The 57,167-nt window shown below is 61.8% G+C and carries 58 protein-coding genes and 1 pseudogene (2 of these 59 only partly in view); 34 read left to right on the top strand and 25 right to left on the bottom strand.

Annotated features, from left to right (window positions below; translation table 11 throughout):
- The 3 genes in view from VFO29_12725 to VFO29_12715 are tightly spaced (at most 35 nt apart) and all read right to left on the bottom strand, a layout consistent with a single transcriptional unit that may run on beyond the window.
- Positions 1-1,000 carry the 5' portion of a hypothetical protein gene (locus VFO29_12725; GenBank protein ID HET9394372.1) on the bottom strand. The gene continues 557 nt to the left of window position 1, outside the view, so the window shows 1,000 of its 1,557 coding nt (coding positions 1-1,000); the start codon lies at positions 998-1,000; the stop codon falls past the left edge of the window.
- An 18-nt stretch (positions 1,001-1,018) separates the two neighbouring features.
- A complete protein-coding gene (locus VFO29_12720; GenBank protein ID HET9394371.1) occupies positions 1,019-2,788 on the bottom strand; it encodes a long-chain fatty acid--CoA ligase in 1,770 nt (589 codons plus the stop codon).
- Between the two features lie 35 nt (positions 2,789-2,823).
- A complete protein-coding gene (locus tag VFO29_12715) occupies positions 2,824-3,420 on the bottom strand; it encodes a helix-hairpin-helix domain-containing protein (GenBank protein HET9394370.1) in 597 nt (198 codons plus the stop codon).
- A gap of 72 nt (positions 3,421-3,492) precedes the next feature.
- Here VFO29_12715 and leuS point away from each other — a divergent pair, with 72 nt between their 5' ends.
- Positions 3,493-5,958: a leucine--tRNA ligase gene (gene leuS / locus VFO29_12710; GenBank protein HET9394369.1), complete on the top strand. Its 2,466-nt coding sequence runs from the start codon at positions 3,493-3,495 to the stop codon at positions 5,956-5,958.
- 49 nt (positions 5,959-6,007) lie between these two features.
- Here leuS and VFO29_12705 read toward each other — a convergent pair whose 3' ends face one another.
- Together VFO29_12705 and VFO29_12700 are read right to left on the bottom strand one after the other, a co-directional pair.
- Complete coding sequence (locus VFO29_12705; GenBank protein ID HET9394368.1) at positions 6,008-7,090, bottom strand: methyltransferase; 1,083 nt, start codon at positions 7,088-7,090, stop codon at positions 6,008-6,010.
- The gene (locus VFO29_12700; protein ID HET9394367.1) at positions 7,087-8,025 is read right to left on the bottom strand and encodes an NAD-dependent epimerase/dehydratase family protein; all 939 of its coding nucleotides are present in this window, start codon (positions 8,023-8,025) and stop codon (positions 7,087-7,089) included. The genes VFO29_12705 and VFO29_12700 overlap by 4 nt, the downstream gene beginning before the upstream one ends.
- On the opposite strand from VFO29_12700, the gene VFO29_12695 reads away from it, so the two are divergent.
- Positions 7,991-10,378, top strand: coding sequence for a DNA internalization-related competence protein ComEC/Rec2 (locus VFO29_12695; protein HET9394366.1), 2,388 nt, complete (start codon positions 7,991-7,993; stop codon positions 10,376-10,378). The genes VFO29_12700 and VFO29_12695 overlap by 35 nt on opposite strands.
- A gap of 8 nt (positions 10,379-10,386) precedes the next feature.
- Here VFO29_12695 and VFO29_12690 read toward each other — a convergent pair whose 3' ends face one another.
- A complete protein-coding gene (locus VFO29_12690; GenBank protein HET9394365.1) occupies positions 10,387-12,384 on the bottom strand; it encodes a hypothetical protein in 1,998 nt (665 codons plus the stop codon).
- Positions 12,385-12,494: 110 nt separating this feature from the next.
- On the opposite strand from VFO29_12690, the gene VFO29_12685 reads away from it, so the two are divergent.
- Positions 12,495-12,920, top strand: a complete 426-nt coding sequence (locus tag VFO29_12685) for a lysozyme inhibitor LprI family protein (protein ID HET9394364.1) — start codon at positions 12,495-12,497, stop codon at positions 12,918-12,920.
- 3 nt (positions 12,921-12,923) lie between these two features.
- Here the strand turns inward: VFO29_12685 and VFO29_12680 are convergent, their stop codons facing one another.
- Genes VFO29_12680 through VFO29_12670 form a run of 3 tightly spaced genes read right to left on the bottom strand, consistent with a single transcriptional unit; the run spans position 12,924 to position 14,116 of the window.
- Positions 12,924-13,328, bottom strand: a complete 405-nt coding sequence (locus VFO29_12680) for a VOC family protein (GenBank protein HET9394363.1) — start codon at positions 13,326-13,328, stop codon at positions 12,924-12,926.
- Entirely contained in the window at positions 13,328-13,726 is a 399-nt protein-coding gene (locus VFO29_12675) for a hypothetical protein (GenBank protein HET9394362.1), read from the bottom strand. Before VFO29_12675 ends, VFO29_12680 begins: the two co-directional genes overlap by 1 nt.
- Before the next feature lie 15 nt (positions 13,727-13,741).
- Positions 13,742-14,116, bottom strand: coding sequence for a VOC family protein (locus VFO29_12670; protein HET9394361.1), 375 nt, complete (start codon positions 14,114-14,116; stop codon positions 13,742-13,744).
- Positions 14,117-14,168: 52 nt separating this feature from the next.
- Here VFO29_12670 and VFO29_12665 point away from each other — a divergent pair, with 52 nt between their 5' ends.
- Positions 14,169-14,648 (top strand): cupin domain-containing protein, encoded by a 480-nt coding sequence (locus VFO29_12665; GenBank protein ID HET9394360.1) that lies wholly within the window; start codon positions 14,169-14,171, stop codon positions 14,646-14,648.
- A 3-nt stretch (positions 14,649-14,651) separates the two neighbouring features.
- Here the strand turns inward: VFO29_12665 and VFO29_12660 are convergent, their stop codons facing one another.
- The 4 genes from VFO29_12660 to VFO29_12645 are packed head-to-tail and all read right to left on the bottom strand — an operon-like array spanning position 14,652 to position 18,974.
- Positions 14,652-16,259 carry a Na+/H+ antiporter gene (locus tag VFO29_12660; GenBank protein ID HET9394359.1) on the bottom strand — a complete coding sequence of 536 codons (1,608 nt, stop codon included), beginning with the start codon at positions 16,257-16,259 and terminating at the stop codon, positions 14,652-14,654.
- Positions 16,256-17,911 (bottom strand): FAD-dependent oxidoreductase, encoded by a 1,656-nt coding sequence (locus tag VFO29_12655; GenBank protein HET9394358.1) that lies wholly within the window; start codon positions 17,909-17,911, stop codon positions 16,256-16,258. Before VFO29_12655 ends, VFO29_12660 begins: the two co-directional genes overlap by 4 nt.
- Before the next feature lie 38 nt (positions 17,912-17,949).
- Complete coding sequence (locus VFO29_12650) at positions 17,950-18,411, bottom strand: redoxin domain-containing protein (GenBank protein ID HET9394357.1); 462 nt, start codon at positions 18,409-18,411, stop codon at positions 17,950-17,952.
- An 11-nt stretch (positions 18,412-18,422) separates the two neighbouring features.
- The gene (locus tag VFO29_12645; protein ID HET9394356.1) at positions 18,423-18,974 is read right to left on the bottom strand and encodes a peroxiredoxin; all 552 of its coding nucleotides are present in this window, start codon (positions 18,972-18,974) and stop codon (positions 18,423-18,425) included.
- 291 nt (positions 18,975-19,265) lie between these two features.
- On the opposite strand from VFO29_12645, the gene VFO29_12640 reads away from it, so the two are divergent.
- Genes VFO29_12640 through VFO29_12625 form a run of 4 tightly spaced genes read left to right on the top strand, consistent with a single transcriptional unit; the run spans position 19,266 to position 23,022 of the window.
- Positions 19,266-19,466 (top strand): hypothetical protein, encoded by a 201-nt coding sequence (locus VFO29_12640; protein HET9394355.1) that lies wholly within the window; start codon positions 19,266-19,268, stop codon positions 19,464-19,466.
- Positions 19,467-19,484: 18 nt separating this feature from the next.
- Complete coding sequence (locus tag VFO29_12635) at positions 19,485-20,879, top strand: aminopeptidase P family protein (GenBank protein ID HET9394354.1); 1,395 nt, start codon at positions 19,485-19,487, stop codon at positions 20,877-20,879.
- A 2-nt stretch (positions 20,880-20,881) separates the two neighbouring features.
- Positions 20,882-21,457, top strand: coding sequence for an isochorismatase family protein (locus tag VFO29_12630; GenBank protein ID HET9394353.1), 576 nt, complete (start codon positions 20,882-20,884; stop codon positions 21,455-21,457).
- Complete coding sequence (locus VFO29_12625; GenBank protein HET9394352.1) at positions 21,454-23,022, top strand: cytosine permease; 1,569 nt, start codon at positions 21,454-21,456, stop codon at positions 23,020-23,022. The genes VFO29_12630 and VFO29_12625 overlap by 4 nt, the downstream gene beginning before the upstream one ends.
- Here the strand turns inward: VFO29_12625 and VFO29_12620 are convergent.
- From VFO29_12620 to VFO29_12595, 6 genes are read right to left on the bottom strand one after another with little or no spacing between them, the layout of a single operon-like run.
- Positions 23,003-24,364 carry a hypothetical protein gene (locus tag VFO29_12620; protein HET9394351.1) on the bottom strand — a complete coding sequence of 454 codons (1,362 nt, stop codon included), beginning with the start codon at positions 24,362-24,364 and terminating at the stop codon, positions 23,003-23,005. The two genes, VFO29_12625 and VFO29_12620, sit on opposite strands and share 20 nt — an antisense overlap.
- The gene (locus tag VFO29_12615) at positions 24,355-25,005 is read right to left on the bottom strand and encodes a TadE/TadG family type IV pilus assembly protein (GenBank protein HET9394350.1); all 651 of its coding nucleotides are present in this window, start codon (positions 25,003-25,005) and stop codon (positions 24,355-24,357) included. Before VFO29_12615 ends, VFO29_12620 begins: the two co-directional genes overlap by 10 nt.
- Positions 25,002-25,901, bottom strand: a complete 900-nt coding sequence (locus VFO29_12610) for a pilus assembly protein TadG-related protein (protein ID HET9394349.1) — start codon at positions 25,899-25,901, stop codon at positions 25,002-25,004. Before VFO29_12610 ends, VFO29_12615 begins: the two co-directional genes overlap by 4 nt.
- Positions 25,871-26,560: a hypothetical protein gene (locus VFO29_12605; protein ID HET9394348.1), complete on the bottom strand. Its 690-nt coding sequence runs from the start codon at positions 26,558-26,560 to the stop codon at positions 25,871-25,873. Before VFO29_12605 ends, VFO29_12610 begins: the two co-directional genes overlap by 31 nt.
- Complete coding sequence (locus tag VFO29_12600) at positions 26,557-26,739, bottom strand: hypothetical protein (protein ID HET9394347.1); 183 nt, start codon at positions 26,737-26,739, stop codon at positions 26,557-26,559. Before VFO29_12600 ends, VFO29_12605 begins: the two co-directional genes overlap by 4 nt.
- A gap of 7 nt (positions 26,740-26,746) precedes the next feature.
- On the bottom strand, positions 26,747-28,150 hold the full coding sequence (locus VFO29_12595; protein ID HET9394346.1) for a pilus assembly protein N-terminal domain-containing protein: 1,404 nt from the start codon (positions 28,148-28,150) through the stop codon (positions 26,747-26,749).
- Positions 28,151-28,383: 233 nt separating this feature from the next.
- Between VFO29_12595 and VFO29_12590 the strand changes: the two genes are divergently transcribed.
- The 14 genes and pseudogenes from VFO29_12590 to VFO29_12525 all read left to right on the top strand — a co-directional run bounded on the left by VFO29_12590 (position 28,384) and on the right by VFO29_12525 (position 39,149).
- Positions 28,384-29,067 carry a stalk domain-containing protein gene (locus tag VFO29_12590; protein ID HET9394345.1) on the top strand — a complete coding sequence of 228 codons (684 nt, stop codon included), beginning with the start codon at positions 28,384-28,386 and terminating at the stop codon, positions 29,065-29,067.
- 47 nt (positions 29,068-29,114) lie between these two features.
- A complete protein-coding gene (locus VFO29_12585) occupies positions 29,115-29,264 on the top strand; it encodes a Flp family type IVb pilin (GenBank protein ID HET9394344.1) in 150 nt (49 codons plus the stop codon).
- Positions 29,265-29,339: 75 nt separating this feature from the next.
- Positions 29,340-29,495 (top strand): Flp family type IVb pilin, encoded by a 156-nt coding sequence (locus tag VFO29_12580; GenBank protein ID HET9394343.1) that lies wholly within the window; start codon positions 29,340-29,342, stop codon positions 29,493-29,495.
- A gap of 23 nt (positions 29,496-29,518) precedes the next feature.
- Positions 29,519-29,677 carry a Flp family type IVb pilin gene (locus VFO29_12575; protein HET9394342.1) on the top strand — a complete coding sequence of 53 codons (159 nt, stop codon included), beginning with the start codon at positions 29,519-29,521 and terminating at the stop codon, positions 29,675-29,677.
- Between the two features lie 7 nt (positions 29,678-29,684).
- Complete coding sequence (locus VFO29_12570) at positions 29,685-30,203, top strand: prepilin peptidase (protein HET9394341.1); 519 nt, start codon at positions 29,685-29,687, stop codon at positions 30,201-30,203.
- Positions 30,200-31,087, top strand: a complete 888-nt coding sequence (gene cpaB / locus VFO29_12565; GenBank protein ID HET9394340.1) for a Flp pilus assembly protein CpaB — start codon at positions 30,200-30,202, stop codon at positions 31,085-31,087. The genes VFO29_12570 and cpaB overlap by 4 nt, the downstream gene beginning before the upstream one ends.
- Positions 31,084-33,204, top strand: a complete 2,121-nt coding sequence (locus VFO29_12560) for an ATPase, T2SS/T4P/T4SS family (protein ID HET9394339.1) — start codon at positions 31,084-31,086, stop codon at positions 33,202-33,204. Before cpaB ends, VFO29_12560 begins: the two co-directional genes overlap by 4 nt.
- Positions 33,198-34,004, top strand: a complete 807-nt coding sequence (locus VFO29_12555; GenBank protein ID HET9394338.1) for a type II secretion system F family protein — start codon at positions 33,198-33,200, stop codon at positions 34,002-34,004. Before VFO29_12560 ends, VFO29_12555 begins: the two co-directional genes overlap by 7 nt.
- Complete coding sequence (locus VFO29_12550; protein ID HET9394337.1) at positions 34,001-34,852, top strand: type II secretion system F family protein; 852 nt, start codon at positions 34,001-34,003, stop codon at positions 34,850-34,852. Before VFO29_12555 ends, VFO29_12550 begins: the two co-directional genes overlap by 4 nt.
- Positions 34,849-35,466: a prepilin peptidase gene (locus VFO29_12545; protein ID HET9394336.1), complete on the top strand. Its 618-nt coding sequence runs from the start codon at positions 34,849-34,851 to the stop codon at positions 35,464-35,466. The genes VFO29_12550 and VFO29_12545 overlap by 4 nt, the downstream gene beginning before the upstream one ends.
- Before the next feature lie 3 nt (positions 35,467-35,469).
- Positions 35,470-35,814, top strand: a complete 345-nt coding sequence (locus VFO29_12540; protein ID HET9394335.1) for a DUF192 domain-containing protein — start codon at positions 35,470-35,472, stop codon at positions 35,812-35,814.
- On the top strand, positions 35,811-37,127 hold the full coding sequence (locus tag VFO29_12535) for a hypothetical protein (GenBank protein HET9394334.1): 1,317 nt from the start codon (positions 35,811-35,813) through the stop codon (positions 37,125-37,127). Before VFO29_12540 ends, VFO29_12535 begins: the two co-directional genes overlap by 4 nt.
- A complete protein-coding gene (locus tag VFO29_12530; GenBank protein ID HET9394333.1) occupies positions 37,124-38,524 on the top strand; it encodes a hypothetical protein in 1,401 nt (466 codons plus the stop codon). The genes VFO29_12535 and VFO29_12530 overlap by 4 nt, the downstream gene beginning before the upstream one ends.
- A 40-nt stretch (positions 38,525-38,564) precedes the next feature.
- Positions 38,565-39,149: pseudogene (locus tag VFO29_12525) on the top strand (glycosyltransferase family 39 protein).
- An 809-nt stretch (positions 39,150-39,958) separates the two neighbouring features.
- Here VFO29_12525 and VFO29_12520 read toward each other — a convergent pair.
- The 4 genes from VFO29_12520 to VFO29_12505 form a co-directional block, all read right to left on the bottom strand.
- The gene (locus tag VFO29_12520; protein ID HET9394332.1) at positions 39,959-41,386 is read right to left on the bottom strand and encodes a glycosyltransferase 87 family protein; all 1,428 of its coding nucleotides are present in this window, start codon (positions 41,384-41,386) and stop codon (positions 39,959-39,961) included.
- Positions 41,383-42,768 (bottom strand): glycosyltransferase 87 family protein, encoded by a 1,386-nt coding sequence (locus VFO29_12515; GenBank protein HET9394331.1) that lies wholly within the window; start codon positions 42,766-42,768, stop codon positions 41,383-41,385. The genes VFO29_12520 and VFO29_12515 overlap by 4 nt, the downstream gene beginning before the upstream one ends.
- Positions 42,761-44,362: an AAA family ATPase gene (locus VFO29_12510; GenBank protein HET9394330.1), complete on the bottom strand. Its 1,602-nt coding sequence runs from the start codon at positions 44,360-44,362 to the stop codon at positions 42,761-42,763. Before VFO29_12510 ends, VFO29_12515 begins: the two co-directional genes overlap by 8 nt.
- An 82-nt stretch (positions 44,363-44,444) precedes the next feature.
- Positions 44,445-44,705, bottom strand: a complete 261-nt coding sequence (locus tag VFO29_12505) for a glutaredoxin (protein ID HET9394329.1) — start codon at positions 44,703-44,705, stop codon at positions 44,445-44,447.
- On the opposite strand from VFO29_12505, the gene rsmI reads away from it, so the two are divergent.
- Genes rsmI through VFO29_12485 form a run of 4 tightly spaced genes read left to right on the top strand, consistent with a single transcriptional unit; the run spans position 44,704 to position 49,507 of the window.
- Entirely contained in the window at positions 44,704-45,540 is an 837-nt protein-coding gene (rsmI, locus tag VFO29_12500) for a 16S rRNA (cytidine(1402)-2'-O)-methyltransferase (protein HET9394328.1), read from the top strand. The genes VFO29_12505 and rsmI overlap by 2 nt on opposite strands.
- 6 nt (positions 45,541-45,546) lie before the next feature.
- Positions 45,547-47,055, top strand: a complete 1,509-nt coding sequence (gene metG, locus VFO29_12495; GenBank protein HET9394327.1) for a methionine--tRNA ligase — start codon at positions 45,547-45,549, stop codon at positions 47,053-47,055.
- Between the two features lie 2 nt (positions 47,056-47,057).
- On the top strand, positions 47,058-48,734 hold the full coding sequence (locus tag VFO29_12490) for a GGDEF domain-containing protein (GenBank protein ID HET9394326.1): 1,677 nt from the start codon (positions 47,058-47,060) through the stop codon (positions 48,732-48,734).
- A complete protein-coding gene (locus tag VFO29_12485; protein HET9394325.1) occupies positions 48,734-49,507 on the top strand; it encodes a TatD family hydrolase in 774 nt (257 codons plus the stop codon). Before VFO29_12490 ends, VFO29_12485 begins: the two co-directional genes overlap by 1 nt.
- Here VFO29_12485 and VFO29_12480 read toward each other — a convergent pair whose 3' ends face one another.
- On the bottom strand, positions 49,508-49,921 hold the full coding sequence (locus VFO29_12480; protein HET9394324.1) for a hypothetical protein: 414 nt from the start codon (positions 49,919-49,921) through the stop codon (positions 49,508-49,510).
- Positions 49,922-50,118: 197 nt separating this feature from the next.
- A complete protein-coding gene (locus tag VFO29_12475; GenBank protein ID HET9394323.1) occupies positions 50,119-50,985 on the bottom strand; it encodes a phospholipase D-like domain-containing protein in 867 nt (288 codons plus the stop codon).
- Positions 50,986-51,069: 84 nt separating this feature from the next.
- On the opposite strand from VFO29_12475, the gene ubiE reads away from it, so the two are divergent.
- The 8 genes from ubiE to VFO29_12435 form a co-directional block, all read left to right on the top strand.
- Entirely contained in the window at positions 51,070-51,798 is a 729-nt protein-coding gene (ubiE, locus tag VFO29_12470; GenBank protein HET9394322.1) for a bifunctional demethylmenaquinone methyltransferase/2-methoxy-6-polyprenyl-1,4-benzoquinol methylase UbiE, read from the top strand.
- Positions 51,795-52,751 carry a polyprenyl synthetase family protein gene (locus VFO29_12465; protein ID HET9394321.1) on the top strand — a complete coding sequence of 319 codons (957 nt, stop codon included), beginning with the start codon at positions 51,795-51,797 and terminating at the stop codon, positions 52,749-52,751. The genes ubiE and VFO29_12465 overlap by 4 nt, the downstream gene beginning before the upstream one ends.
- Positions 52,752-52,764: 13 nt before the next feature.
- Positions 52,765-53,067, top strand: coding sequence for a twin-arginine translocase TatA/TatE family subunit (locus tag VFO29_12460; protein ID HET9394320.1), 303 nt, complete (start codon positions 52,765-52,767; stop codon positions 53,065-53,067).
- A gap of 31 nt (positions 53,068-53,098) precedes the next feature.
- A complete protein-coding gene (gene tatC / locus VFO29_12455) occupies positions 53,099-53,821 on the top strand; it encodes a twin-arginine translocase subunit TatC (GenBank protein HET9394319.1) in 723 nt (240 codons plus the stop codon).
- Positions 53,822-53,952: 131 nt separating this feature from the next.
- Positions 53,953-55,326 (top strand): cytochrome c biogenesis protein ResB, encoded by a 1,374-nt coding sequence (locus tag VFO29_12450; GenBank protein HET9394318.1) that lies wholly within the window; start codon positions 53,953-53,955, stop codon positions 55,324-55,326.
- Between the two features lie 4 nt (positions 55,327-55,330).
- Positions 55,331-56,335 carry a c-type cytochrome biogenesis protein CcsB gene (gene ccsB, locus VFO29_12445; GenBank protein ID HET9394317.1) on the top strand — a complete coding sequence of 335 codons (1,005 nt, stop codon included), beginning with the start codon at positions 55,331-55,333 and terminating at the stop codon, positions 56,333-56,335.
- A gap of 190 nt (positions 56,336-56,525) precedes the next feature.
- Positions 56,526-57,161 carry a ubiquinol-cytochrome c reductase iron-sulfur subunit gene (locus VFO29_12440; protein ID HET9394316.1) on the top strand — a complete coding sequence of 212 codons (636 nt, stop codon included), beginning with the start codon at positions 56,526-56,528 and terminating at the stop codon, positions 57,159-57,161.
- Positions 57,161-57,167: the 5' end (the start) of a cytochrome b N-terminal domain-containing protein gene (locus VFO29_12435; protein ID HET9394315.1), read on the top strand. 1,433 nt of this gene lie beyond the right edge of the window; only the first 7 of its 1,440 coding nucleotides appear in the window; the start codon lies at positions 57,161-57,163; its stop codon lies off the right edge, out of view. The genes VFO29_12440 and VFO29_12435 overlap by 1 nt, the downstream gene beginning before the upstream one ends.

Here is a 57,167-nt window from a genome sequence, read left to right as displayed (position 1 = left end):
TGCTTTCGCGCACGTACTGCTCGGAAACGCCGAGATACATACTCAACTTGTGAACGACGTCGTTGCGCTCGGATGCGCTCAGCGTTCCGCCTTTATACAGCGCGTCGAGATACTCGCCCATGGCAAACTGCTCGACCGGCTGCAGAAACGTTGCGAGATCGGCCGGCTTGTTGCGGATCTTTCCGTGGTACCATGCGGCGGCAGCTTCGGTGGGAAGGTACAGAACGTACGCCCAGTCGCCGCCCGCCACCGGATCGCCGTTGCCGAAATCCAATCCGAAGTTGAGGATCGACGAGAGCAGCACCACGCCGTTGAGCGCGATGCCGTGACCTTGCAGCGAACTCGCGAGCGCCGCGGAGCGCGTCGTGCCGTAACTTTCACCGAAGAGAAACTTGGGCGAGTTCCAGCGGCCGAACTTGGTGATGTAGCGCTGGATGAATTGGTCGAAGGCTGCAACGTCTTGGTCCACGCCGAAGAACATTTTCGGACTGCCGGCGCCGATGATGCGGCCGAATCCGCTGTCGGGCATGTCGATGAAGACCAAGTCGCTCTTGTCGAGCAGACTATACGAGTTGTTCGCAATGTGGTACGGCGGCGGCCCCGAGGCCGAACCGTCGGAAGTCAGCACGCGCACCGGTCCGAGCGAGCCCATGCGCAGCCACATCGTCGAGCTGCCCGGCCCACCATTATAAAGGAAGGTGATCGGCCGCGATCCGGGATCCGCGCCGTCGATCGTGTAGGCCGTGTAGAAAATGCGCGCGGTCGGCACGTCCTTGTCGTTGCGCACCGTAATCGTGCCCGCTCGCGCCGTGTACGCGATCGGCTGACCGCCGATGACGGTCGTATGCTGCGTCACCGAATCGGCCGTTTCGCCGTCGCTCGAGTCGGGCGGGGGAGCCGGTGAGGCTTGCGTCTGCGAAGCGCGCGGAGGAGGCGCCGCGGCCGGAACCATCGATCCGGCAAGCGCGAAGAATAAAAGGAAGGCTACAAGGTGTTTCATTGCGCCCTACCTATTCGCTTAGGTGTAGAGTCGTCCTATGGGTGCGGCGTAGCGCTGCTCGACGATCCGCCGCCTGACTTTGAGCGTCGGCGAGAGCTCGCCGTCTTCTATCGTCAGGTCGCGCGGCAGAAGCGCGATACGGCGCACTTGCTCGAAAGGCGCCAGGTCCGCCGTGTTCTCGCGCACTTGCTTCGTCATGAATGCGACCACGTCGTCGCGCTCGGCCAGAACTCCGGCGGCGACATCGTTCGCGATGCCGAGTTCGCTGCGCACCAACTGCCAGTTCGGAGAAATTAACCCGACCGGATGCGCCCGCCCCTCCCCCAAGATAAACGCCTGGTTGACGTAGATGGACCGCTTGATCGCCGACTCCACGCGCGCCGGCGCGATGAACTTGCCGCCCGACGTCTTGAACAGCTCGTTCTTGCGATCGGTTATCCGCAGAAAACCATCCGCATCCACTTGGCCGACGTCGCCGGTGTGGTACCAGCCGTCGCGTAACGCTTGCGCGGACGCGGTTTCCTTCTTATAGTAGCCGAGCATCACGCCGGGTCCCCCCACCAAGATTTCTCCGTCGGGCGCAATCGCAATCTCTACACCCGGAATCGCTCTGCCGACCGTGCCGTACCGGTTTTCAGGCAGCGTGTTTACTGAAACGACCGGCGAGCATTCCGTCGGACCATATCCTTCGACAATTGGAATCCCGCAGCCGAGCATCGTCATCGCCACGTCGAAATGCAGCGGCGCGGAGCCGCTGACGAAATACACCAGCCGGTCCAAGCCGAGCCGTGGACGAATTTTGCGCAGCACCAGCATATGCGCGATCCGGTATTGCAGCGATAGTGCGGCGCTGGGGCGCACGCCGCGCGTTCGCGCGCTCATGTAGTCGCGCCCGATGCCGAGCGCCCACGGCACGAGTTTGGCGCGCAGCCCGCCTTCTTCTTTAGCGACGCCGATGATGCGCGCGATCACGCGTTCGAAAAGGCGCGGCACCGCCGTCATCGTTACCGGACGCACGTCGCGCAGATCTGCCAACAGGTTTTCGGCGTCGCGCGCAATGTGATGGCGCATGCGCCGCGTCATGTAACCGTACAGGATCGTGTGCTCGTAGATGTGTGAGAACGGCAGGACGGAGAGCACGTCGGAGCCCTTCGGCAGCAGATCGAACGCGTAGCTGAACGACGACTCCATATTGAATGCGATGTTGTAATGCGAGAGCATCACGCCCTTAGGCTCGCCGGTGGTGCCCGAGGTGTAGATCAGCACGGCCATATCGTCCGGGTTTAACGCGCGTTCCCACTCGGCCGGCTGATTCTCGTTGCTCGCGCGAGCTTGCGCGCCTTGCGTCTCCAGCGCCTCGAGCGAATCAGCGCCCGCGCTTTGAAAGATCGTAACCGGGACATCGGTTAACGCTCGGACGGTCTGCGCGGCTTGGGGCGTATCGACGAAAACGAGTTTCGCCTCGGAGTCACGCAAGATATAGGCAACCTGGTCCGGCGCCTGCGTCGGAAAGATCGGCACGACCACGCAGCCGGCGAAGAGTATTGCGAAATCCGCGACTATCCAGTCAACGCAATTTTTCGCCATCAGCGCAACGCGATCGCCGCTCTGCAATCCGCTCGCGCGAATCGCGCATGCGAGATTCTCGACCCGTTCGAGCAACCGCTGCGACGACGTTGCTGTCCACACGCCGTCCACGCGTTCCGACAGCGCCGCGTCGCGCGGATATGACAAGGCCCGCCGGATAACCGCCGGCAACGTCTCTCGCGGCGGCAGCGCGCGCTCCATCGTTTCGGCGTTCGCTGCGGAGTAGTGCTCTCTTGCTACTTTACAATGACGTACTGCGCAATCGCATCAATGCGCCGCTGCGTCATGCCGGAGACGTCCGCAAGTTCGTCCACCGACGCAAACGCGCCGTTCTGCGAACGATACGCGACGATGCGCGCCGCCAGCGTTTCACCCAGTCCGGGCAGACGCGCCAAGTCGGCCGCATCAGCCGCATTCAGATCGATGCTTGCAAGAGGAATGTCCGGGGCGCGTGCGCGCGCTCGCTTGGCGCGAGGTGCGCGTTTCTTCGCGGCGCTCGAACACTCACCCAGCTTGGGAACGCGAATCTCTTCGCCGTCTTGGACCGGCTGCGCGAGATTGACCGCCGCGGCATCGGCTTGTGAGAGAAACCCGCCGGCTTGCAAAACGGCATCGTTCGCGCGCGAGCCGGACCGGACGCGGTACAGACCGGGCCGGCGCAGCTCGCCTGCAAGATACACAACGAGCAGCGTCGCAGCCGGGTGCGGGTGAGCCGTCGCGGGTGCAGCTGCCGGCCGGACCGGCGCGATCGCCGCCACCGGCGCGGGCGCCGGATGCAGAAACGCGAGCCCCACCAGGATCGCGCCCGCCGCGAGGATCGCCCAAGCTTTCACACCGCACATTCACGCGATCGGGCGCGGATGGAAAGGGTTGGTGCGCTCGGCGGCTCTATAAGAGCCTTTCCGATGGCCGAACCGTACGATTTTCGATCCGTCGAACGCAAGTGGCAGCAGCGCTGGGAGGAGCAGGGCATCTTTCGCGCGCGCGAAGATCCCGCGCGTCAAAAATACTACGTGCTCGTCATGCTTCCGTACCCGTCGGGCGATCTGCACATCGGACACGCGAAGAATTATACGCTCGGCGATTCGATCGCACGCATGATGCGTATGCTCGATTACAACGTCATCCACCCGATGGGCTGGGACGCCTTCGGCTTGCCCGCGGAGAATGCGGCAATTGCGCGCGGAGCCGACCCGTCGAAGTGGACGCACGCCAATATCGTTAACATGGAGCGCCAAGTACGCTTGATCGGTACCAGTTACGACTGGTCGCGCGAAATTGCCACCTGCGATCCCGAGTACTACCGCTGGAATCAATGGCTATTCTTGCGGCTGTACGAGCACGGCCTGGCGTATAAACGCGAAGCGCCCGTCAACTGGTGTCCGCACGATCGCACCGTGCTGGCCAACGAGCAGGTCATCGACGGACGCTGCTGGCGCTGCGAAACCTTGGTCGAGCGGCGCAACCTCTCGCAGTGGTTCTTGAAGATCACCGATTATGCGGAACGCCTGCTGAACGATCTCGAGAAGCTGGAGGGATGGCCGGAGCGCACGCGCACGATGCAGCGCAACTGGATCGGGCGCAGCGAGGGCGCGCAGTTCGCGTTCGCCGTCGAAAACTCCGACGAACGGATCGCTGTGTTTACGACGCGGCTTGACACGCTCTTCGGCGTGACGTATCTCGCCGTAGCGCCCGAGCACCCGGCGGTGCCGAAGATCGTCACGAAGAAACAGCGCGCGACCGTCGAGCAGTTCACGCAAGGTCTTCGCTCCAAGTCGGAACTCGAGCGGACGAGTTTGATGGAAAAGCAGGGCGTTTTCACCGGAGCCTTTGCCATCAATCCGCTCTCGCACGAGCGTGTGCCGATTTGGGTGACGAACTACGTGCTCGCGGAGTACGGCACGGGCGCGGTGATGGGCGTGCCCGGACACGACCAGCGCGACTTTGAATTTGCGCGCAAACACGGACTGCCGGTAGCGCAGGTCGTCGCGCCGCCGGGTTCCGATCTGCAAGCGCCGTTGACGGAATCCTATTTGGAAGACGGCCGCCTCGTTGCGAGCGGCGATTTCACCGGCATGTCGAGCGAACGCGCCCGCAAAGCCATCGCTGAGCGGCTCGTGACGATTGGCGCCGGCGAGCCGAAGGTGAACTTCCGCATTCGCGATTGGCTGGTCTCGCGACAGCGCTATTGGGGCACGCCGATTCCGATCGTCTACTGCGAAAAGTGCGGCGAACAGCCTGTGCCGGACGATCAGCTGCCCGTATTGCTGCCGGCGGACGTGCCGATTACCGGCGAGGGATCGCCGCTCGCCAACGATCCAACTTTCAGCAACACGACGTGCCCGAAATGCGGCGGTCCCGCCAAGCGCGAGAGCGATACGATGGACACGTTCTTCGAATCATCATGGTACTATCTGCGCTATCTCGACCCGCACAACGACCGCGCGCCCTGGGATCCGGCCAAAGCGAACTACTGGATGCCGATCGATCAATACATCGGCGGCGCCGAGCACGCCGTGCTGCACTTGCTGTACTCGCGCTTCTTCTACAAGTTCTTTCACGATCGCGGCTGGGTGAGCGGCGCCGACGAGCCGATCACGCGCCTCTTCCATCAAGGCTTCGTGCTGTACAACGGCGAGAAGATGAGCAAGTCGCGCGGCAACGTGATCGGCATCGACGAAGTCGTCGACAAGCGCGGCGTCGACGCCATGCGCCTGTTTCTGCTGTACGTCACGCCGCCTGAAGATACGAGCGACTGGACTGACGAGGGCATCAACGGCCGCGTGCGTTTTGTCAATCGCGTGTGGCGCGCGTGCGAACCCTTCCTGGACCGCGCGAAAGAAGCGAACGTGGGCGACCTTCCGGATGCGCAGAGCGCCGAAGAAAAAGTGCTACTGCGCGCGGTGCACGTGGCGGCGAAGTCCGCAGTAGACGAAACGCTGTCGCGCCGCTTTCATTATAATACGACGATCGCCAAACTGGACGAATACGTCAACGCGCTGACGGCGCTCGAGCAGGAGGCGCCTGAATCGCCGCTGGTTGCCTACGCCGTGCGCGCGCTGCCGCTCATCATGGCGCCCTTTGCGCCGCATCTGGCCGACGAGCTCTGGGAGCGCATGGGGCACACTACGTCGGTGCATTTGGAGCGGTATTTCGAACCCAACGAAAGCGCGATGGCGCTCGAAACGATTACACTGGTCGTGCAAGTGAACGGCAAGATCCGCGCGCGGTTGGAAGTCGCTCCGGGAATCAGCAAGGACGAAGCCTTCGCGCTGGCCCTAGAGCAGGCGCCGGTTCAAGCTCAGCTCGACGGTAAAGAAGTTCGCAAACGCATATTCGTCGCGGACAAGCTACTCAACATCGTCGCCTGATCAGAAGCTAGCCGGAGGCGCTAAGCGCCGGAGTCCTGAGCAGCGCCCGTTAGGCAGGTGACGAAGGGCACGCCTCAACAATCGACTCAGCTGCCGTAGTTGGAATGACACGCGTCAGCTTCAGACCGGCTTGAGCCAGCAATGCCCCATATTCCGCCGCAGTGCGTTCGCGGCCGCGCAGCATCGTCAGCATTTGCGCGTCGGTGACATTCGCCGCGCTCCAACGGTTCGGCTCGTCGAGGAGCAGCGCTTCAACAATAAGGACGCGGCCGTCCGCAGGCATCACTTTCCGGACGTTCTGCAAAATCTTCAGCGCTTTGATGTCATCCCAATCGTGCAAGATATGCGCCAGCACAAATGTCTTGGCGCCCTGCGGAGCGCGTTCGAAAAAATCGCCGGCTTCGAAACGAATGCGAGCCTGCTCGGGCCCCAGCGATCGCTCGGCCAGCTTCAGCGCGCCGGGGAGGTCGAACAGTATGCCGTCCGCGCCCGGAAACGCTCGTAGAATCGCGCCAAGCACCAATCCGGAGCCGCCGCCGATGTCGGCGATGGGCGACGCGTGCGAAAAATCGTAGGCGTCGGCCACGGCTTGCGCGTGCAGCGGCGCAACGGACGCCATCGCGTTGTCGAAGAGCTCGCCCATTTCGGGATGCGCGCTTGCATATTCAAAGAATCCGCTGCCGTGCACGATCTCAAACGCCGGCATGCCGGTGCGCAGCGTTTCTTCCAGCCGTCCCCAGGGTCCTAAATGCCACGGCTCGCCGACGTAGCGCACAAAATCCGCGACGTTTCCCGGCGTCCGGCTCGCAGCGTAGCGTCCGATTCGCGTCAACTCAAAACGTCCGTCGCGCAACTCGCGCACGATGTCGTAGCCGGACAACAACTTTAGGATGCGCCGCACGCTGCCTTCGTGCAACCCGAGATCGCGCGCGAGCTCCGCGGGAGTCGCCGCGCCGCGTGCAAGGCGATCCGGAATGCCCACTTTCACTATCGCACGCAGGGCGAGTGCGGGCCATATTCCGGTTGCCAGTTCCAGGATAGCGAACTGCGGCGGCAGCACGCGCCGCCGAACGGACGACGCCCACACGAACAACGGAGTAGCCGCGCGCACCAGCGCGAGCGGAAGCTTCACCGCGCTACCGGCAGCGCATCCTTAAAGAACTCGTAGGTCTCACTGATTCCGTCGCGCAGCTGCACGCGCGGCACCCACCCTAGTTCTTTTTTGGCTAATGCGCAATCGAACTGTGCGTCACGCGCGTCGCCCGGCCGTTTGGGCGCGTGCACGACCGGCGGCTCAAATCCCGACACTTTGCACAGCGTCTTGTAAATGTCGTTGACGCTGGTGCGGTGGTTCGTCCCAACGCAGTACATCCCGCCGGAGCCTCCTTCGAGTGCGGCGAGATTAATGTCCGCAACGTCGCGCACGTAGACATAGTCGCGCGTTTGATCGCCGTCCCAGTCGATGCGCACTTCCTGTTTCGTCAAGAACTTCGCGATGAAAATCGCAATTACGCCGGCTTCGCCGTTCGGATCTTGGCGCGGTCCATAGACATTTCCGTAGCGCAGCGAGGTAAAGTCCAGCCCGCGCTCCTTCTGATAGAAACGCAGGTAGTGTTCGCCGACCATTTTCGTGATGCCGTACGGCGACTCGGGATGCTGCGGCGTGCGCTCGTTCATCGGCAGACGCTCCGGCGTGCCGAAGGTCGCGCCGCTGGACGCATAGATGATCTTCTGTACTCCGTTTCGGACCGAGTTTTCCAAGACGTTGAGCAAACCCACGACGTTCACTTGCGCGTCGTAGATCGGATCGCGCGAGCCGATCGCGACGCTGGCTTGAGCCGCGTGGTGGCTGACGACGTCCGGTTTAAACTCTTGAAAGATACGCGTGAGGCCTTCGTCGCGGATGTCCATGTGTACGAAGAGCGCGCGCTGCGGCACGTTTTGGCGGCGTCCGCCGCCGTGTTCCCACAGCGCGTCGAGCACCAGCACTTCGTGGCCGGCGGCCAAGTACGCGTCGGCGACGTGCGAGCCGATGAATCCGGCCCCGCCGGTGACCATGATGCGCATGCAAGCTCCTTTAATTCTTTGCCGCTCGTCGCAGTTGCGTTATGTGGCACGCTCCCCGCTGCTGCTCCTGGGCGCCGCAGCTGCCCTTGGGGCAGCGGCCACACAACCCCTTGGATCCGATGTGCGCCTCTTGGTACTCTGCGCGAGCGTCGCGTTGTGCGTCTGGCTTGCGATGACTCGTGCGGAGCTTGGGCGGCTTCGCGCGGCCGCCGCACTCGCCCTGGTCGCGGGCGGCGCAAGCGCACTCTGGCATGCCGCGTTACCGGCTCCTTCCTTTAAAGAACACACGGCGCGCCTCGCGTGCACGATTCTGAGCGACGCCGCGGTCGAAAACGGAAACGCTTCCTACACCTGCGCAACGGATGACGGCGTAAAGCTTGCCGTCTCGAGTCGCGGCGCCGTGCCGCGGGCCGGAACGCGCATACTCGTGCGCGGACGGATCGAAGCGTTCGATGCGCCGCGCAATCCGGGCGAACCGGACGAACGGGCGATTCAACTGGAGCGCGGTATTTCAGCACGCGTCAGCGGCGCGCGCGTCCTGCGGATGCTGCCGGACGGGCCGTTGAGTTTGGATCTCGTTCTCGCACGTGCGCACGCCTGGGCGCTCGAGCAGTTGCGTTTGCGCCTGCCGGAGCCGTCGGCGACAATTCTGGCGGGCGAACTGTGGGGCGAACGCGCGTCGCTGCCGCCGGAACTGCGCAGCGAATTTCAAGAGACCGGGACGGTGCACGTGCTCGTGACGGCGGGTTTGCATCTGGGAGTCGTCGCCGCATTGGTTTTGGCTCTGCTGCGCGCGTCCACCGTCCCGCGCGGGCTCGCCTGTGGACTTGCGATCGCCGCGATCTGGAGTTACGCGGTTTTTAGCGGCGCGCATCTGCCGGCGCTGCGCGCGGCGACGATGATCTCGGTCGCCTTGACGGCGTACGGTTTCGGTCGCGCGGCGCGCGCCTGGAGCATGTACGGCGGGGCGCTGCTGGCGATAGCGCTTATGGATCCGCAGGCGATTTCGAGCGCTTCGTTCGCGCTGTCGTTTTCGTGCGTGGGCGCGATTCTGCTCTGCGCGGATTCGATCGACGCCCAACTCGAGCGATGCTCGGCGTTGCCGGCTCGTCTGCGCGAAGCGCTTGCGTTAACGCTGGCGACGCAACTCGGCACGTGGCCGCTGACCGCCTCGATCTTTTTGTTCTTCGCGCCATATGCCGTATTTGCAAATGCGGCCGTCGTACCGTGCGTCGGCGCAACGATGATCCTGGGAGCGCTGCAACTCGCATTCGCGCCGCTGCCGCCGCTCGCGCAAGCCGCCGCCAATCTCAATGGTTGGCTGTTAGCCTGGATCGTCGCCGTCGTTCACTCGATCGCGTCGTTGCCGGGCGCGTCGCTGGCAGCCATGCCGCCGCCGCCGTGGAGCATTGCGGTCTATGACTGTCTCTTGGTCGCAGCCGTTCTTCTTTGGAAGAAAGAGTCTCGGACCGCGGCGCCGGCACTTTTTCTTTTCGGCGCGATCTTGGTCGCGTGGCCGCCACGCGCAAACGATTACCGCTTGCGCATCACCGTGCTCGACGTTGGGCAGGCCGATGCGATCGTAATCCGCACGCCGCTCGGTCATGCATTGCTGGTGGACGCGGGCGGCCGTTTGGAGCAAGGACGGGGAGCCGAATCCTCAGCGGAACGAGTCGGCGAACGAATCGTGGTCCCGTTTCTCCGCCGCGAAGGCGTACGCACAATTGACGCAATCATCTTGTCGCACCCACATGGTGATCATGCCGGCGGCGTTGTGCCCGTACTTCGCGCCCTTCGCGTTACCGAATTTGCCGATAGCGGGCAGCGCTATCCCGGTTTCGCGTATAACGACGCTCTCGCACTCGCGCGCGGCGAACATGTGCCGCTCGTCTATCCGCGCGCCGGCGCGGTTTGGCAGACGAGTGACGGCGTCACGCTGACCTTTATCGGCCCATCCCTTCCAATGTTGGTTGGAACACGCAACGACATTAATAACAACTCGCTCGCCTTCATCTTGCAATACCGCTCGTTCCGCATGCTTTTCACGGGCGACGCCGGCGCCGAAGCAGAGCAGCGATTCTTAAGCGAAGGCGTGGGGTTACGATCGACGGTTCTGAAGGTCGGACATCATGGATCCGCCTACGGCAGCACGCCCGCGTTCATCGCGGCCGTTCATCCACGTTACGCGATCATATCCGTGGGCCGGCACAATATGTTCGGCCACCCGGCGCCCCAGACGCTTGAAACGCTGCAACGCCTCGGCGCGCAGGTTTATCGCACGGATGCGAACGGCGCAGTTACGGTCACGACCGATGGCCTGGCGGTCGAGCTGCATACGATGGTGTCACGGTAACGCCGATGCTAGTTTCGTAGACCGTGGGATGCGGCGGACGCGTCACTTAATACTTGTAATTGCGACCACTCAAGAACGTTCTCCGGGACCACATAATTGAGCCTTCGCAGCCACGAACTAGCAATTGAGGGAATCCGCAGATTCTCGACACGCACCCTTATCGGAAGCAAGAGCTCAGCTCCAGGCCCAAGCGATGTCGTACAACCCGGAATCTGCCAAACCGGCTGGCTCTTGTCGAGATAGGCAGTAGTATTTAACGGCATCGCATCGGCGATCGGCAGCCCCGATCGTCCGGTCGGCGCCAAGGTTGCTTTGAAATACAGCGGACAAGGCAAGGCGCTCTTGGCCGTATTGCGTATGACCAACGAAAACCCAAGGTCGTGGTGCGGTTTATCGAACCATAAGTCACGCGCATCAAAGTCTACAAACCTGCTCACGTCTGTCGCGTTGGATCGCGCGGGGAGCAAACGTCTAAGCGGCGGCGTAAAGGCCGCTTGAGCCGGTAATTGGTTTTGAACGGGAAAGAACAACACGGGCGAAGGCGCCGGGTCCGTTGTGCGCAATGCCGGCTTTACGGTTACTCTCGTCGTCCACACTTGCGGCACGGCATTTGTATGATTGTCGACCCAGATTGGATGGAACCCACCTGCCGGATCGGCAAACATTCCGGAAAAGTCTCCCGCGTTCATGGCAAATGAATGGAAGCCCAGCGACGCGCTCAATCTGTATTTGCCATTAATGTTGATCGAGAGATTGTCTTGGCTCACTCGATCGGCGGTCCAAGTTGTTTCTGCACCCGAGACACGACGAGTCGGAATCCAAGATGCGCCCCCATCGGTAGATGCGCGAAAGGCGATGTCCCAACCCTGACCGGCGGGATGCTGTTGGCGATCGTACCAAAACACTGCGACGACCCCGCGGTTGTTCACTGCGACTGTCGGCTCGAATGCGCCGGCGCCATAACGGCCGGTTGTCGGATCGTCCAGAATAAGCGGCGTGCTCCAGCGGCGGCCATCCGAGCTGTGCGCGATCAAGATACTCGAATGTCCGAGGCGAAAATCACACCAAGCCACATAGATCGTCCCTGCGAAGCGGGAACGCGATCTATCAAATGCTGCCGACGGGTAGCATGAAAAAGCGCGATCGTCTATATCATAGTCGGAGGCAATACGGCTTCGGCTGGTAACGGTTCCATCCGTCAGACTCAATGACGTATAGATCAGCTCTGCATTGGGAATTCCAGGCTGATTGTCGCTCAAGTTTCGAAGACGTCGCAAGCTTTCTGGTAGCGGCAGCCGCGTGTACCCAACCGTGCCAAACGTTTGGAAATTCCTATAGCCGCCGGTGTTGATCGACACGAGCTTGTGAACGTCGGGCGCGAAGTTGCTTATCGTAAGCTTCCCGTTGCCTACTGCTTGCCACAGAGAAGCCCCGCCGGCGATCCTGCCGATCGTACTTTCAGGCGCGTCACCGCTCATGGCGATTTCACCGTTTTCTGGAGGAGTGAGAAGCGTGGCGCGATCGAGAAACGGCGTCGTCTGCCACAAAGTCCAGTTGCGAAGGTCCTTCGAGCGAAAGATCTTATTCGTGCTTGGTGGCAACATGGTCGCAAGAAAATAGGCCTCACCCGATTGTCCGAACGCACAGCTCGGATCGCTCGCCGGTCCGATCTCCATGCCGAATTGCCAATGCCTGCCCGCGTCACGCGATACGTAAACCGCATCCCGTTCTCCGGTAAACGGATCAGGCTTACGCCTATCCAGCGTTATGGAACATGCCAGCAAATCGTTGCCGTTCTTGGGACTCTGGGCGATAAAGACTTCGGCGTGTTGATTTTGAGGTCGCTGGGCGCTAACTTGCACGATCTTTTCGATGAATATCTGTCCATCCGACGTCGGAGCTTTGATAACGCGCTCGTCGGTAGATGAGCCAACCAGCGCAGTGGTTGTGAGAAGCACCACGAGCACTGCAGCCGCGCCGGCCACGGACGTTCGGGCCAGTATCATATTGGCATCTAGGGGTGGCTCCGATTTTTTGTTTCACCGGCGCAATTACCGTCACGACCGATGGCCTGGTGGTCGAGCTGCATACAATGGTAAGATAACAAACGGAGGTAATGATGAAACTCCGAGCACTTATTCCATTCGCTCTGCTTTGGATTGTCGTGGCGGTCGCCCCGGCCGCAGCCCAAGGCTCGGCCCAGTTCAAGGCATGCATGCGGACTGCGAAGACGCAGTTGGCCATGAACATGTGCGCAGGCAATGAAGCGGCCTTGCGCGCGATGCAGATGAATTCAATCTATAACAAGCTCGTGTCCCTCGCCGCAAAAGAGCCGGGAGCGGCTGCAAAGGTTGCAGCTTCTCAGAAAGCTTGGGCGGCATACACCGACGCATATGTCGAAGCGCTCTATCCCGCAAGCGATAAGCAGGGCATGTATGGATCCATCTATCCTATGGAAGTAGCCCTTGCCCGTAGTGACCTAATTCAGCAGCACATCGCGGATCTCAAGGCCTTAGTGAAAGCGTACCAGCAGCGGAAATAGGCGTCACGGGAGCGTCAGCATCCACTCGGTGCCGAATTTATCGACAACGATTCCGAATTTGCCGCCCCAGAACGCCTCCGCTATCGGCATCTTGACGTCGCCGTCTTCGCTGAGCGCGTTGAAGATGCGCTCGCCCTCGGCCGCGTCGGTAGTTCCGAGCGACAGCGCGATATTTCCGGCTTCGGGATCGACCGGCTTGGTTTGGTTGCCGTCCGAAGCCATAAAGGTCAGACCCTTGCCTGAGAACGTCGCATGCATCACCCGCTCGTCGGAGCCCGGCGGCATCTGATCGCGCATCGGCGAGTCTTTCACGAGCGACGACTCGTACGTTCCGCCCAAGGCTTTCTTGTAAAATTCGAGCGCTTCGGCGCAGCGTCCGTAGAAAAAAATATACGGCTGAAGTTCCATTAACGTACCTCCTGTTGCGGGACGGTTCGAGCAAACAGCGGCGCAAAGTACGAACGCAGCGGCCAGCATGCCACCACCCAGATTGCAGTTGTAACAAGGGCCAGCGGGAGCCCGCCCGGGAGCATTGTTATGTGGAAAGCAAGGATGTTCGAGAGCACCGCTCCCAACATGACCAGCGCCAGCGGAACGTACTGATTGGTGAGCAGCATGACGCCGCAGATCAGTTGAACGCCGGATGTAAACCACATGAAGTGTGACGTAAACATGGCTCCGGAAAAAGCTCCGGCCGCGCCGGGGATGTGCGCCGGCGCCGGAATGAAGAACAGAAACCCGTTCAGGCCGAAAACGAAAAATATCAGGCCGAGCAGCAAGCGCGCGGCGATAAAAACAAATTTCATGAGCGTTGGCCTCCTTTAGCCAAGCAGCGCTAGAATGTTGCCGTCGGGATCCTTAAACCACGCGATTTTTTGGCCGCCCGCGGTGTGGATGTCCCCTTCACGTGTGACGCCCGGCATGTCGTAGTGCTCGAACTTGACGCCTTTTTTCGCAAGGCCCTCCACGACCGATTTCAGGTCGGCTCCCACCGTCCAATTGGCGGCGGTCGCCTTGTTGGATCCCGCGAACTCCGACTGATAGACGAGCACCTTGGTGTTTCCGCTGGTGTACATAATGGCGGCGGTCTGGTCGCCGCCTTCATTCTTCAGACCAAGGGTCTCTCCATAGAACTGCGCGGCCGTCTTAAGATCTTTAACAGCGATCGTAGCGATCGCATCCTTCTCTCCTAACATAGGCCGATTATGCCCAGAATGGTCCGCCGCTATCGGGCAGAACCATCCGGCTATGCGCAAAGTCAACACAAAAGATCTTGAGGAGCTGCAGTTCGCGTCGCCCAAAGGCAAGTTCCGCAGCTCTGGAATTCAGGTTTCGGAAGGCCTGGGCCGCAAGCCCCAGTCCACGGACATCATGGAGCGGCACCCGTTCGATGTCGAGATCGCGCGGCTGCCGGCCGGAGCCACCGCGTATCCGTACCACTCGCACAGCATGCAGTGGGAGTTCTATCATGTGATCTCAGGCAGCGGCATCGTGCGCGACGAGGGCGGCACGACCCCGATCGAAACGGGTGATGCGTTTATTTTTCCGCCCGGACAAGCACACCAAATAACGAACAACGGTAAGGAAGATCTCGTCCTTTACCTGGTAGCGGATAACCCGATGGGCGAAGCTGCTTACTACCCCGACAGCAAGAAGTGGCTGGTGCGCCTGCCGGAGCGCCGGATCATTCGCTCCGAGCCGCTCGACTATTACGACGGCGAAGAATAAGCGTTATTTTTCCGGATCGAGATCCATGTGGCCGGTGCTGCCGAGCATGCTGATCTCCTGATCTTCGAGGTCCAGCAGTGTGAGCACGCGGCGCATGACCGTATTGTCGATCTTCCCACGATCGCGCAGGCGGATGAGCTCTGCGCGCTGGACGTCCAGCAACTCGCGTTCGATTCCGCGATAGAGCGACGCGATGCGTTCGCGATAGGCCGACCCGTCTCGCGTATTCTCGAACTCGCGCCAGCGCGAGCGAAACCGCTGGCGAAGCGCCATCATGATAGGATCCGGGATCTGCCGCTCACGCCGAAGTGCCGAAAGCTTAATGAGCGCGATGCGCGCCGTGCGCGCCATCGCCAAGCGCTCCTCGCGCTCGTCCGCGCCGTCATCCTTTACCTTCAGCCGCTTCAGCAGCCACGGTAACGAGCCGCCCTGGCCAACCAGCGTCGCCAAGAGCACGCAGAGCGTCAGAAAAATAATGAGGTCACGTTGTGGAAATGGTCCAGTCGCAACGGTGAGTGGTATCGCAAGCGCAGCGGCCAGCGAGATGCCCCCGCGCATGCCCGTCCACGCCAGCACGGCAACGTGAGACCAGTCGGCCTCGCCCTCCGCGTGTTCGGGTTCGTTCGTGACCGGCAACAGCGCCTGTGCAAACACCCAGACTATGCGAACTACGATCACCACCGCACTGACAATCACACCGTACAAAATCAGTGTGCCGATCGAATGACTCAAATGCGAGAGGGTCGATACAATCGATCGAAACTGTAAGCCAATCAAAACGAAGATGAATGCATTGAGGACGAAAACGATCGTCACCCAGAATCCGACGGCCCGCAAACGCGTCCGCGGCAGCAAGACGCGCGGAGTAAACCGGCTGACGAACAATCCCGTCACGACGACGGCCAGCACGCCCGACACCCCCAAAAAATATGCCGGCAGGTACGAGATGTACGGAGCAATCAGCGAGATGATGGGCTGCACGTCTTCGTCCTGCGCCAGCGCCCACGCGCCCACCACGATGGCACCTGCGACGATGCCGATCGCAACTGCCGCGACGACGGACAGAACCAGCGAACCGAGGGCGTGTCCCAGTGAAAAGCTTTGCCCCACAACGGCTGCGACGGCAACCCCGTAGAGGATCAGCGACGTCGCGTCATTGATCAAACTCTCGCCTTCAATCGTCGCTACCAGGTGGCGCGGAACGCGCAGCCGTTCGGCAAGGGTGACGAAGGCGACTTCATCCGTTGACGCGACGATGGCGCCGAGCACGAAGGCGGCCGCCCATCCGACATTCGCGTCAATGAAATGGATGACGACCGCCACGGCCACCGTCGTGACTACGACCAAGCCGAACGCAAGTTGAAAGATCCACCAGGCGCCGGTTTTGAAATCGCTGCTGGGCGCGGTGACGCTCTCCCAATACAACAGCGGCGGCAAGAACACGAGCAGCACGAGATCGGGCCGCATCGTCGCCGTCGGCACCCCTGGAATATAGCCGATCGCAATTCCGCCAAGGACGAGCACGATCGGATAGGCCACGTTAATGCGCTTGGCGATCGCAACCAGCACGATGATCGCGCCGGCAACTACTGCTAGCGCGGAGATCGTCACTTGGCCACGGCCTCGCGCTGCAGGTACTGGTGTACCAATGCGATCGCCATGCTGCCTTCGCCGACGCTGGCCGCAACGCGTTTCACCGATCCTGCGCGCACGTCACCGACTGCGTAGATTCCCGGCATGGTCGTCTCGAGCAAATGGGGGTCGCGTTCTTCGTGCCAAAGTCCGGTTCTTAGAACGTCGGCGCCGGTCAAGACGTAGCCGTTTTCGTCGCGCGCGATCTCTTCGGGAAGCCACGCCGTCTCCGCATCCGCGCCAATCATCACGAAGAGCGCGGCCGTCTCGCAGCGTGACGTCTTCCCGGTATCGCGATCGAGCACGTCAATCGCCTCGATGTGCAGCTCACCATACACACGCGCAACCTCGGAGTGCAATCGAACCTGGACGTTCTTCTTGTTCTTTAGTTGCTCGATCAAATAGTAGGACATACTCTTCTCGAGCGAGTCGCCGCGAACCAGCAGCGTCACCGAGCGCGCGTGTTCGGAAAACGAGAGCGCGGCCTGCCCGGCAGAGTTTCCGCCCCCGATCACGTGCACGTCCTTGCCTTGGATCGTCCTGGCTTCGCTGCGCGCGGCGCCATAATAGACTCCGCGCCCGATCAGCGGCGTTGCCGAATCGAGCGCCAAGCGGCGCCACGCAACGCCCATCGCTAGAATGATCGTGCGCCCGTGCAGCGTATCGCCGCCGTCGAGCCGCACCATATGCGAGGCCGCGTCTATCCCTTCGACGACTCGCGTCACGACGATCTCGGCTCCTAAGCGTTTGGCTTGCGCGAACGCGCGACTCGCCAGTTCGTCACCGGACAGCCCGAAGGGAAAGCCCAAGTAATTCTCGATCCGAGACGACGTGCCGGCTTGCCCGCCGGGAGCTTCGCGCTCGATCAGCACCGTGCTCAGGCCTTCCGATGCGCCATAAACGGCAGCGGCTAACCCGGCCGGACCGGCTCCGAAGATAACGACATCGTATTCGGTTTGGGCGGGAGTGACCGAAAGGCCGAGGGCCTTCGCGATCTGCGCGTGTGTCGGACACGCGAGAAGTTTTCCGTCCCTAAGCCGTACGAGCGGCAGTTGCGAATCCGCACCGGCGCGCTCGAGCATTTCCACAGCGCGCAGATCCTCCGGCGTCAGCCAATCAAACTCGATGTGGTTGCGCTGCAGGAAGTTTCGCAGATCGTGGCAGGCCAAATCCCATTGGGATCCGATGACGACGAGCTCCGGACGCGGCGGCTCCGCCGCGATCTCTTGAAGCCCTTCGATGCGATCGATCGCAGATTTGGCAAGCTCGGCCGCGAAATCCGGTGCGGCAGCGGCAACAGAGTGATAATCTCTGACTTCGATTCGAATGACGCGGGACGGCTCGGATGCGCGCAGGCTTGCGGGAGTCGGCGTATTCAGCACCACCGATACTTGGCCGAACAGGTCGCCGCGCGTGCGCACTCCGAGTACGCGTTCGGCTCCGTCGATGATCTTCGTGACGTCGAGGCGCCCCTCCATCACGACGAATAGCGCCGGGCTATCGCCTTCATGCATGACGTACTCATTCGCAAGCACGTGAATATCGGCAACCACGCCGGAGAGATACTCCAACTCTCTATCGGCAAGCGTGGAAAGAAACGGTATCGCCCGCAGCTCCTGGGCGCTAAACATGAGGCATACCCGTTATTTGCGGAAAGCGCGGTCCCCTATTACTGAAGGACTTCGTCCTCGGCGGGCTCTTCGATAACGCGCGCGATCGCGGCTTCCAAGCGATCGTGGCCTTTATCGCCGGCTTGGAAATGGCGCAGCTCGTGGCGCCGGTTGAAGACGTAATACGAAGGCACGAATTGGTTTTGAAAACGATCGACGATAGTGTGCTCGTTGTCGATCGCGCACGGTTGCGTGAAGCCCATCTCCTCGATCGCGTCCTTACGGACGGCTTCGACGTCGAGTTCGGCTTCGGAACGCGGCTGATGGACCGCGATGAAGATCATGCCCTCTTTCCCGAACCGCTCGCGCCACGCGCTGAGTTGTTCGGCTGCGTTGTGGCAGAGATGGCACGTGATCGACCAAAAGTGCACCAGCACGGGAAAGCCGCGCAAGTCTTCGGATTTCGGCTCGCCGTTGACCCACGTCGCAACCCCCTCCAGCGATGGGAGAGGGCTGCGCATCCGTAAGGGCATTAGACTTTTTGCAGCAACGCTTTGCCGGGCTTCCATTCGGCCGGGCAGAGGCCGCCGGTTTGCAATGCCTGCAACACGCGAAGCGTCTCCTCGACGCTGCGGCCGACGTTGTCGTCCGTCACGACGGCATATTTCAGCACGCCTTCAGGATCGATGATGAAGAGACCGCGCTGCGCCGCGCCGCTCGTTTCGTTGAGCACGCCGTACGCGCGCGCCGTTTCCTTTGTAAAGTCGGCGACCAGCGGATACTTCAGGCCGGCGATTCCGTTCTTCTCGCGCGGCGTGTTGATCCACGCCCAGTGGCTGAAAACCGAATCGGTCGACGCGCCGAGCACGTCGCAATCGACGGCTTTAAATTCGTCGGCGCGATCCGAGAGCGCCGTAATCTCCGTCGGGCAGACGAACGTGAAATCCAGCGGATAAAAGAAGAAAACCAGCCAGCGTCCGCGGTAGTCGGACAGCGATATCTCCTTGCCGAGGTCCTTCGAACTGGTCGCGCCTTTGGTGCTCTTCAGTTTAAAATCGGGGGCGGGCTTGCCAACCTGTGCCAACATGAACGGTCACTTTCTCTTCAAGCTGTGAGGGTTTGAGGAGACGATTCTACCCTATCCTGTCAAAAAGTGAAAATGACTTTCACCTAAGGTTCGGGGCCTACCGGGTCCCGTTTCGCCGCAGGCGCGTTAGCGCCGAGTCCTGAGCCTGTCGAAGGGCATGGATGGCGAGAGCGGCCTGAAGAGGCAGGGTGAGCGGAGGCGGGACGCCGCAGCGAGCGCGTGGCCAAGCGAAACGGGACCCGGTAGACCTCGAAACCTTGGGAACTGGGGGAGAATCATAAAGAGACGATGGCACGAGCAAGAAAAGGTGGCGACCCGGGAGCCAAGCGCTTCCAGGCGACCCTGGCCAATCTGAAGCACACCCGGCCCAAGGCCGAGGAAGCCGCCGCGCCCGCGCCCGAACCGGCGGAGCCTTCGGCAAGCTCAGGGCAGGTTGTGGCCCAAACTAAGCAAGTACGGCAGGCGCAGGCCAAGACCAAACTGCGCTGACCGCGAACCCCCACCCCCATGGAAACTCGCAAAGCACCCCAAGCTGCTCCCGCCAGAACGAGCTACGATCCGGATTCGCCCGAGGCGTTCGTTCGATTTATGTCCGAAGGGTGGGTCGACGCGCCGATTACCGTATCGCGTGCCGACCAAGTCGAGCGCTATAGCGCGCGACGCGCTGCTCTCTCGAAAGATTTTTCCGATGCCGTGCTCGTGATTCCGGCGGGCGAAGAAAAGACGCGTTCGAACGATACAAGCTTCCGCTACCGCCCATCGAGCGACTTTGCGTACTTGATGGGTCCCGGTGAAGCCGGATCCACGCTGGTGCTCGAGCCGCGCAACGGTTCGCACGAGTCGGTTCTGTTCGTGCCCGCGCATAACCGCGGCGACGCGAAGTTTTTCGCCGATCGCGTGCACGGTGAATTGTGGGTTGGACGCCACCGCGGCGTTGACGAGAGTCAACTCTTCTTCGGCGTCGATCGCTGCCGTCCGATGGACCAGACCGATCAGTATCTCGACGAACTTCGCGCACGCGGGCTGACGATTCGCAACGTTGAGGACGATACCGAACTCGCAACGCATCTCTCCGAGATGCGCCTGATCAAAGACGACTACGAGATCAGCGAATTGCGAAAAGCCGTCGAGATCACCAAACGCGGTTTCGAAGACATCATCCGCGTAATGTCACGCGCCCGCTCCGAACGCGAGATCGAAACGGCGTTCACTTCGCGCGCGCGCATCGAAGCCAACGACACCGGCTACCTCACAATCGCGGCCGCAGGCGAGCATGCATGCACGCTGCATTGGGTTCGCACGAACGGCGAGGTGCGCAAGGGAGAACTGCTTCTGGTTGACGCGGGCGTCGAAGTCGAGTCGCTGTATACGGCCGATGTCACGCGCACGATGCCGATATCCGGGCGCTTCAGCGCCGAACAACGCGCGGTCTACGAGCTCGTGTATGAAGCGCAACGCGCGGCCTTCGAACAAGTCAAGCCGGGCAACGAGTTTCTCGCACCGTATCGCGCGGCGATACGCGTGCTCGCAAAAGGGCTCATCGATCTCGGTATTCTCAAGTGTTCGCTCGACGAAGCCGTCGATCCGCAAAACCAATTTCACCGCCGCTACTCGCTGCACGGCGTCAGCCACATGCTCGGCCTCGACGTGCACGACTGCGCCAAAGCGCGCTCCGAGAATTACCGTTACAGCAAGCTGCAAACCGGCATGGTGCTCACGGTTGAACCGGGACTCTACTTTCAGCCGGATGACGGCACGGTACCCGAGCGGTTCCGCGGCATCGGCGTGCGCATCGAAGACGACGTGGTCGTCACCGCGGACGGTCACGAGAATCTGTCGGCCTCCTTACCCTCGGCGCCGGACGCGGTCGAACACTGGATCGCGCAGATTCAAAACAGGTAACCATGCAAACGATCGGAGCGGGTGACGCACTCATCGTCGTAGACGTCCAAAACGATTTCTTGCCCGGCGGCGCGCTGCCGGTAGCGCAGGGGAATCGCATCTTCGGACCGCTGGAGCGCATCATGCCGCTCTTTCCGTACGTCGTGGCGACGCGCGACTGGCATCCGCGCGAACATCCGCACTTCAAAGACTACGGCGGGACGTGGCCCTACCATTGTTTGCAGCACACGTACGGTGCCGGTTTTGCGCCGAAGATGAACCTGGCGTACGTCGACGAGATCTTGAGCAAGGGATCGATGCCGCCGTGGCACGGATACAGTGCTTTCGAAAACTCGGATCTGGCGGAACGATTGCGCGCCCGCGGCGTGCAACGCATCTTCGTGGCGGGACTCGCGACCGATTACTGCGTGAAAGAGACCGCGCTCGCCGCGGCGCAGAGCGGATTTGAAACGCTCGTCGTGAGCGACGCAATCGCGCCCGTCGCGGTGCGTCCGCAAGACGAGACCCAGGCAATCGAAGAAATGGAGAAAGCCGGAGTGCGCTTCGTGACGAGTTCCGAACTGCGCACTGCGGCATGAGCGAACCGGTCTATCGCGACCAAGTTCTCGCAGTAGAACCGACCGGCATCGAATACATCCCCGACGACCAGCGCCACGGGAATCCGCGCTCGCTCTTCGGCTTGTGGTTTTCGGCCAACGCCGAGATCGCGACGTGGATGGTCGGCGTCTTCGCCGTCGCGCTCTATGGAACGAGTTTGGCCGGGGCCGCGGCCGGGCTGATTGTCGGAAATATCGTCGGTTTTGCGCTGCTGGGCATTCTCGGAACGTTCGGACCGCGTTATGGCGTGCCGCAGATGGTCGCTTCACGCTTAGCCTTCGGCCGATATGGCAACGCACTGCCCGCGGCGCTGAGCTTCCTGGCCGGAGTGCTTTGGTTCGCGGTCAATTCCGTCTTCGGCGCTTATGCGCTGCAAACGATCGCCCAATCGTTGTTTCGGATCCCGTCATCGGCCGCTACATACGCGATCTCGCTCGCACTCATGCTGCTGTTGCAGATATTGCTGGCGGTCTACGGCTACAACATGATCCACTGGTTCGAACGCGTGAGTTCGGTGTTGCTGGGCGCCGGCTTTACGCTGTTGGGCGTCATTACGTTCACTCACGCGAATTGGAGCTCGACATTCAACGCGCACGCGCCGTTCGCCGCCGGCGGCGAGATCGGCGGCGTCATTTTGGCGACCGCGCTCGGGTTTGCATATGCGACCGGCTGGGTGCCGTGCGCCTCCGATTACTCCCGGTATCTCCCTGCAAACACGGATCCGCGCCGTATCTGGTGGTACTCGTTTCTTGGTACGGTCATACCGTGCATCATTTTGGAGATCATGGGCGCGGCCACCGTGTACGCAGCGCGCGGTTTTGATCTCAGCAAGGCAACTCCCACGGACGCGATTCATAGCCTGTTACAGTCAGTCGGCGCCCCGCAGCTCGTGGGGACGATCATTTTGCTCAGCGTCGTGTTGGGAACCTTGACCGCGAATTGCATGAATCTCTACTCCGGTGCCATGGCGGCGCTTGTCGTGAAATTCCCAACGCGCTCGCTGCGCGCGCCGGTCATCCTCGGCGCGATTTTCGCCGCACTCACCGCATTGCTGTTCTATTCACACGTTCCGGCCATGGTAACGATCGGGCTCGCCCTCGGTGTCGGAGTGATCGTTGGGATCGTGGGTCACGTACGAATCGCTCGCTGGCGCGCCGCGATCGTTGTCGGTGTCCTCGGCGCGCTCATTGCCTCCGGCGGCGGGCATCCCAAAGAGACGGCCAATCTTTACACCGACTTCCTGTTGCTGCTTTCGTATTGGGCGTCACCGTGGGCCGCCGTCGTCTTGGTTGATTGGCTGCAGCGCCGCGGCCAACGCGTCGCGCCGGAAGAGCTCGAATTCGGCCCAAGCATTCGTCCGGGCGTTTACGCGTGGCTTATCGGGTTGGCGGCTTCACTGCCTTTTTGGGACCAGGCCTGGTACACGGGGCCGTTCGCGAATGCGTATCCGCAATTCGGCGATCTTTCGTACTACGTTGGTTTTATCGTAGCAGCGGTTGTGATGGTCGCGCTGTCGCCGCGGCGCGCTATCGCGGAGCGACGGTAAGTTTTCGAACGAGGCTCTGTTCGGAGACGCCTGACGAGACGTTCGCCACAACATAATACGTCGTAGCAGTTGTCACCGCGGGCGCCGTTAAAGAGACGGCGCTTTGCCCGGTTGGAAGATCACCCTGTTCGATCGTGTTGCCTGCGGCATCGGTTAACGAGATGCGCGCGTCACCGTGACTCCCGCCTAACGTAACGACAATCTCATCCCCGGGAGAAACGCGATCGGACGAAAGGCTCAAACTCGATTGCGTCTGCGCGGCAGTTGAGGGTGCGGTATCCGCCGTAACGACGTCGCCCGGAAGCACGAACGCGCCGACCGTCGCGACTGCATCGGCGGCACCGTTGCGCGCGTGCAGAACGACGCGCATCTTGTGGCCTGCAGCGCCTTGCGGAACGGTCAGTTCGCTCGTGCCGGCGATCGACATCGGCACTTTTGCCCACAGCCTTCCCGTTTCATCGATCAGCCAGATTTGGCCCGATTTGGCGTTCGTCGAATAATGCACTTGCAATGGCGCGCCCGCGCGGATCTGCGGCGTCAAAATGGTAAATTCGTCTATGCGCGGCGCGGCTGCTACTTTTTTCACGGCCAACGGCGCCAGGACGATGTGCCGCGCGAGATGCTCCACGCCGAGCGGACCGGAAACGTTGGCCGCCAGAATCAAATCCGTTCCCGCGTCGCGCGGAACGGAGAAGTGCAGCGTACCTTGACCCGGCGTCAGCAAACCGGCGGCGAGCTGCCGGCCGTCTTTCGTCTGCAACGCGTACTGCATCGAGGCCCAGCCGTGAAATGCATACGGTACGTCGAGCGGTGAACCGGCCAGCGCGCGCGCCGGAGCTGCCAGGAGATCGAGGTGCGGCATCGCGGTGGCCGCGCCAAAAGCGCCGCCGAAGATCACCGCGACGGCGGCGGCGATGCCGCCGATCCAGCGCGTCCGTGCATTACGGCGCGGCGGCGCCGGAGCTTCAAGCGTAAAGGCAATGTCGGCGCCGGAGACTCTGACGATTGCGCGATCGTACGGACCTACTTCCGCCAGACGAACAGGCAAGAGCGTTTCGGCAATCGCGAACGGCGCGACGTGCACGTCCAGCGGGTATCCCAGCACCGGAGCGCCGCGGAAGCGCGCGCACTCCATGCGCGCGCGCAAAGGACTGGCGCTTTGGTTCGCGATGCGCAATGCGTACGTCGCCGTGCCGGCGCGGCGATCGACGCCGGCCAGCGCGAGACCGCCCTCGATGTCACCTTGCGCCAGGGCCACACGCGCGCGCGTTCCGTACGGCATCGTCTGCGCGCGGCGGTGAGAAAACTTAACGGGCACCAATTCGCGCGTCATCAGTTGCACGATCCGTTGTTGTTCGGTGGGTTCGGTGGAGGCGACGAGCCGTCCGGAATCGGCGTCGGGAGAGTCGCTGACCCTTGCGCCGTAATCGCGTCGTTGACGCGGTTGCGCACTTCGGTACTGCACCAGAGAATGATGCCGGGGTTGGCGGCATGGGTGAATGTGAGCGTTGTGCTGGCAGTACCGGCCGAGCTGCCGATTGCGCCCGTCAAGAACGGCGGCACGGCTATGCTAGCCGTTACGTTAATAGTGTTCTGATTCCAAAAATGCGACGCGATGAACTGTGATCCGCCGAAACCGCTCGCGCCCGTGGTGCAGCTGCTCGTCGGCGCCGGGCTCGCGTCGGGCTGCCAGTACGGCGCGCTCGTGGGCCCGGGGAACGGGGACGCATCGCTCAGGATACTGACCGGTGGAGTCGGGCATGCCGGAAGACTGCCTGCGAGGTTCGCGTAGATGTTGGCGGCGCTGTACTGCGTTCCGCCGGCGTTGTACAGCATGATACCGCCGTAGCGCACGGCGAGTTCGGCGCGTTCGTTCAAGACGCCGAGTCGCGCGATATACATGATTGCAAAGAGCGCCAGCAACACGATCGGCATCGCGATAACCAGTTCGACGAGCGTCTGACCGCGTTGCGTATGTTTCATGAGCACGTGTAAGAACTCGAGGCAATGGTGCCGCTATAAGGCCTGATCGGCCCGGCTTGGTACCAGCTCAGATTCACGGTCAAGCCGGTAAAATTCACATCGAACGTCGTGCTGCTGAACGAGCCCCAGTGCTCGACCGGCTGATATGCCTGCCCTGTCGCCGGATTCACTGCGGTTCCGGGGGTGAATCCCGTTGTGCTTACCGGAACGACCGCGGCCGCGGAACGCGCCATCACCGGATACGTGGTGCTGTTGAGCTTCAGCAGCGCGCCGCCGAAATACGAAACGTTCTTGCAAGCCACCAGATCGACTTGATTGTCGCCGGGGCCGATGAAGCCGAAGTTGCCGCCGCTGTTACCGGTCTGATTATTGGATGCGTCGATGGCCGTGATTGCGAAGGCACATGCGTAATCGCTGGTCGTTGCGCAGCCCGTTCCCAAACTGCTCAAAGCTTTGGCCTGATCCGCGGATTGGCCGCCTTGCGTCACGTTGTTGGCCTGTTGCAATAGGTGAATGTCTTCGGTATAGCTGTTGACCGCCGTGTTGTATTCGGTTACCAGCGTTTGATAGCTCGCGTCGCAATTCGAGCCCGAACAGGCACCTTTCGGATAGATCGTCATCAAAATCGCTTGGTTGAGCGTGCGGATGCGATATTCGTCGACGGCCGTCGCGTACAAAATCGTCGAATATTCATTGAGGACGTTCGTCTGCACGGAGAGGGCGCCCGATGCGGCCGAATCGGCCGCGTTCTGCGCGCGAATCTGCCACGCAACCATGTTTACGTAATTGGCTAGGAAGAATGCGAGCGACAGCGTGATCAGGACGCCGATCACCCAAAACGGCAGAGTCTGGCCGCGCTGTCCCTTCAGCTGCAATTGTGACTCCCGCTGTCCCACGAGTAGATGTTGGCTTCGGCGGATCCGTGGTTTTTCGGATCGAGATTGCCGCCTTGGATGGCTTGATAGTTGGCGGGCCGCGTCGCGGGCCAGTTAACTTGCGCATAGTACTTCTGGTGGCATTGCCACTCGGAGAAGATGCCGTTGACGCCGTTTCCGTTTCCGGAACCTGGGCTCTGCGCCAGCCAGATTTGCACGTTGGACGGCAGCGAACAGTTGCCGCTTGGATCGCAAAAGTTGTACAACGTCGCCGAAACCGAGAACGTGAAAGGCGCCGGAGTTGCCGACGTTTGCGCCGGCGCATATTCGACGTCGGCGCCGCGAACGTTAAACGTCGCGCGCCCGCCGGGCAACAGCGAAAAGCCGCCGACGCTCTTCGTCACTTGGATCTGCGAAATGTTCGCCGGGGCCGGCGACGGCGTGGTAAAGTTGCTCGCCACAAACTGCGGAAAGACCGATATCGCCGCAGTCGTGCCATTCAGCGCAGCCGATGGATTGGCAGCGCGCGCGTGGGCCGCCGTAAACGCGGCGCCGTCGGCGGCGACTTGCGAGTAACCGATTAACGTCATCTGAGCCGCGCCGAGAAGGACGAGCATTGAAAGCCCGATGACCAGGGCGGTCTCAGGCAGTGCGACGCCGCGCACGTTGCGCCGCTTCATGGAGGCGTCTGCCCCAGCGACTGCATGTTCGTCGATGTCGAACTCAGCTGGCTGCCGCCGGTCGTCGCGATAAGGGCCGCGATTGCGAACATAGGAATGGCGAGCCCCACCGCAATGATGGCGTATTCCGTCAACGAAGCACCGGTCTCGTCGCGCAGCAACGCGATCAGCGAGCGCACGCCGAAGTTACCGCGTAATCACTTGGGGCGTCATCACGAAGACGATATCGCTCTGGTTGTTCTGATAATTCGTCGACCGGAAGAGCTGGCCCAAGATTGGAAGGTCGCCTAAGATCGGAATTTTCTGAATCGTGCGCTGCTCGACGCGCCGCACCATGCCGCCCATGATGATCGACTCACCGGGCTGCGTAATGACGTTCGTCGAGAGTTTGCTCTCTTTGAGCGCCGGAATGACGAAGCCGTTCTGACTCACGCCGTCGGCGAAGTCGAGGTCCGAAATGTCCGGTGCGATCGCGGCCTGCACCGAGCCGTTGCCCAGGAGCGTCGGCGTCACGTTCAGCTGCACGCCGAAGTCTTTGTACTGAATGCTGGTTTGACCGAGTCCCGTCGAAAACGGAATCGGAATCTGACCGCCGACCAAGAACGTGGCAGCCATTCCCGGCATCGTCACGAGATCCGGCGATGAGAGCAGCCGCGCGTGTCCCTCGGACAGCATCAAATTGAGCGTCGGCGCGAGCGTGATCGTCCGGAAAAACGCGCCGACTTTCAGCGGGCTGCTGGGAATGTTTTCGACGATTGGAAATGTTGGCGGCCCCAGCGTATACGTGCCGCCGTTGATGTTTGCCGCCTGCAGCTGAACGCCCAAGTTGCTGGCTGCCGTCCGATCGACCTCGAGCACGTACACTTTAATGTCGATCTGTGTGTTCGTGTCGGTACTGATCCGATCGACCAACTTGCCGTCGCTGGCAAGATAGGGGCCGGCTAAGCCGCGCGCCCGTTCGAGGATCGCCGCGACCGTCTGGGCGTCGTGCACGTGACCGCTCACGATCACGTTGCCGTGACCGTCGGGATCAACGCGAATGCCGGTGGCGCCGGGAATGTTCATCAGATCGCGCTGGAGGTCTCCGAGCGGATGCGCCACCGTCACCGCGTTGACGATCGTATACTTCTCAGCTGCCGCGTATTTTTCGAACCGGCTGAGGATGTCGGTGAGCATTTGGAAGTGCGCGCCGTCCGGCACGACTCCGCGCACGACGACCGAGCTGTTGAAGCTCACGACTTGGACGCCCGGCTCGTCGATCGACGTCCGGAGCATCTGGGCAATCTGATCGACCTGCTGCTCCGTTACCGTCACCTCGTAGCTCGCCCGCCCGCCGGCCTCCCAGATGAAAATCGTCGTATGCCCGGGGGCCTTGCCGTTGATGACCAGCTGGGAGCTGCCGATAGGCACCACCCCCGCTATCCGGCCGTCGCCGACCGCTACCCGGGTCAAGCCCGGGGTCTGCAAGAGGACCGAGTGCCCCGATTGGACGGACAGCAATTGGACGGTGTCCGACTGCGCGAGTGCCGGGCACGAGCCCAGGGCCGCGAGCGTGAGCGCGGCGGCGGTTCCTATGAGCATCGATCGCATGGGGCTGTGACCTCCGAAAGGCAAACACGAGCCGGAAATTTTCCCGGTTCGTAACGTCCACGATTATCCCACGCCGAGATACGTTAACACGTCAACAATCAATAGACGAGCAGTAAAGAGTCTGTCCAGACGACCGCTTTTCTATTGAACCGCGGGCCCGGCGATGGGATGATGGCGCCACCGAATAGGAGACGGGTAACTTGCGGACGACCCTCGTTCTTGCCACGGCTATAATGCTTTTCAGCCTGCCGGCCCTTGCGGCCGCAGACGGAACGCTTTTGCCGTTGCACGGCGTGGCCGCCCGGGCCGGATATGCCTACCAATGGCAGCCCGACCATGCCTACGTCGTCCTTTCCAGGCCCGGCATCGTTGTTGTGTTGCGGCCCGGAGAGTCGGTCTACCAGGTGAACAACCAGACCGCCGTCGCGGATGAGTCCCCGAGCTACTCGCGAGGGGACCTCTACGTGACGCCGGCGCTGGCCAGCCGCCTGGCGGCGCTTGCGGGCCGGAGCCCCTCAATGGTCCGGACCGCCAGTAGGGCCACCGTCGTCGCTCAATCTGATATCTCTGCGCATGGAGCCATCTCTCTCGAAGTTCAGCCGTTTCAGGGCGCAGAGGCCATCTATGCGGGCGGCTCGGCGCCACCGAATGCTCCGGTCACCATCACCTTGCTGGCCACGGTCTCGACGGATGTTCCGACGATCGTGGTAAGCCGCCAAGACGTCATCACGGACGTCAACGGGCGTTTCGGGGCATTGATCCCCATCGCGTCCGCCTACGAGCGTGGGACGATACTCAAAATCGTTGCCACTTCGTTGCCCGGCGTCGTACCGGCGTCCGCGCAACTCGTCATCAACGCCCCCAACCCGGGAGTAAAAGTCCCACTCGAGCAGACGACGCCGCATCCGGCTCGATGACACAACTGCACACAAACACTACAACTGGAGGATCCATGTTCAAGAATATGATCGCTATGCTTCGCGACGACGAAGGCGCCACGATGGTCGAATACGGCATCATGGTCGCACTGATCGCCGCCGTTTGTATCGTGCTCGTAACGACGTTGGGCAAAAACGTTTCCAACGCGTTCAACTCGGTCAACAACAACCTGTAATCCCAAACTCAAGATCAATAGCCGGGGCTGTCTCTCTCCCTTCAGCCCCGGCTCAAACTCTCTAGGAGGATTACCGTGATTTCATGGGTGTTACTGCGCGACGAATCGGGCGCCTCGATGGTCGAATACGGCATCATGGTCGCACTGATCGCCGCGGTATGTATCGTGCTGGTCACGACGCTGGGTAAGACGGTTTCGAACGCCTTCTCATCGCTGAATTCCAGCCTCTAACACTGCACATAAGGAGTATCTTGGTGAAAAATCTCATGTCGCTCTGGCGCGACGATTCAGCGGCGACGATGGTCGAATACGGCATCATGGTCGCACTCATCGCTGCCGTTTGTATCGTCCTTGTGTTGACGCTGGGTCAAAACGTCTCCAACGCGTTCAACTCGGTCAACAACAACCTCTAAGGACGAGATGACCATTCTCCTCGCAACCGTCCTGGCGGCATCGCTGATCGGTGCCGTCAGTGACGTGCGAACGAGGCGTGTTCCCAACTGGCTGGTGCTGGCGCTTCTCATCTGCGGGCTGATCGAAAACACCGTGCTTTTCGGCTGGAGGGGCGCGCTTGCCGATCTGGCGGTGGCCGCCGCAGTCTTGGCCGCCGGCACCGTGGCATTTTCGTTCAAGCTGATCGGGGGCGGCGACGTCAAGCTGCTCGCGGCGGCTGCCGGGACGCTCGGCTATCCGGCCGGCGTCTCGTTTATCTTACTCACGCTGCTGTGCGGCGGCGTTCTTGCGTTAGCTTATGCCGCATTGCGCGGCCGGTTATCCGCAACGCTTGCCAACGTGCAGGCGACGGCGCTTCCGCTCTTCGCGGGCGTCAAACCCGTGCGGCCGCACGACGGACTCGTCATGCCGTACGCGGTCGCAATTTTTGCGGGCGCTATCTGCACCGCAACGCTTAGTCTTACCACCTTGAGGTTATTGCCGTGAACACTCGCCGTACCACTCTCATCGTAGCGCTCGTACTGGCGATCGGCACGGGCTGGTTAACGCTCAACTATCTTTCGTCGATTCAACGTACCAGCGCGCTGAACAACCAGCCGCGCGACATTCTGGTGGCGTCGCGAGAGATTCCGGCGCGCGTTCCCATCACGCCTGACATGCTTGCGAAGGCCACGCGGCCGGCAGCAGCAATCGAACCGGACGCCATCACGGATCCCACGAAGGCGGTCGGTGCTCTTTCGCTGATTACGATCCCGGCCGGGTCGACCATCACGCTTTCCAAAGTCGGCCGTCCGACGGACGTTGCGCTTCCCGTCCGGCTCAAACCCGGCATGCGCGCTATCAGCATTCCGATAGACAAAGTCAAAGGTGTTTCAGGGCTCATTGAGCCCGGCGACCGCGTCGACGTCATCGCCATTCCACCGAAGACCGGCGACGTTCCGCCGCCGGCCGTTGCGATTCTGCGCGGCATCCGCGTCCTGGCGGTCGGTCCGCTCCTCGAAAACGCCTCGGCGACGCCCTCGCCCCAGGACCAAATCGCCTCGACGATTACGCTGGAGGTAACGCCTAAACAGGCCGACCTGCTTTCGATGGCCGACACCGCGACAAACCTGCGCCTCGCGTTGCGTTCACCGCGCGAGCCGTTGAACTCCGAGCCGACCGAAGCGCTGCACTTTCCGGGCGGCGGCAGCTATAGTGGACCGTCGGTAGCCGCAGCTCCGCCGCCGCCCGACGCGGCGACAATGGCGCTGCAGGCGCTCGCCGCTCAAAGACAGCCGGCGCCGCGCGCACCTTATCATTCTTATGGCGGGGTCATGGTCATCGACGGCGATCACTACATAACGCCGGGCGGACCGCCAGGCCAGCCGTGAGCGCCCCGGTCTTCGCGCTCATCGGCGCGAAAGGCGGTTCGGGTGCGACCACCGTCTGCGCCGAACTCGCCAACCTCATGCGCGGCGATCGCCGCGTGGCAGTCGTCGACGGGGATCTTTCAGGCCGCCGGAGCGCGGCCATCTTGTTCGACGCGGTCCGCGAATTGGACGCAACTGGCGAAGCGACCAAGATCGCGACCGTCGAGACCGGCGGCATTACGCTGGCCGAACTCGCTCCGAGCTACGATTCTGCCTTCACGATTAATTTCGACGACGTCGAACACATAGCGACGTTGCTGGCCGACGAGAACGATTGCGTCCTCGTCGACGTTCCGATTCCGTTTGCCGCGCCCGTGCGGCCATTCATCGTGCGCTCAACGCGTTTCGTCGTCGTCGCGGAGCCGACAATCCTCGGATTGACCGCCGCCCGCACGATGATCAGCGAGTTAAAAAAATTCGGCGTACCGGCCGAGCGAATCGTTCTGCTGACGAATTGCCGCGACGGAAATCCGGCGTCAGAGCGATCGGACATCGAACACGCGCTCGAAACCAAAGTCGTCGGCGAACTTCCCGGCAAGAACGATCGCGGTTTCAGCAAAGCGCTGCAGTCGTTCGAGCGGTGGCTGCGTTCCATTCCGGCCGAGCCGGAGATCACGGCGCTGAAGCCTTCCGCCAGAGGATTTATTCAAGATCGCCGCGTCGAGCCGCGTTCTGCCATGCGGCAAGACCGCCGCAGCGAACGGCGCGATCGCCGCGCCACCGATGCACCGGCGTCGGGCAACGGTCAGGCCTCGCGGCGCGCAACGGACATGGTGATCGATCCGTACGAACGGCTGAAGATCGACATTCACGAGTCGCTTGCAAAGAACGTCAATCTGGTTGAGGCGAGTCAGGCGCACACCGACTCCGCGAAACTTGCCGAGTTACGTTCGAAGATCGAAGAGACCGTGCAAAACGTGCTCAGCGTCAAAGACCACGGCGACTTGACGGCTGAAGAGATCGCACAGATCCGCGAAGACATCGTCAACGAAGCGCTCGGGCTCGGTCCGCTGGAAGACTTGATGGCCGACCAGACCGTCACCGAAATCATGGTGAACGGACCGAAGACAGTCTACGTCGAGCGCCTCGGTAAGATCGAACGCACCGGAAAGAGTTTTACGGGCAATCAACAGCTGCGGCTGATTATCGAGCGCATCATTGCGCCGCTCGGCCGGCGCTTGGACGAATCCGTTCCGATGGTCGATGCGCGTCTGCCGGACGGTTCTCGCGTCAATGCGATCGTCGAACCTTTGTCGATCGACGGCGCAACGCTGACGATCCGGCGCTTCGGAACGCGGCGGCTCACGGCCCAGGACTTGATCGAAAAGGGCTCATCCAATCAGCAGATGCTCGACTTCTTGCGGGCCTGCATCGAAGGCCGTCTCAACATCATCATCAGCGGCGGCACCGGCTCCGGCAAGACGACGTTCTTGAATATTCTTTCGGGCTACATTCCCGAACGCGAGCGCATCGTCACGATTGAGGACTCCGCCGAACTTTTTCTCAACCAGCCTCACGTCGTTCGCCTTGAATCGCGTCCGGCCAACATCGAGGGGCGCGGCGAGATCGGTATCCGCGACTTGGTCAAGAACTCGCTGCGTATGCGGCCCGATCGCATCATCGTCGGTGAGTGCCGCGGCGGCGAAGCGCTCGACATGCTCCAAGCCATGAACACCGGCCACGACGGATCGCTGACCACGGCGCATGCAAACTCGCCGCGCGACGCGCTGGCGCGTCTTGAAACGATGGTCTTGATGTCCGGCTTCGATCTGCCGGTTCGCGCCATTCGCGAGCAGATCGCGAGCGCCGTCGACATGATCGTCCAGACCGCACGTATGCGGGACGGCAGCCGTAAAATTATCTCCGTCAGCGAGATCGTCGGCATGGAAGGCGAGGTCGTCACCATGCAAGAGCTGATCCGTTACCAGCAAAAAGGCGTGGACGAAGCACTCCGGGTATCGGGTGAGTTTCAATTCACCGGCGTCCAGCCGCAGTGTCTGCAGAAATTCGAAGAGTACGGCATCACGTACGATGTGCGGCAACTCGCTACGCTGGCCTCATCGGGGTCGCTATGGTAAACAGCACTTCGATATTCAAACAGTTCGACTCCAGTTCGCAGCGGATGAAAGATCTTGCCGAACTGCTCGACCGCGCCGGACTCCAGATGCGTCCGGTCGAGGTCGGCCTCGGCGTAGCCGGCCTGGGCGCAATCGCATGGTCGACGGTAGCCTTCGTGTGGAAACCCGGACCGGTCGCCGCGTTCTTGCTGTTCTTTCTGATGATGGGATTGTCGGCCGGCGGATTCTATGTCGTCATCCAACTGAAACTGCGCAAGCGCCTCGACGCCTTCGTGCAGCAGCTGGAGTTGGCGCTGCGGCTGATCTCCAGCGGCGTGCGCATCGGCTTGAGCTTGCGCCAAGCGCTGACTATCGTCATCGAGGAGATGCCCGATCCGGCGCGCCACGAGTACATGCGCGTGATCGGACAGACGAACATCGGCGTGAGCGTGTACGACGCGCTCGACACGCTGGCTAAGCGCATGCCCGGCAATGAAACGCTGATGATGGCGCGCGCGATTCGCATTCAATCGCAGACCGGCGGCGACTTGGGAAAGATCCTCGAGCATCTCGCTAATACGATCCGCGATCGCCGCCGGATTCAGCGGAAGATTCGCGCGCTCACCGCGGAAGGCCGCGCCGGTGCGGCGATTCTTTCCTCGCTGCCGCCGTTCTTAGCCGGATTTATCGCGCTCACCGAACCCAGCATGGGCGGCGCGCTCTTCTTTACCACCGTCGGACATATCGCACTGGTCATCGTCGCCATACTCGAAGCTCTGGGAGTCTTCACTCTCGTGAAGATGCTGAAGGTCGACGTATGATGATCGTCATCGCGATCGTCGTGCTCGGCGCAATCGCCGCGTTTCTGTTCGCGGTCTCGCTGATTCCGCAAAAGAGCGCGCTGAAGAAACGCATCGAGGAGCTGCAAATGCGCAGCTCGCAAAGCAAAGATCCCGTGAGCATCCGCCGGTTCGAGAAGATATTCTCACCCGAGCGGCGCGGACAGCTGCTGCGCAAGCTCATGGAAGCCGGCTGGTACACCGTTACGCCCGCGCAGATGGGTGTGCGCATCGTCGGCGGCGGCATCTTCGGATTGGTGTTCGCGTTCACGTTGTTGGAGTTCGTTCATTTCCAATTGACGCTGACGATACTCTTCACGCTGATGGCCGGCGCCGCGGGCGCGTACATGCCGATGTCGGCGCTGCAGCGCGCCTGCGACGCGCGCAAAGTCTCCGTGCAAAAAACGCTGCCGGACTTTCTGGACATGGTCTCCACCACGGTGCAGGCCGGACTCTCCGTCAACGCCGCGCTGGCCTACTCGATCGACTCGGCGCCCGGACCGCTCGGCGATGAAATCAAAGCCGCGCTCTCTGAAATACGCCTGGGACGGAGCCGGGCCGAAGCGCTACGCGCGGCCGCCGACCGGTTGCAGCAGCAGCAATTCACGACGACCATCACGGCTATCACGCAAGCCGAGCGGCTGGGCACCAACATTTCGAAAGTCCTGAACGAACTGTCGGAAGACGTTCGCAATCACCGCATCATGCTGGTAGAGGAACACGCGGCCAAACTGCCCGTCAAGATGGTTTTTCCAATGGCGATGTTTTTGCTTCCGGCGCTCTTCGTCGTTATCTTCGGCGCGCTCGTCGCGAACTATTTTGTAAAATGATTACTGCAGCAATTCTCGGCGCCATCTTTTTCGCAGCCGCCGGCTATGCCGGCGCGGTCGTCGGCCTCACGCTGGCCGAGCGCATCGAACCGCTCGACGACGCGCCCGAATCCGGCCGTCCGCCGATCGTCGTGCTCATCGCGGCGTGCGCGAGCATCGGCGCGATCGTGACGACGGGCGACATTTCGCAGATGCAGTTCTTGCTTATCGCCGTCATCTGCGCCGTGCTGGTGGCGATTTGGGTGGCCGACGTCAAGCGCGGGATCGTGCCCGACGCTCTGACGCTCGGTCCGCTCGCGCTGTTGGCGCTGATTGCGATTTGGCAGCATCAATGGGTGTTTTTCATCTCGGTCGCCGCACCGTTTGCGCCGTTCGCGATCGCCGCCGCGCTGTCGCATGGGCGAGGCATGGGTTGGGGCGACGTCAAGCTGGTGGCGCTCGGCGGCGCCGTGCTCGGCGCGGAAGCGGCCTTTCTGGCATTTGCACTGGCATGCGTCGCGGCAGTTATCGTGAGCTTTGCGCGCGGCCGGCGCACCGGACCGATTGCGTTTGCTCCGTATTTGGCGGCCGCCATCGGCCTGGCGATTCCCATCGGCGTGATTTGGTCGGTGTGAGCTGTGCCCAAACTGCGCAACGCCACGACCGGAGAGATTCTCGCTGAGAACGTTCGCGTTGCGGACGGCTGGTGGGAGCGTTTCGCCGGACTGATTCCGCGCAAAATCGTCGAGCCCGACGAGGGTCTGTGGTTCCGCGACTGTTGGGCGATTCACACCCTTCTCATGCGGGCAAAGATCGACGTCATTTTTCTGGACGATGAAGAACGCGTCTTGCGCACGCATGCACGCGTAAAAAACAATCGTCCCGCGCTGGCCTGTTTCGGGGCGCGCAACGTTGTCGAACTGGGGGCCGGAGCCCTCGAAGGCCGCGACGTTCTTCCCGGCGACCGCTTGGAGCTGCGATGAAGGGCGGACGCTTTTCCGCTGCGATCGTCGCCTTCGCGATTGCGACCGCAGTCATCACCGCCGGCGGCGCGCTGCCTGAATTCTTCGTGCAGTTGCGCGATCCGAATCTGTACGGCGGAGCAATCTATACCTGGCTGTTGCACACGTTCGGTTTTGCGCTGGTGCTGGGAGTCAGCGCCGTGCTTTCGGCCGCAGCAATCTTGCTGGCGGCGTGGCGCACGCGCTTGCGCGGAGCCTCGGACTGGCATGTCGGCTTGGCGGCGGTGTTTATCGCGCTTTGCTTGGTCGGCCGCCTCGGCGTCAGCCTCGATCCGATAGCTTGGCTTTGCGCTGCAGCCATTTGCTTGCTCTTGGACCGCGAGGACGCGTGGAGCGCCGCGGCGATCGTGGCGATAACTGCGGCGTGGTCGATCCTGCAAGGCGGCGCGACTTTGGGAGCGCTGCTCGTATCGCTGGCCGCACTTGCAACGCTGCTCGAGCGGCGCCGGTTCGATGCGACCGTCGTCCGCAGGTTAGGCACGGCCGCCGCTTGCATCGTGGTTTCGCTGGTGCAGCTGCATTCGGGCATCTTTGCCGCTTACGGCGCTCACGCACTGTATCTTGACTCGCTGCTGCGCGGCGCACAGCGCGACCGCTTGTGGGTCGGCGCATTCTCGCCCGCGGATCTGGGGTTCGCGGCGATCGTCGTCGTGGCGGGCTGGTATGGAATCCGGCGTCGCGGACACCTGGCCGATACGTTCCTGTTTTTTGCGCTGCTGCTGCTCTGTCTCGTCGACGCTCGCAACCTTCCATTCTTTGGTATCGTGGCCGCGCCGATCGTCGCCGACGCCCTGGCGAGCTACTACCTGGAACGGCGCGACGTACCGAAGTTCTCGCTAGCAGCGTACGCGCTCGCTTTTGCCGCCGTCGCGTGCGCTTTTGTGGCGACCATTACCGCGTTTCAACCGAAGACCGTTGCTTGGCCTAGCCCGGCGGTCGCGCCGCTCTTGAGTTCCTTGCTCCATCATCCCGGCCGCCATCTCGTCTTGTGCGTGCAGCCGCGCTGGTGCGATGCGGCGTCATCCTTCCGTAACCGTACGATTTCGGTTGTGCTGGACGATCGCGCGGGTGTCGCCGGTCCGCTCGCACGGCGTATTCAACGCGACGTTGCAGATGCGGTGGGTAACTGGCAGCAAGACTTGCGCCACGCAAACGTTGACGGGATTCTCGCCGACAAAGACAGCCGTCTGATTTCGCTGCTCCACGCCGACGGCTGGGAGAGTTCGATTTCATCGGGCGGGGCGATCTTGCTCCAGAAACTGACGAAGCAATGAGAATCGCCTGGGCAATTATTGCAATCTTCGGAGCGCGCTTCGCCGCGATTGCTTGGCATTATCGCGGACAAGATGCCGACCTGTCGTGGCAGCAGTGGCTCGGCAATCAAGTATTGACGTTGCACCACATTCCGATGCAGCTCGGATTGGAAACTTTTACGGCGCCCGGATCCCGCTGGATTGCGCAAGAGTGGCTCTTCAGCACGGCGATTGCGGCGACGCTTCCGACTGGGCGCTTTTACGTCTTGGCGATCGGTACCGCCCTGGCGGCAGTTTGCGCGCTGGCGGTGACCGCCTGGCGGGCGCACCGCCGCGGAGCTTCGACGTTCGCCACCGTGCTGACGACGGCGTTCGTCGGTTTTGCGATGATGCAGTCCTTCGGCGTGCGCGCGCAGATCTTCGGCTGGGCGCTGCTGGCGATCATCATGCTGCTGCTCGATCTGGAGTCGCCGCTCATCTTCTTGATCATTCCGCTCACGGTGTTGTGGGCGAACATTCACGCCAGCGCCCTGATCGTGCCGGCGCTCGTCGGAGTCTGGACGCTCGGCACGGCGATCGAAGATCGCGGCTGGACCGCGCGCGTCGAACGCAACGTCGTGCTGACGCTGGGCACGGGCCTGGCCGTCCTGCTCACGCCCTTCTCCTGGCACCTTCCGGCTTACGCGATACAACTGCAAACGAGCGCAATCCGCGCATCGATCAGCGAATGGCAGCCGCCCGACATCACGATTCCGTCGTTTGCCGTCGGCTTGCTGCCGCTGATCGCGATGGCATGCTTCTTCGGGATCGCCGCGCCGCGGGAACGCTGGCGGGACGGAATGCTCTTCGCGGTGATGACCGTGCTTTCGTTCACCGCGATCCGGCACATGTCGCTGTGCGCGATCGTCATCGCACCGATGGTGGCGCAGCGTTTGAGCAACGCCATTCCGCAGCACGCGCGCTTAAACGTCGTCTTAGGCGAACGGTTCAGTGAAGTACTCGTGCTTGCGTCAAGCGCAATTGCCGCGCTCTTGATTATCCTGACGCTGAATCAAGCGCCCGCGGTGGCAAAGTCTCCGCTGCCGCAGACCGCCATCGTCCGGATCGCGCAAGCGCCGGGCGTCCACAAGCTGTATTGTGAGGACTTTGCCTGGTGCAGCATGGCCTTGCCGTACAAAAACGTGCGCGTGTTTCTGGACGGACGGTGCGATCCGTATCCCGATTCCGTCTGGAAAGCGTATTTGGACATCGAGAAGGTGACGCCGCGCTGGTCACGCGCCCTTGATGCATACGGCGCCGACACAGTCTTGGCCAAAGCCGGACGCCCGCTCGCGCAAATACTGAAATCTCAGCCGGGCTGGCACGTCTTCTACCACGATCACGGCTACGTCGTCTTCGAACGCAACCACGCTGTCTGAACTGCCGGCGCTAGACAAAGCAAACAGCCGGCGCTGGATATTGGCGGCAGTTGTCCTTCTTGGGGCGGTCCTGCGGTTGCCGTCGCTGCTGCATTCGGGTTTATGGCGCGATGAGGCTTATCTCTATGCGGAACTATCGGCAGTAGGTTTTCGGCAGTTTTTTCACGACTTTTCATTACCGCTAATTCTGTCGCCGTTCTATTTCATTCTGATGTACGTCTGGACGGGCATCGCCGGCTTTAGCGAGCTCGCTTTGAAATTTCCCTCCTTCGCGTGCGGCGTGCTCGCGATTGCGGCCGTTTACCGGCTCGGCCGAGTCGCAGCTAACGCAAGCACCGGGCTACTGGCTGCTTTTCTTTTTGCGATTACTCCAATCGCAATTGTTTTCTCAAGTTATGTGCGGCCATATTCTCTCTTGGCGCTGATTCTTGCACTCCTGGCGACGTCATTTCTACAACTGAGAGCCGCGGCTACACGGAAGCACTTTATTGAAACAGCGCTCTTAACGCTGATCGCCATCTATACGAATCAATTTGCACTTCTGGCAGTCTTAGGGTTTCTAGCGTTCGCAATCGTGGCAAGCAGGGGAGCGAAGCGAGCGGTGGCGCCTGTATCCGCTTTACTGATTGGAGCGCTCCCCTACGTTTTCTGGCTGCCGGCCTTTTTTGCTCAGGCGTCGGCCGGAGTCCCATGGTCGGCGCCCGCAACCATCGGCGAAAAGGTCTCATATTTTGACTTATCGTTGCTCACGAGTATCCCAATGCAATCCTTAACTGCGTTAGTCATTCTCGGCATCCTCGCTACCATCGTGCTGAGATTTGGCTCACTACGTACCGGCGTCGCACTTCTCGCCGGAACGTTTTTACTCGTACTTGCTTTGGAAGCCGCCGCCGGCCTCTCACAGGGACGTTACATCTATCCGTTCTTTGGTTTTTTCGCAGTATTCGAAGCTTGGGTGCTTGTCGAAACGGCCGGCATACTCAGGGCTCGAGGCAATCTCATAGTACGGACGTGTGCAATCGCGAGCGGCGCGACAGCCCTGGTTATGGCAGTCGCGATCGCCGCAGCTACCTCACTTGCGAGCGCGATGCCTCATTCGGGAATCCGAACGCTTCTTGCGACGAGTCCACCCAAACCGGGAGCCGTTTACATCATCGCGCCGGACTACATGGCCGCGACGTTCTACTATTATGCGCGCGAACGCGGCACGCCGTTCATCGGGTTTGTCCGAATTCTGGATTCAGAGACCTTCCGGGGCTCCGGCTATGAGAAGGAGTGGAACGATCCGCACGCACTGTCGCGCGCCGAATGCGTTGCGACCGAACTTGCGCGACGCCACCTTACTCTCGCATTGGTGGCCAATAGCACCGCGCATAATCAATGGCACGTCCCTTACGCGAAGACGTGGGATCTGCTCGCCTTCTTAAAGGCGCACTATCCCCTTGAGAGCACCGCATCATTTCCCGGCAGCGAAGAACGCGTCTCCGTGTACACGTTCAGGCCGCTGAGCACGAGCGCTAGCAAACCGAGCCAGGTTGGGAGCTTCACAAGCCACCAAACGATGCCCGCGCTGGCGCCGCTCTCGGCAATCTGCGCGGCACGCGCAGCGTCCGCGGCGCCCGCGTCAAGCAAACCCAACGTGTGAGTCGCCGAAAGCGCCGGCCCGTAGTAAAACGCCGCCAACAAAATCAGCGCGCACAACAGCGCGGCGCCCAATGCGGCTCGCAGCATTGCCGAAACACTTAGATTCAGCGTGAGACAGCACATCGCCGCGACTCCCCCAACCGCGGCGAGTACGACTGCAGGTTGACTCGGTATCGAAATCCAGGGGATTGCGATGAGCGCCACCGCGAACGCCGCGTAGATTCGACCGCGATGCGATGAATGAGCAAAGAGTAGCAAGGCTGCAGGCAGTGCCAGCAGGATCTCGCTGTAATGAACGTACGATCCGCCGATGACCGCGCACGCCGCCGGAAATAGCACAAGCAATGCGGGATCGCGCAGCCGGCACGCGAGCGCACCGGCAAGCCAGACGCCTAGCGCGCAGACGAGCACGTAAGCGACGTTCCCGAGCACCAGCGAAAGGCGTAGCGGCGCGCCGAGCGCTTGCGCCATCCACGTGAGACTGAATTGGTTGACGAAACGCACCTCGGAGGCGTCGTGCGCGGGCAATACCTGCGTGAAATAAGCGAGTGCGCCGGCGGGCCCAACGACGACAACGTGCAGAATCAGCAGCGCTGCGCAAAGTATGACCAGCGGGATGCGAGCATCGCGCCGCCAGAGGAACACCGCTACAAACACCGGCAGCGCTACGTTTGGTTCGAGCGCAACTACCGCCAGCGCCACGACCAACGCGGATACGATGTTCCGGCGCAGAGCGAGCGCCGCGCCGCACAACGCAAGCAGAACGATCGGCGTCAGCTGGCCGTACGGAATCACTGCAACGGCAAACGCGACTGTCACTACTGCAATTGCGCCCGCGATGCCCGTTCTGCAAAGCGTTGCGAGCAAGAGCGCCGCGCCCAACCCGCTTCCCACGAGCAGCACCAACCAGAGCGCCGCCGCTGCGGTGTACGGCATCAGCGCCAAAAGCGAGAACACCGCGAGCGCATATCCCGGAAACGGCGCCAGCAGCGGCACCGCAACGGTATACAGTCCGAACGGCTGCGGCGTTTGTTCGCACGTCAGCAGCGGAGCCGCATCGTAGGGATTGCCGTGATGCAGCACCGTCCAGCCGCCGCAATAAAACGCGCGGAGATCCACAAACAACGCGCCATGACGCGACGCCGCAGCTACTTGCCAGGCAACGAGGCAAAGTGCGGCGACACCGGCGAGAATCGAGGCCGCATTCTCGCGCTTCACTCGCGGCCGGCTGCCGCCATCACGCCGCTCGCAAACAACGCTAAGAGACCCGACCAAGTCGGAAGTTTCGGAATCCACCAGACGATTCCGGAGCTCGACGTTTGATCGGAGATCAACTTGGCCCAGGATGCTTCAGCTAGTGTCGGATCGAATGGCCGGCCCGCCGTGTGCGGCGCCGTCTGTGGACCGAAATGCCACGCCGCCAGAATGCAAAGTGCGCAAAAGAGCGTCGCGCCGGCGCCAATTCGTAAGGAATACCGCGGCGAGAGTTGCAAAACGACTGCGGCGATGGTTATCGCGCCGGCCGCGATAGGAATCATCAGTGCCGGCTGGGTTACGACGGCCTGCCACGGTAACGCCACGAGCACCGCGGCAACGGCGGCCAGGACCTTCGGAACGCCGGTGCTTCGAACGTATAGAAGCAATGCCGCGGGTAGCGCGAGTGTGATCTCGCTATAATGAATGAACGATCCGCCCGTGACGGCACATGCTGCGGGAATCAGCATGAGGAAGGCCGGGTCGCGAAACCTTTTGCTTACTAAACCACCGAACCAAATACCCGCAACCACCATCGCCGCATACGATGCGTTCCCCGCAATGAGCGCAAGCCGGTCCGGCGCGCCGATACCTTGCGCAAGCCACGTCACACTGTATTGCGTGACGAAACCAATCTCCGACGCCGCGTGGTTGGGCAAGACTCGCAGAAAATATGCCAGGGCGAGATTCGGACCGCCCACTGCTACATCCAAGCACGCGAGCACTATGCCAATCACGACGATCGGCCACCGCATCGCCTTGTTCCAAATGAAAAGTGCCAAGAAAACGGGCAGCGCGACGTGCGGCAACAGCGCAAGCACGCCAAGCGCGAGCACCGATGCGGTATTGACGCCACGGCGAAGCGCCAAGGCTCCTCCGGTAAGCGCGGCCAGAATAATTGGCGCGAGTTCGCCGTAAGGAATTACGGCGACGCTAAAAGCAACCGCGATAAACGCAAAGGCTGCGAATGCGGGGCGGTCGCACAAACGTCCGAGAAAGATGCAAGCGAGCGTGGTGCAAACCAGCAGCAGCAAAAACCACGCTGCTGCCGCAACGGGATACGGCAAGAGCGAGAAAACTGCAAACGCCGCAAGCGCATAGCCCGGAAAGGGTGCCGGCAGATCGGCCTCGCGGGCGCTGTGCAGTCCAAACGGCGCCGGCGTCTGTTCGCAGCGGAGCAACGGGCCCGATGCGTACGGGTCTGCTCCGTGCAGCACCAGCGAGCCACCGCAATAAAACGCCCGGAAGTCACCGAGAAGCGTTCGCACCGCCGAGGTTTCCATCAGCTGCCACGCCAGCAGCGCGCAGGCCGCAAGGATGAAAGCTGCTGCGAACTCCCTACGCACTATCGGTCTTGCGGCGCCGGTGCTCCTCGAGCGAAGCGGGATCGCTCGTAATGCGGTACTGCGGTGCAATCTTGCCGAGCATCTTCACCAAACCCGACGAGTCGGGGCGCAGTTGCTGCACGCGGTATGCGTAGTCGGCCGCACCTTTCATGTCGCCTTCGTCGAAGGCGAGCTGCGCCAGCCGTTCCAGGACGATGACGTAGCGATCTTCCAAGAGTTGGGCATGCGCAGTGAACCACGGTTCGGGCGCGTCCGCATCCAGCAGACGGCCCGCATAAAGTTCCTCGGCTGCGCGATAGCGCGCGCCTGCCTCTTCCAGATCGCCGCGATCGAACGCCGCGTCACCGTCGGCGACGTGCGAGCCGAAACGCCGCACGTCAGCCACCACGTGTGAGAACTCAAGCGCGACATCCGGATCCGCGCGAAAATACGCCTCGACCGCGGCGTAGCCGGTAATCGCGGCGATCGCCTTACGAATGTTGCTGCACGCGGTACGCACGCTTTGCGCGGCCAGCTGGCGGTCGGCGTCGGGCCAAAAAGTGGCGGCCAGCTCGGCGCGCGTCGCCGTTCCGGAGGGTTTGAGCAAGAGATACTTGACGATCTGCTGATCGCGCTTGCGAATCCAGGCGATCTCCGCGCTGCCGATCCGCACCTCGAAGTGACCGAACATGCGCGCCGACATCGGCGCAAGGTGCGAGGATTGCGAGGAGCGCACGCGGCCGCCGCGCAGTTGCTGCAGCGGCCGCAGCGGACGGCAGCCGCCGGCGTCGTCGACCATGAAGAAGCCCTGCGCTTCCAACCGTTGCAAGCGGGCTTCGTCGTTTGGAAGCGCGCCGGCCATGATGCTGCGCAAGAGCGCGCGATCTTCTTCGGACGCGCGATCGAGTTCGGCCGCAATGAACTCGGCAAAGAGCTGGCCGTAGCGCGTGCGCCAGTGTTCGAAAGCTCCGTTAAGGGTGCGCCCGTCTTCGGCTGCGCACCGCACCGCACCGCTGACGACGATCGCCCAACCGTCGGTCTCTTCGATCAGATGAGAGATATCCACGTCGGTCGCCGAGACGCCGCAGGCTTCGGCCAGCAGTTTCGTCTCCGCCGGATCGAAGGCCAGTTTCCGTGCGTCGCACAACACCGCGAGGCCGCGCGCAATCCACGTCTTGGCATCCAACACCTCGCGCGAACGCGACGCATACACGAGGCTCAGTGTCTCCGGCGCATCGTCCACCAAACGATGCAGGATCGCGATCGCATCCGGAGTTGCGTTGTCGGCGTCGTCCACCACCAGTTCGGCGGGGCCGCGCACAGTCCGCAAATACGTGACGAGCTCGTCGTACGAATTAGCGGGACGAGGCAACGCGAGCGCGGACGCAATGGCGCGAAACAGGTCGACGGCCGAGCACTCCGGCGGCAACGCGCAATAGCCCGCGGCGATCGTACTCTCGCCAAGATATTTCAACAGCAGCGTCGTCTTGCCGGAACCGGCGGGCGCTATCAGTAGCCGCACGGGAGTTTCGGCGTGCGTCGCAAGCCAGCGTTCGAGACGGGGCCGACGGATCGTCGAAGGCGCCAGCCGCGGAAGCGATTGTGTGAGAATCATGCAGGGGCCGATCTAGAGTATCGGTCTTCCTCCCCTCGGTACTTAGCGAGCGCCGCCCGACCGGACGGCTCGTTCAGACGGTTCAACCGCGCGGCGGCGAACCCCAGCCGGACTGTACATACTTTCCGTCGACCACGATCGCCGGCACCGTCGGGTCGCCGCCGGTCAGCGCGAACATTTGCTCGCGCAGCCGATCGTCGTTTTCGGCGTCATGGACCGTATATGGAGTTCTTACCCGGTCGTAGTACTCGCGGGCTGCGCGGCAGTACGGGCACGAGGGACTGACATACAGCTCCAGCTTTGCCCCCGGAGGGATGTGCTCAACGTCGAACCCGGCAGCCATGCCTTTGGTCTTCGTGCCGACGCCGCTCGGCAACCTCCGCGACATCACGCTGCGCGCGCTCGACACCCTGCGCGACTGCACGCTGCTCGTCGCCGAGGATTCACGCGTTGCAAAAAAGCTTTTGCACGCCCTCGCGCTGCCGGGTAAAGAGATCCGCAGTTATCGCGAACAGAACGCGCGCGCGGCGACGCGATCGATTCTCGAACGCGCGCGCCAAGAGTTGGTTGCAGTCGTCACGGACGCAGGCATGCCGGGCATCTCCGATCCGGGAGCGGAGCTCGTCGCGGCGGCGCGCGACGCCGGCGTCGCGGTTGAAGTCTTGCCCGGACCCAACGCGGCACTGGGCGCCGCCGTACTCTCGGGCTTTTCGCTCGGCCGTTTCATCTTCGAAGGCTTTCCGCCGCGCACCAGCTCTGCGCGCCGCACTGCATTTCAACGTGCGTTCGAGTTAGGAATTCCAAGTATCTGGTACGAATCGCCCAACCGCATTCGCGCAAGCCTGCGCGATCTCGCGAGCGTCGATCCTTCGGCGCGTGTTTTCTTGCTACGCGAATACACCAAGCGCTTCGAAGAGCAGCTGCACGGCACCGCGGCGCAGATCGAGGCCAAGCTCGGCGAGCGCGTTCGCGGTGAGATCTCTCTCGTCGTCATGCCCTCGCCGAAAGCGCCGGCGTGCCCGCCGTCCGCGCGCGATCTCGACGCCGCCATCGACGCGCTTTTGGAAACCTCACACAGCGTGGCGTCCGTTGCCAAGACGCTGGCGGCGCGAGGCTTCGGCGAGCGAAACGCGATCTACGCGCGGGCGGGCAAGCGAAAACGCTCCCGCGAGGAATAGAAGCCCATGCCGCGAGCGTTTTACGTCACCACGCCCATCTATTATATTAGCGGCGATCCGCACATCGGGCATGCGTACACCACGATCGTCGCCGACGTTTTGGCGCGCACGGCGCGTACGGCCGGCCCCGCGCGCTTCCTCACCGGCACCGACGAGCACGGACAAAAAGTAGCCGACGCCGCGGCGGCCGCCGGAAAATCGCCGCAGGAATGGTGTGACGAGCTTGTGCCGCGCTGGAAGGAACTCTTCGCGCTCTACCACGTCGAGTACGACGACTTCATCCGGACGACGCAGCCGCGGCACGAGCGCGTCGTGCAGGCGGTCTTCAAGAAAATGCTCGCAAACGGCGACGTCTATCTCGGAAAGTACGAAGGCTGGTACTGCGTCGCCGACGAGACGTTTTGGCCGCAAGCCAAGCTGATCGAAGGAAAATGCCCCACCTGCGGGCGCGCCGTCGAGTGGCTTTCCGAGGACGACTGGTTCTTTCGGCTCACTAAGTACGCAGAACGCCTCAAACAGCATTTTCGCGAGCATCCGAATTGGGTACGCCCTCGCGCGGTGTACAACGAGATGATGCAACTATTGGAGGAAGGGCTTGACGATCTGAGCATTTCGCGCACCAACTTCAGCTGGGGCATTCCCGTCCCCGAAGGTCAAGGCGTGATCTACGTCTGGTTCGACGCGCTCTTGAACTACATCTCGGCGCTCGAATGGCCCGACGGAAAAGATATGCGCAGGTTCTGGCCGGCCAGCGTGCAGTTGATTGGAAAAGAGATCGCGCGGTTTCACACGCTCATCTGGCCGGCGATGCTGTGGAGCATCGGCGAGGCTGCACCGGAGTCGGTCTTCGCGCACGGCTGGATCACGGTCGAGGGAGAAAAGATCGGCAAGAGCCGCGGCAACGCGGTGGATCCGTTCGCGCTGGCGGAGCGGTTCGGCGCGGATTCGATGCGCTATTTTCTTCTGCGCGAAGCGCCCTTCGGCAGCGACTTCTCGTACTCCGAAGAGAAGATCGTCCAGCGCTACAACAGCGACCTGGGCAACGATTTGGGAAATCTGCTGCGGCGATCGCTCTCGATGCTGGCGCAGTATCGCAACGGACTGGTTCCGCAAGCCGTTGACGGCGCGATCGCCGAGCGCTTCGCGGACCTGGGCGAACGCGTGCGCGGCCTGATCTTCCAACTGCAGTTCCGGGATGCGCTCGAGGCGATCTGGGAGCTCGTCACGGCCCTCAACCGGACCATCGACGAGCGCAAGCCCTGGGTCTTATATAAGGAAGGACGGAGCGCGGAACTCGACGCGCTCTTATACGAACTCTGCGAAGGCTTGCGCTGGCTGGCGATCTTACTAGCGCCCTTCATGCCCGAGCGCGCACGTGCGATGTGGCAGCAGCTCGGCGTCGAGGAACCGATCGATGCGAGCTGGGACGACGCGCTACGCTGGGGCGGGATCGCCGCCGGCACGCAGACGGCTCCCGGCGAAGCGCTCTTCCCGCGCAAGGAGCCGATAACGTAAGCATGATCGACCGGCGCCGGCGGGCACTCAGCACCGCGTTTCGCCTCGGCGTACTGGTGCTGGCCGTCGCGATTACTGCATCGCTTGCGCCGTCTGCCTTGCGGCATTTACCGCGCCAAGACCTCATCGCACTAGCACTCGTACTCGTTCTCTTCACTCTGCTCGCCCGGATCAACATTCCGCTTGACTCGCAGGCCTTCGCGCGGAAGCGAGGCACGGAACCGGGCCGCATCATGCTCGAGTTGCCGCTCATCCTGACTGTCGTCGACGTCTACGGACCGGTAATTGCCGCCGCGCTTACGCTCGTCGCGTATCCGATCGCAGCCAGCGGCCGCGGCGGGAGCAGCGGTTTATTCCGGCGCCTCTTCCAGGGTGCGCCGCAGGCAATTCTGTGGCTGTTCGCAGGCGCGCTGCGATTGGAACTCTATCCCGGACGCATCGGGCTTTCGATTGGATCATATTTGGCGTTCGTGGCCTTTTATGTCTTGGCGTTCTACATGTTCTTGTACGGAGTGTGGACGCCGCTGCGCATGCTCTCGACGCAAACCTCGCTGCGCCGGCTCTGGCGAAATCTTTCGCGCGACTCGCGCCTGATGGTCTTGCTGCTGCTGCTCACATCGTGGGGATACGTCTGCACGATCGGCTGGTCGCAGATCGGCATTGCATTCGGACTTGCCAGCCTGGCGCCGTTGCCGTTCCTCGCGATCGCGCTGCGCCAGCTGCATGAAAACCAAATCGAACTGCACCGGTTGAGGCTGGCGCGGGATGCTGTGCAAGCCATGCTCGGCGCCGGCGACCCTATTCCGCAAATGAACTCGCTCCTGGCGAGTTTGCACACGCCGGCGGCTCACGAAACGCTTCAGATCTACGCCGCCATCACCCCGAGCGACATGCGCCTCGCGCCGCTTGCCTCAATCGGTCCGCACCCGAAGCCCGAACAGATGGAACTTGGCACCCGCGCTCTTCAGGAATTGAATCGATCCGATAGACCGGCCGTTATAGTGCGAAACAGCAGCTTCTTTGCATTCGGGCATGCCGCCCGTGCTTCCGACGACGCGCTGCTCGGCGTGCTGCTCGTGCATCGCCCGTACGCCAACGCGCAGTTCGTGGATCGCAAACGTATGACGGACGCCGCCGCCGATCTCGCGCCGCTTCTGCGCGATTTCCGTTCGATCGCTGCTACCCAGAACGCCGCCGCGCTCGACATGCTCACCGGAATGCCCAACCGGCGGACCATCATGCAGTTGCTGCGCGATCGCGTCGACAACGTCGCCATCGGAGGCGCCTGCGCGGTCTTTCTGGTGGACATCGATCGCTTTAAATCCATCAACGATACGCTCGGACATCAGGCCGGCGACCACTGCTTGCGCTCCATCGGACAGACGATCGTACACTCCATTCGGAGCAACGACCGCTGCGGACGCATCGGCGGCGAAGAGTTTCTCATCTTGATGCCCGACACGAACGCCGAAACAGCCGTCGCAATCGGCGAGCGGCTGCGCGCGGCGATCTCAACACTGGACGTTCGCCACGCGGACGGCGAGCACGTGACGGTCAGCATCGGCGTCGCGGTTGCCACCGTCAGCGACACGGTAGAATCGTTGCTCGCGCGCGCCGACCACGCGCTCTACCAAGCCAAACGCCAGGGCCGCAACCGCGTGGTCGAAGCGCACGAGTAGTGCTCAGCCTCCTCGACACACACGCACACCTGCACGATAAGGCCTTCGACGACGATCGCGGGGCCGCCGTCGAGCGCATGCGAGCCGCGGGAGTCGCAACCGCAATTACCGTTGGTTGCGATCTCAGCGATACGCAACGAGCCTTCGCGACCGCCGCGCAGTACGGTCTCTTCGCATCGGCCGGCATTCATCCGCACGAAGCCAAAGACGCGCCGGCCGACATCGCCGCCGCATTCGAACCGTTCCTGCGCAACTCGCGCATCGCTGCAATCGGCGAAACCGGGCTCGACTACTACTACGATCACAGCCCGCGCGACGTCCAACAACGCGTTCTACGCGCGCAGATGGCGATCGCGCGCACAGCCGGGCTGCCGCTCATCTTTCATCATCGCGACGCGTTCGAAGACTTCTCGGCCATTCTGCGCGACGAGTGGCAATCGGGCATGCGCGGCGTGGTGCACTGCTTTACCGGCGATGAGGCGCAGGCGAAGACGTACGTCGAGGAGTTCGGGCTGTATCTAGGCATCGGCGGCATCATCACGTTCAAGACCGCTCAGCCGATACGGGACGCGGTCCTTGCCACCGGCATCGATCGCCTCGTGCTCGAAACGGACTGCCCCTATCTGGCCCCGATTCCGCACCGCGGTCAGCGGAACGAGCCGGCTTACGTCGCGGTTACGGCGCAGAAAGTCGCCGAGATTCTTTCGTTACCGGCGCAAGACGTTGCCGAGATCACGACGCAGAATGCGAAGAAGCTCTTCCGAGCGCTTTAGTTAATCGAACGTCCCGGGTTTGAACATCGGACTTTTCTTCGTGCGGTCGAGCCCGGCTTTCAGCAACGCTTTGAGCCCGCGCGCCGCCTCGGCGTCATAGGTCTGGAAATTGAAACATCCCTTGCCCTGCATACGCTTTTTCAGCTCCGGAGCACACGCCGCGATCAAATCCGGAAACATGTAGACCGGCACGAGGTGGAACGATACGTAGCTCTTATTCGCGACGACCCCAGCTACCATGAACGGCGCTTTCCGGATCTGCCACTTGCCGTTGACGAGTATTTCGAATGACTTGGCTTTCGTCATCAGCATGTACCGGCCGGGTTTCTCATGCGTCAGGCTTAGCTTCTTCGCATACGGCTGCAGCAGCTTAGCATAACGGTCGGCAACCTCTATACGATCGGCTTGCGTCATGAAAGGGCCTTCGAGCGGGGTCAAATAGTGTCATCCTGAGCGTAGTGTTTACTCCTGAGCGAGCGAATGCGAGTCGAAGGGCGAAGGGCGGCCGAGCTTGTCGAGGCCCACGTGAGGCGAACGTGTGCGGGCTTCGTCCAGGCTCGCTTCGCTCGCTGCTCAGCCGTGGTTCGACAAGCTCACCATGACACCGGGGCTCAGGATGACAACGGGGTTGCCGTGTTCCACGTAGATTGGAATCGGCGGCGAAGATGCGCGAGCACGTCGGGTGCGTCCGTTCGCAGGCCCCAATCGATCTGATCGCCGTTCACGTAACTGGACGTCGCATTCGCCGAGCCGATCCACGCGCGCGCGCCGTCGACGATCGCCATCTTTTCGTCCGAACTGCTGACGCGAACGGCTACTCCGGCTTGCGCCAGCGACGCTAGCGCGCGTTCGGACTTGGCGTTCAGATCGCGCTGCGCGACGATCAGCCTGCACGGAACGCCGGATTGCGCCAAGCGCTTTAATTCGCCATACGCGCCGCCGCCCGATCCGAACGACTCGCTTTCGACGTCGACGCGTTTCGCGTGCGCGGCGCTGGCGAGCAAACGCCGTTCGGCGGCGAGCGCTTGCGCTTTGCTCGTCCAAAACTCTTCGCTTCTTACGGACGGCTGTCGAAGCGCCGCTGCTTCGATCGCGGCGATGTCAGTCCGAAAATCGTCGCGCACAATCGTGTCGCCGCCGTCGGGCCAGTTGCGATCGTCCAAATACGCAACGCCGTCACAGACCGCGGCCTTCATGTGCAGCGCCGGGCCGTTGCGCGCGTTGGTGTCGACGAGTTTGGCGTCGGCGCCTAGCCGGCGCAATGCCTTCACCGCACGACGGTTGTCCGCGATCAGGTGGCCGGCGGTGTCGCCGTAAGGCCGTCCTTCGAGACGAACCCTCACGCTCGCACCGCGCCTGGCGGCATCTTCGAGGTTTTCGAGGACCCGGCCGGGACGAAGCGCGTAAGCGGTCAGCAAGACCGATCGCGCGCCGCGGATAGCGGCGACGACCTGCTTTTCAGAGATGAGCGAAATCACATGACGCAATCACGACGGACGGCGGTTCCGCAAAGGGCGTCTCCACAGGAACGCCGACCGCCGCTTGGAAGCGTAACCTTTCGCATGAACGCTACTCCGACGGCCCATCCGCCCGGCACCGACAAGAGCGATTATGTCCGCGAAATGTTCGCCGAGATCGCGCCGCGCTACGACGCGACGAATAAGGTCATCAGCGCGGGAATGGACGAGGGCTGGCGCCGGCGCACGATTGCGCTCTTGCGGCCGCCGCATAATGGGCGGATCCTCGATCTTGCCTGCGGCACGGGCGACATCGTTTTTCATTTGGTGCGTACCGACCCGTCGCTGCGTGTAACCGGCGTCGACTTTTGCGAACCGATGCTGGAGGGGGCGCGGGCACGCGCCCAACGGATTCGCGGCGAGATCGATTTCGTCGAAGGCGACGTGATGCGGCTGCCGTTTGCCGATAACACTTTTGATGGCGCGACCATGGGATTTGCCATGCGCAACGTGGCCGATATCGATGCAACGCTGCGCGAGGTGCGGCGCGTGCTCAAACCGGGCGCGCGGTTTGCAAATCTCGATATGAGCAAGGCTCCCAACGCCGCCTGGAAGGCGTGCTTCGACTTGTATTTCTACCGGATCGTGCCGTTGATTGGCGGACTCGTCAGCGGATCGCGGCAAGCCTACACGTATCTGCCGAATTCTTTGACGCATCATCCCAACGCCGAAGCCCTGCGCGACCGGTTCACTGCCGCGGGATTTGAAAACGCCGGCTTCGCGCGGCTCATGGGCGGAGCGGTCGCAGTGCACTACGGAAGCAAACCGCAGTGATTCAGAACGCACGTGTCAATGGGCGGCGCGACGAGATCGAGACGTTTTTTCGCGACACGTTCACCACCGACAATCCGCTGATAACCGAAGCGGTGAAGCGCATGCTGGCGGCCGGCGGAAAACGTCTGCGCCCGCGGCTCACGCTGATGGCGGCGCACGTGCGCGATCCGAAGCCGGATCGCCACTTACAGCTGGCGGCTTACATGGAGTTGATTCATGTCGCCACGCTGATTCACGACGACGTCGTCGACAACGCGCAGACCCGGCGCGGCGTCAATGCGACGGCCGTCGACTTCGGCAACCGCATCAGCGTACTGGCGGGCGATTATCTCTTTGCGTGGATCTTCAAGAATGTCACCGAGTCCTACCCGCCGCCGATTCCGAACATTCTTTCGGCGGTGCTCGCCGAGATCTGCGACGGCGAAGTGCTGCAGCTGCGTTCGCTCGGAGACTTGAGCCTCTCGCAAGACGCGTACGTCGAGATCGTCGCCAAGAAAACGGCATCGCTTTTTGCCGCCGCGGCCGAATGCGGAGCGATTGCCGGCGGCGCAAGCGCGCGAGAGGTCCGGGCGCTGCGCGACTTTGGATTGAACTACGGCATCGCGTTTCAAATGCGTGATGACCTGCTGGACGTGACCGCCGATGCCGCCACGCTCGGAAAGCCCGTCGGCAACGACCTGGCCGAGCGTAAGATGACGATTCCGTTAATTCTGGCGCTGCAGACAGGCGGCGCCGATCTCTGCGGCATGGTCGAGCGTTTCTATGAGGGAAGAGAGCAAGACACCGGCGCCGTCATCGACGGGATCCGGCGCTCGGGCGCGGTCGAGGCGACGAGGACGCAGATCGCCGAGTATGCCGGACGCGCGGAGCATTCGCTCCAACCCCTCCAAGACGGCGCAGCCAAGGACGAACTGCGATTGCTGGCCGCCGAAGTGACCGAAAAACTTTTCTAGAAAGAGAGACGTTATGCACCCGATTCTCGCCCTGGGAAGCCCCGAAATCATCATGATCATCATCGGGTTGGGCGTCCTGCTCTTCGGAGCGGAGAAGCTGCCGAAGCTCGCGCGCAGCGCCGGTCTGGCGAAAAAAGAGTTTATGGTGGGACAAGCCGAGGCTGACCTGGCGGCTGCCAAAGCGCGCGAGGATGCTCGCGTGCGCGCCCAAGAAGCCGGCGCCGACGTGATGGACAACGTCTCGCAGAACAACGCCTCCGGCACCGGCGCCGACATTCCGCCGCCAACTACGGACAAAGGAACGTTAAGCGGCTGATCTCGTGTCCGAAACCTGGGACCAAAAGGAAATGAGCTTTACGGAGCACCTGCGGGAGCTCCGTAAACGTCTCTTGATATCGATCGTCACGGTCTTCGGACTGGGCGTCGTACTGTTCATCCCGGCGCCGTATGCAATCGATTTTCTCAAGAACGCCTATTTCCACAACGTCCAGCTGCACGCGTTCGGCCCTGCCGACGCGATCCTGGCGGAATTCAAATTCTCGATCTACGCGGCAATCGTACTTGGACTGCCCGTACTGCTTTACCAACTGTGGATGTTTGTCGTGCCCGCTTTTCATCCGCGCACGCGCAAACTCGTCTACGTCTACATTGCGCCGTCCGTGATACTCGCGTTCGCCGGAATCGCGTTCGCGCATTTCGTCGTGCTGCCGCGGGTTGTCGGCACGCTTATTTTGGTGACCAATAACATCGCCACGCCAACTTTTGGAATCGAATCGACGATCAATTTCCTGCTGCTGATTTTTCTGGCATTCGCGCTGATCTTTCAGACGCCGATCATCATGGTGGCGCTGGCACGCATCGGCATCATCAACTCGGCCTTCCTGCGCCGAAACCGCAGGTACTTTCTCTTCGGCTTCTTCGTCTGCGGTGCGATCCTCGCCCCGGACGGCAACCCGCTGACGATGGCGCTTATGGCCGTGCCGATGTATCTGCTGTACGAAGCCAGCTTGTGGATCATCGTCCTGCTCGAAAAGTCGTGGCGCGCTGAAGCGTTGAGCGTAGGATCGTAACCATGCGGGAGTTATACGCCGATTCCCATCTGAACAGGCGCATCCGCGCTGCGCGCTGCGCGCCCCCCGCCGGTGAAACCGTCGGGGCCCCCGGCCTTCGGCCCCTCTGCATCATGCTCGGTAACTAAGGCATGCGCGCACTGTACGACGATTTCGTTAGGACGTTTGGGAACGTGCTTTTTGCGGTGTGCCTGTTCTTGGTTTGGGGTCTGCTCACGCTGATTGGCGTGGTCATCGGTCAAGGCAAGGATCCCAGCGTGTATTTCGACGCCTACGCTGCTCCGCTCGCACGCCTCATCCTGCGTCTCAACTTCGACAACATCTATCACACGCCGTATTACGTCGGCATCATCGGGCTCATTCTGCTTTCGCTGGCGGTCTGCACGTTCAAGCGCGTCATCCCAGCCAGACTTCCTCCGCTGCGCGCGGTGAACATCGAAAAGATTCCGCTGCACGCGAGCATTGACGTCCGGGGCGACGCCGCAGGCATTCGCGATCGCGTCGAGACATTTTTTCGAACGCGCGGCTGGCAGGTGCGCAAACGCGAACTGGGCGGAACGGAGTGGACGTTCGCGGATAAGCACAATTGGGCACGGCGCGGCGTACTGGTGGCGCACGCCGGCTTCGTCATCATCGCTGCGGGCACGACGATCTACTGGGCCAAAGGCTTCTCGGGCGACGAGGCGATCGTCACAGGTCAAACGGTCTCGGTCCCGCACACGCAGACCTCGATCCGGTTGAACGGCTTCTCCTATAAGATAAAACCGATTCTCACCAAGAGCGGCATGGTCTACCAGCCGATCGATTACGTTTCTCGCGTCACCGCGATCGGCAAAGACGGCGTACCGCGGCAAGCCACGGTCCGCGTGAATCATCCGCTCGACGTCGACGGCACGCTCTTCTATCAAAACAGCTACGGTTTCGCCTTGCGCTTCGGCGTCACGCACGACGGCGTGCGCGTTCCGGCTTTGGCGAACCGCGATTACCTTACGGGGGACGAAATCGCTCTTCCGGGAACGCAGCGCACCGTTGCCGTTGCTCAATTTGTGCCGACCGTGGACCGTCTCAGCGGGCAGCCCTCCGCGGATCCGCGCGTCAACCATCCCGCGGTATTTCTGCAAATCTTCGACAACGGCCAAGCCGCCGGCGCGGGGCTTGTCCCGATGAACTCCGCGATCGACGTCGGCGGCGGGTGGCGCATCACTCCGCAGCGGTACCTGTTCGTGAGCGGCATCCAATACACGCACGATCCGGGCGTTCCGCTGGTCGGAATCGGAGCGTTCGTACTCTTGGCGGGCTTGATTATTTCGTTCCATATGCTGCCCGCGCGGTTCTTCGTGCGCGTGGACCCGACACCGGCGGGCGCCACCATCGGAGTTGCTGCGACGACGGTCAAGGGCTACGACATCTTCGAAAAGCAATTCAACGACCTGGTCGCCGAGCTCGACCGCGATCTCAATCCGCGGCGGCCGGCGCCGAAACTCAATCTGGCGGAGGCAACGTAAGCGCATGCAACCAAAGATGCCGCTCGACGAAGTTCTGATGATCGTCGCGCTGGGCGCGTACATCGTCAGCGCACTCGCGCTTTTGGTTTACCTGTTCTCTCGCGACGAGTGGCTGCGGCACTTGGGCATTCCGCTCGCTATTATCGGCTGCGTAGCGCAGTTCGCACAGTTAATCGCGCGTTACGAGATCACCGGCATATGGCCGCTGCTGAACCTTTACGGCTCGCTGTCGCTCTTTGCCGCGGTTGCTGTAGCGATTTTCATTTTTTTCGCATTCCGCTACAACCTGTGGTTCGCCGGCGCATTCGTCATCGGCTTGGCCGCGATCTTTCTCGCATATGGCATAACGTGGAACGAGGGCACGATGCCGGCCGTGCCGTCGCTGCAATCGTACTGGGCAAAGATTCACGTCCCGCTCGTGGTCTCGTCGTACGCGGCGTTCATGGTTTCGTTCGTCATGAGCATTCTGTTTCTCGTGAAGTATTATTTCGAACGCTATTTTGGTGGTCAGCCTGTGACCCCGTTCGCAGATGTCGCCGGCGTGGCGATGCGAAGCACGTACGCCTATCAGGCCGCTTCGCTCGCAATACAGGATGCCGGCCTTACAGTGACCCCGGTTTCATTCAAAATGGACACGCCGAACATTGTAGCCGCCGCTTCGCAAGGCAACGCCGTCGCGCAATGGCTCAACACCATTCCGAGCCTCGCACAACTCGACGTGCTGATCTATCGCATCGTCGCCGTCGGACTGCCGCTTTTGACATTGGGGATAATCACGGGCGCGATGTGGGCCCACGAGTCCTGGGGCCATTACTGGCAATGGGACCCCAAGGAAACGGCCGCTCTCTTTTCCTGGATCGTCTACGCGATTTACATGCACTTGCATACGCGCAACGCGTGGCGCGGAGTGCGCTCCGCATGGGTCAGCGTTGGCGGCTTCCTTTCGATCATGTTCTGCTACTTTGGCGTGAACATATTCATCAGCGGCCTCCACAGCTATAAGTTATAGTCGCCCTATGTCGTTCTCGCTTTGGCGAAGGTTAATCGCTCGAACGACATAGGGCTCCTGGAGGACAGCGACTGTTAGGGCGACTCGCTAAAGCGGTCCCGTGCCCATCTGAGAGGTTGGTCGTGGCGCCGGCGGAAAAGCCGCCCTAGAATCGGAGTGGAGGAAACGCGATTTGTCGAGCCATGCGCACGTGCCCCACGGCTTCGAAGAGGCCGAAACACCTGAGGAGATCACTCGCCGGCAGTGGATGGCCAAGGCCACCGTTGCCATCAGCGGGGTGATCGGTCTCACCCTTGCCATTCCGATCATAGGGTCGCTGAACCCCGACGTGGGCGCCGGCGGCGCAGTCTGGACGGGCCTGGACGAAAACGGCTGGAAGCAGCTGCAGACGGCGACCGACAAGGCCGTGCACATCGACATCAATCTCAAGAGCAAAGACGCCTACCTCCCCGAAGAGGCCTCGCCGCAATCGGTCTGGGGCATCAAGGTCAAGGATCCGCAGAAGTTCATGAAGGATCGCAAAGACCTGTTCACGCCGGCCGGCAAAAACATGCTTCCATACCCGATCGTGACACTGGGCTTCGTACTCTTTAGCCCGATCTGTCCGCACTTGGGGTGCTACTACAACTATGATGCAGCCAACAACAAGTTTGCTTGTCCGTGTCACGGCTCGCAATTCGATGCGGTCGGCGGCCTAACGCACGGACCCGCGGCGCGCGGACTCGACCCGCTGCCGCTGCGCGAACAGAGCGGCGTCGCACAGATCGAATGGATCCGCTACGCTCCGACGATCCCCGATCGCCTCGTCGTGTCGTACACAGCATAATGCTTA

Origin of the sequence: Candidatus Rubrimentiphilum sp., from assembly GCA_035710515.1 — a bacterium.
Lineage (GTDB): Bacteria > Vulcanimicrobiota > Vulcanimicrobiia > Vulcanimicrobiales > Vulcanimicrobiaceae > Rubrimentiphilum.
The sequence above is the reverse complement of the archived record's forward strand: the minus strand, read 5'-3'. Positions and strand labels throughout refer to the sequence as shown.

Excerpts from the sequence above, each read along its gene's own strand:
- VFO29_12720 (HET9394371.1), bottom strand. The coding sequence starts at position 2,788 with ATGGAGCGCGCGCTGCCGCCGCGAGAGACGTTGCCGGCGGTTATCCGG.
- leuS (HET9394369.1), top strand. The coding sequence starts at position 3,493 with ATGGCCGAACCGTACGATTTTCGATCCGTCGAACGCAAGTGGCAGCAG.
- VFO29_12695 (HET9394366.1), top strand. The coding sequence starts at position 7,991 with ATGAATCCGGCCCCGCCGGTGACCATGATGCGCATGCAAGCTCCTTTA.
- VFO29_12700 (HET9394367.1), bottom strand. The coding sequence starts at position 8,025 with ATGCGCATCATGGTCACCGGCGGGGCCGGATTCATCGGCTCGCACGTC.
- VFO29_12690 (HET9394365.1), bottom strand. The coding sequence starts at position 12,384 with ATGATACTGGCCCGAACGTCCGTGGCCGGCGCGGCTGCAGTGCTCGTG.
- VFO29_12685 (HET9394364.1), top strand. The coding sequence starts at position 12,495 with ATGATGAAACTCCGAGCACTTATTCCATTCGCTCTGCTTTGGATTGTC.
- VFO29_12680 (HET9394363.1), bottom strand. The coding sequence starts at position 13,328 with ATGGAACTTCAGCCGTATATTTTTTTCTACGGACGCTGCGCCGAAGCG.
- VFO29_12675 (HET9394362.1), bottom strand. The coding sequence starts at position 13,726 with ATGAAATTTGTTTTTATCGCCGCGCGCTTGCTGCTCGGCCTGATATTT.
- VFO29_12670 (HET9394361.1), bottom strand. The coding sequence starts at position 14,116 with ATGTTAGGAGAGAAGGATGCGATCGCTACGATCGCTGTTAAAGATCTT.
- VFO29_12665 (HET9394360.1), top strand. The coding sequence starts at position 14,169 with ATGCGCAAAGTCAACACAAAAGATCTTGAGGAGCTGCAGTTCGCGTCG.
- VFO29_12655 (HET9394358.1), bottom strand. The coding sequence starts at position 17,911 with ATGTTTAGCGCCCAGGAGCTGCGGGCGATACCGTTTCTTTCCACGCTT.
- VFO29_12650 (HET9394357.1), bottom strand. The coding sequence starts at position 18,411 with ATGCGCAGCCCTCTCCCATCGCTGGAGGGGGTTGCGACGTGGGTCAAC.
- VFO29_12640 (HET9394355.1), top strand. The coding sequence starts at position 19,266 with ATGGCACGAGCAAGAAAAGGTGGCGACCCGGGAGCCAAGCGCTTCCAG.
- VFO29_12635 (HET9394354.1), top strand. The coding sequence starts at position 19,485 with ATGGAAACTCGCAAAGCACCCCAAGCTGCTCCCGCCAGAACGAGCTAC.
- VFO29_12630 (HET9394353.1), top strand. The coding sequence starts at position 20,882 with ATGCAAACGATCGGAGCGGGTGACGCACTCATCGTCGTAGACGTCCAA.
- VFO29_12625 (HET9394352.1), top strand. The coding sequence starts at position 21,454 with ATGAGCGAACCGGTCTATCGCGACCAAGTTCTCGCAGTAGAACCGACC.
- VFO29_12615 (HET9394350.1), bottom strand. The coding sequence starts at position 25,005 with ATGAAACATACGCAACGCGGTCAGACGCTCGTCGAACTGGTTATCGCG.
- VFO29_12605 (HET9394348.1), bottom strand. The coding sequence starts at position 26,560 with ATGAAGCGGCGCAACGTGCGCGGCGTCGCACTGCCTGAGACCGCCCTG.
- VFO29_12595 (HET9394346.1), bottom strand. The coding sequence starts at position 28,150 with ATGCGATCGATGCTCATAGGAACCGCCGCCGCGCTCACGCTCGCGGCC.
- VFO29_12590 (HET9394345.1), top strand. The coding sequence starts at position 28,384 with ATGCTTTTCAGCCTGCCGGCCCTTGCGGCCGCAGACGGAACGCTTTTG.
- VFO29_12585 (HET9394344.1), top strand. The coding sequence starts at position 29,115 with ATGATCGCTATGCTTCGCGACGACGAAGGCGCCACGATGGTCGAATAC.
- VFO29_12570 (HET9394341.1), top strand. The coding sequence starts at position 29,685 with ATGACCATTCTCCTCGCAACCGTCCTGGCGGCATCGCTGATCGGTGCC.
- VFO29_12555 (HET9394338.1), top strand. The coding sequence starts at position 33,198 with ATGGTAAACAGCACTTCGATATTCAAACAGTTCGACTCCAGTTCGCAG.
- VFO29_12550 (HET9394337.1), top strand. The coding sequence starts at position 34,001 with ATGATGATCGTCATCGCGATCGTCGTGCTCGGCGCAATCGCCGCGTTT.
- VFO29_12545 (HET9394336.1), top strand. The coding sequence starts at position 34,849 with ATGATTACTGCAGCAATTCTCGGCGCCATCTTTTTCGCAGCCGCCGGC.
- VFO29_12535 (HET9394334.1), top strand. The coding sequence starts at position 35,811 with ATGAAGGGCGGACGCTTTTCCGCTGCGATCGTCGCCTTCGCGATTGCG.
- VFO29_12530 (HET9394333.1), top strand. The coding sequence starts at position 37,124 with ATGAGAATCGCCTGGGCAATTATTGCAATCTTCGGAGCGCGCTTCGCC.
- VFO29_12510 (HET9394330.1), bottom strand. The coding sequence starts at position 44,362 with ATGATTCTCACACAATCGCTTCCGCGGCTGGCGCCTTCGACGATCCGT.
- rsmI (HET9394328.1), top strand. The coding sequence starts at position 44,704 with ATGCCTTTGGTCTTCGTGCCGACGCCGCTCGGCAACCTCCGCGACATC.
- VFO29_12505 (HET9394329.1), bottom strand. The coding sequence starts at position 44,705 with ATGGCTGCCGGGTTCGACGTTGAGCACATCCCTCCGGGGGCAAAGCTG.
- metG (HET9394327.1), top strand. The coding sequence starts at position 45,547 with ATGCCGCGAGCGTTTTACGTCACCACGCCCATCTATTATATTAGCGGC.
- VFO29_12490 (HET9394326.1), top strand. The coding sequence starts at position 47,058 with ATGATCGACCGGCGCCGGCGGGCACTCAGCACCGCGTTTCGCCTCGGC.
- VFO29_12480 (HET9394324.1), bottom strand. The coding sequence starts at position 49,921 with ATGACGCAAGCCGATCGTATAGAGGTTGCCGACCGTTATGCTAAGCTG.
- ubiE (HET9394322.1), top strand. The coding sequence starts at position 51,070 with ATGAACGCTACTCCGACGGCCCATCCGCCCGGCACCGACAAGAGCGAT.
- VFO29_12460 (HET9394320.1), top strand. The coding sequence starts at position 52,765 with ATGCACCCGATTCTCGCCCTGGGAAGCCCCGAAATCATCATGATCATC.
- tatC (HET9394319.1), top strand. The coding sequence starts at position 53,099 with ATGAGCTTTACGGAGCACCTGCGGGAGCTCCGTAAACGTCTCTTGATA.
- VFO29_12450 (HET9394318.1), top strand. The coding sequence starts at position 53,953 with ATGCGCGCACTGTACGACGATTTCGTTAGGACGTTTGGGAACGTGCTT.
- ccsB (HET9394317.1), top strand. The coding sequence starts at position 55,331 with ATGCAACCAAAGATGCCGCTCGACGAAGTTCTGATGATCGTCGCGCTG.